The organism is Terriglobus roseus, from assembly GCF_900105625.1.
GTDB lineage: Bacteria > Acidobacteriota > Terriglobia > Terriglobales > Acidobacteriaceae > Terriglobus > Terriglobus roseus_B.
The window spans coordinates 3,284,378-3,342,048 of record NZ_FNSD01000001.1; the positions used below are offsets into that span (position 1 = coordinate 3,284,378).

51 protein-coding genes (2 of these 51 running past the window's edge) are annotated in these 57,671 nt (G+C 60.0%); 36 read left to right on the top strand and 15 right to left on the bottom strand.

Annotation, left to right across the window (positions count from 1 at the left end; genetic code table 11):
• On the bottom strand, positions 1-1,724 hold the 5' portion of the coding sequence (locus BLW03_RS13535) for a putative bifunctional diguanylate cyclase/phosphodiesterase (protein WP_139285203.1). Its footprint begins 535 nt before the window's first position; only the first 1,724 of its 2,259 coding nucleotides appear in the window; the start codon lies at positions 1,722-1,724; its stop codon lies beyond the left edge, outside the window.
• Positions 1,725-2,034: 310 nt separating this feature from the next.
• On the opposite strand from BLW03_RS13535, the gene BLW03_RS13540 reads away from it, so the two are divergent.
• The 12 genes from BLW03_RS13540 to BLW03_RS13595 all read left to right on the top strand — a co-directional run bounded on the left by BLW03_RS13540 (position 2,035) and on the right by BLW03_RS13595 (position 12,610).
• On the top strand, positions 2,035-2,217 hold the full coding sequence (locus BLW03_RS13540) for a Flp family type IVb pilin (protein ID WP_083350531.1): 183 nt from the start codon (positions 2,035-2,037) through the stop codon (positions 2,215-2,217).
• Between the two features lie 88 nt (positions 2,218-2,305).
• Entirely contained in the window at positions 2,306-2,839 is a 534-nt protein-coding gene (locus BLW03_RS13545) for an A24 family peptidase (protein ID WP_074654557.1), read from the top strand.
• A 3-nt stretch (positions 2,840-2,842) separates the two neighbouring features.
• Positions 2,843-3,661, top strand: a complete 819-nt coding sequence (cpaB, locus tag BLW03_RS13550) for a Flp pilus assembly protein CpaB (RefSeq protein WP_074654558.1) — start codon at positions 2,843-2,845, stop codon at positions 3,659-3,661.
• Positions 3,661-5,109, top strand: coding sequence for a type II and III secretion system protein family protein (locus tag BLW03_RS13555; RefSeq protein ID WP_074654559.1), 1,449 nt, complete (start codon positions 3,661-3,663; stop codon positions 5,107-5,109). The genes cpaB and BLW03_RS13555 overlap by 1 nt, the downstream gene beginning before the upstream one ends.
• A gap of 26 nt (positions 5,110-5,135) precedes the next feature.
• Positions 5,136-6,404 carry a CpaE/TadZ family protein gene (locus BLW03_RS13560; RefSeq protein ID WP_170835037.1) on the top strand — a complete coding sequence of 423 codons (1,269 nt, stop codon included), beginning with the start codon at positions 5,136-5,138 and terminating at the stop codon, positions 6,402-6,404.
• 75 nt (positions 6,405-6,479) lie between these two features.
• Positions 6,480-7,760: a TadA family conjugal transfer-associated ATPase gene (locus tag BLW03_RS13565; RefSeq protein WP_244502087.1), complete on the top strand. Its 1,281-nt coding sequence runs from the start codon at positions 6,480-6,482 to the stop codon at positions 7,758-7,760.
• An 8-nt stretch (positions 7,761-7,768) separates the two neighbouring features.
• The gene (locus BLW03_RS13570; RefSeq protein ID WP_074654562.1) at positions 7,769-8,737 is read left to right on the top strand and encodes a type II secretion system F family protein; all 969 of its coding nucleotides are present in this window, start codon (positions 7,769-7,771) and stop codon (positions 8,735-8,737) included.
• Between the two features lie 2 nt (positions 8,738-8,739).
• Entirely contained in the window at positions 8,740-9,642 is a 903-nt protein-coding gene (locus tag BLW03_RS13575; protein ID WP_074654563.1) for a type II secretion system F family protein, read from the top strand.
• Positions 9,643-9,805: 163 nt separating this feature from the next.
• Positions 9,806-10,177 carry a DUF192 domain-containing protein gene (locus tag BLW03_RS21355; protein WP_083350532.1) on the top strand — a complete coding sequence of 124 codons (372 nt, stop codon included), beginning with the start codon at positions 9,806-9,808 and terminating at the stop codon, positions 10,175-10,177.
• Complete coding sequence (locus tag BLW03_RS13585) at positions 10,174-11,592, top strand: pilus assembly protein TadG-related protein (protein WP_074654564.1); 1,419 nt, start codon at positions 10,174-10,176, stop codon at positions 11,590-11,592. The genes BLW03_RS21355 and BLW03_RS13585 overlap by 4 nt, the downstream gene beginning before the upstream one ends.
• 32 nt (positions 11,593-11,624) lie before the next feature.
• A complete protein-coding gene (locus tag BLW03_RS13590; protein WP_083350533.1) occupies positions 11,625-12,077 on the top strand; it encodes a TadE/TadG family type IV pilus assembly protein in 453 nt (150 codons plus the stop codon).
• A 5-nt stretch (positions 12,078-12,082) separates the two neighbouring features.
• Positions 12,083-12,610, top strand: coding sequence for a TadE/TadG family type IV pilus assembly protein (locus BLW03_RS13595; protein WP_212733199.1), 528 nt, complete (start codon positions 12,083-12,085; stop codon positions 12,608-12,610).
• Positions 12,611-12,640: 30 nt separating this feature from the next.
• On the opposite strand, the gene BLW03_RS13600 is transcribed toward BLW03_RS13595, so the two are convergent.
• Entirely contained in the window at positions 12,641-14,008 is a 1,368-nt protein-coding gene (locus tag BLW03_RS13600; protein WP_170835039.1) for an HD-GYP domain-containing protein, read from the bottom strand.
• A gap of 260 nt (positions 14,009-14,268) precedes the next feature.
• Between BLW03_RS13600 and BLW03_RS13605 the strand changes: the two genes are divergently transcribed.
• The gene (locus BLW03_RS13605) at positions 14,269-14,535 is read left to right on the top strand and encodes a hypothetical protein (RefSeq protein WP_074654567.1); all 267 of its coding nucleotides are present in this window, start codon (positions 14,269-14,271) and stop codon (positions 14,533-14,535) included.
• A gap of 230 nt (positions 14,536-14,765) precedes the next feature.
• Positions 14,766-15,653 carry a ribonuclease T2 family protein gene (locus BLW03_RS13610; protein WP_074654568.1) on the top strand — a complete coding sequence of 296 codons (888 nt, stop codon included), beginning with the start codon at positions 14,766-14,768 and terminating at the stop codon, positions 15,651-15,653.
• A gap of 69 nt (positions 15,654-15,722) precedes the next feature.
• On the opposite strand, the gene pyk is transcribed toward BLW03_RS13610, so the two are convergent.
• From pyk to BLW03_RS13625, 3 genes are all read right to left on the bottom strand, one after another.
• Positions 15,723-17,186 (bottom strand): pyruvate kinase, encoded by a 1,464-nt coding sequence (gene pyk, locus BLW03_RS13615; protein WP_074654569.1) that lies wholly within the window; start codon positions 17,184-17,186, stop codon positions 15,723-15,725.
• Positions 17,187-17,521: 335 nt separating this feature from the next.
• Entirely contained in the window at positions 17,522-18,607 is a 1,086-nt protein-coding gene (locus BLW03_RS13620; protein WP_244502088.1) for a YihY/virulence factor BrkB family protein, read from the bottom strand.
• Positions 18,595-19,170, bottom strand: a complete 576-nt coding sequence (locus BLW03_RS13625; protein ID WP_074654570.1) for a thioredoxin family protein — start codon at positions 19,168-19,170, stop codon at positions 18,595-18,597. Before BLW03_RS13625 ends, BLW03_RS13620 begins: the two co-directional genes overlap by 13 nt.
• A gap of 190 nt (positions 19,171-19,360) precedes the next feature.
• Between BLW03_RS13625 and bla the strand changes: the two genes are divergently transcribed.
• From bla to BLW03_RS13645, 4 genes are all read left to right on the top strand, one after another.
• On the top strand, positions 19,361-20,254 hold the full coding sequence (gene bla / locus BLW03_RS13630; protein WP_244502089.1) for a class A beta-lactamase: 894 nt from the start codon (positions 19,361-19,363) through the stop codon (positions 20,252-20,254).
• Between the two features lie 342 nt (positions 20,255-20,596).
• Entirely contained in the window at positions 20,597-23,599 is a 3,003-nt protein-coding gene (locus BLW03_RS13635) for a PIG-L family deacetylase (protein ID WP_074654571.1), read from the top strand.
• A gap of 161 nt (positions 23,600-23,760) precedes the next feature.
• Positions 23,761-24,813 (top strand): site-2 protease family protein, encoded by a 1,053-nt coding sequence (locus tag BLW03_RS13640; protein ID WP_244502090.1) that lies wholly within the window; start codon positions 23,761-23,763, stop codon positions 24,811-24,813.
• A 168-nt stretch (positions 24,814-24,981) separates the two neighbouring features.
• Positions 24,982-26,010, top strand: coding sequence for a metallophosphoesterase (locus BLW03_RS13645; protein ID WP_244502091.1), 1,029 nt, complete (start codon positions 24,982-24,984; stop codon positions 26,008-26,010).
• A 10-nt stretch (positions 26,011-26,020) separates the two neighbouring features.
• Here BLW03_RS13645 and BLW03_RS13650 read toward each other — a convergent pair whose 3' ends face one another.
• Both BLW03_RS13650 and BLW03_RS13655 read right to left on the bottom strand, forming a co-directional pair.
• Complete coding sequence (locus BLW03_RS13650; RefSeq protein ID WP_074654572.1) at positions 26,021-26,776, bottom strand: metallophosphoesterase family protein; 756 nt, start codon at positions 26,774-26,776, stop codon at positions 26,021-26,023.
• A 134-nt stretch (positions 26,777-26,910) separates the two neighbouring features.
• Complete coding sequence (locus tag BLW03_RS13655; RefSeq protein ID WP_074654573.1) at positions 26,911-27,723, bottom strand: ABC transporter ATP-binding protein; 813 nt, start codon at positions 27,721-27,723, stop codon at positions 26,911-26,913.
• 96 nt (positions 27,724-27,819) lie between these two features.
• Between BLW03_RS13655 and BLW03_RS13660 the strand changes: the two genes are divergently transcribed.
• Together BLW03_RS13660 and BLW03_RS13665 are read left to right on the top strand one after the other, a co-directional pair.
• On the top strand, positions 27,820-28,401 hold the full coding sequence (locus BLW03_RS13660) for a dihydrofolate reductase family protein (RefSeq protein WP_074654574.1): 582 nt from the start codon (positions 27,820-27,822) through the stop codon (positions 28,399-28,401).
• A gap of 78 nt (positions 28,402-28,479) precedes the next feature.
• On the top strand, positions 28,480-29,652 hold the full coding sequence (locus tag BLW03_RS13665) for a phosphoserine transaminase (RefSeq protein WP_074654575.1): 1,173 nt from the start codon (positions 28,480-28,482) through the stop codon (positions 29,650-29,652).
• A 93-nt stretch (positions 29,653-29,745) separates the two neighbouring features.
• On the opposite strand, the gene BLW03_RS13670 is transcribed toward BLW03_RS13665, so the two are convergent.
• Together BLW03_RS13670 and BLW03_RS13675 are read right to left on the bottom strand one after the other, a co-directional pair.
• The gene (locus BLW03_RS13670; RefSeq protein WP_074654576.1) at positions 29,746-30,387 is read right to left on the bottom strand and encodes a TetR/AcrR family transcriptional regulator; all 642 of its coding nucleotides are present in this window, start codon (positions 30,385-30,387) and stop codon (positions 29,746-29,748) included.
• Positions 30,388-30,406: 19 nt separating this feature from the next.
• A complete protein-coding gene (locus tag BLW03_RS13675) occupies positions 30,407-31,414 on the bottom strand; it encodes a hypothetical protein (RefSeq protein WP_074654577.1) in 1,008 nt (335 codons plus the stop codon).
• Between the two features lie 141 nt (positions 31,415-31,555).
• Here BLW03_RS13675 and BLW03_RS13680 point away from each other — a divergent pair, with 141 nt between their 5' ends.
• The 4 genes from BLW03_RS13680 to BLW03_RS13695 all read left to right on the top strand — a co-directional run bounded on the left by BLW03_RS13680 (position 31,556) and on the right by BLW03_RS13695 (position 36,696).
• Positions 31,556-31,906: a hypothetical protein gene (locus BLW03_RS13680; RefSeq protein WP_074654578.1), complete on the top strand. Its 351-nt coding sequence runs from the start codon at positions 31,556-31,558 to the stop codon at positions 31,904-31,906.
• Between the two features lie 161 nt (positions 31,907-32,067).
• On the top strand, positions 32,068-32,808 hold the full coding sequence (locus tag BLW03_RS13685; protein ID WP_074654579.1) for a 3-oxoacyl-ACP reductase family protein: 741 nt from the start codon (positions 32,068-32,070) through the stop codon (positions 32,806-32,808).
• Positions 32,809-33,004: 196 nt separating this feature from the next.
• Positions 33,005-35,992 (top strand): FG-GAP-like repeat-containing protein, encoded by a 2,988-nt coding sequence (locus BLW03_RS13690; RefSeq protein ID WP_074654580.1) that lies wholly within the window; start codon positions 33,005-33,007, stop codon positions 35,990-35,992.
• Positions 35,993-36,147: 155 nt separating this feature from the next.
• A complete protein-coding gene (locus BLW03_RS13695) occupies positions 36,148-36,696 on the top strand; it encodes a dihydrofolate reductase family protein (protein WP_348270847.1) in 549 nt (182 codons plus the stop codon).
• Between the two features lie 352 nt (positions 36,697-37,048).
• Here BLW03_RS13695 and fabD read toward each other — a convergent pair whose 3' ends face one another.
• Both fabD and BLW03_RS13705 read right to left on the bottom strand, forming a co-directional pair.
• Positions 37,049-38,002: an ACP S-malonyltransferase gene (gene fabD, locus BLW03_RS13700; RefSeq protein ID WP_074654581.1), complete on the bottom strand. Its 954-nt coding sequence runs from the start codon at positions 38,000-38,002 to the stop codon at positions 37,049-37,051.
• A gap of 108 nt (positions 38,003-38,110) precedes the next feature.
• The gene (locus tag BLW03_RS13705) at positions 38,111-38,401 is read right to left on the bottom strand and encodes a hypothetical protein (RefSeq protein ID WP_139285206.1); all 291 of its coding nucleotides are present in this window, start codon (positions 38,399-38,401) and stop codon (positions 38,111-38,113) included.
• A gap of 151 nt (positions 38,402-38,552) precedes the next feature.
• On the opposite strand from BLW03_RS13705, the gene BLW03_RS13710 reads away from it, so the two are divergent.
• Positions 38,553-39,269, top strand: coding sequence for a hypothetical protein (locus BLW03_RS13710; protein ID WP_074654582.1), 717 nt, complete (start codon positions 38,553-38,555; stop codon positions 39,267-39,269).
• Positions 39,270-39,519: 250 nt separating this feature from the next.
• Here the strand turns inward: BLW03_RS13710 and BLW03_RS13715 are convergent, their stop codons facing one another.
• Complete coding sequence (locus tag BLW03_RS13715; RefSeq protein ID WP_074654583.1) at positions 39,520-40,914, bottom strand: glycosyltransferase; 1,395 nt, start codon at positions 40,912-40,914, stop codon at positions 39,520-39,522.
• Between the two features lie 137 nt (positions 40,915-41,051).
• Between BLW03_RS13715 and BLW03_RS13720 the strand changes: the two genes are divergently transcribed.
• The 7 genes from BLW03_RS13720 to atpC all read left to right on the top strand — a co-directional run bounded on the left by BLW03_RS13720 (position 41,052) and on the right by atpC (position 47,631).
• Positions 41,052-41,597, top strand: a complete 546-nt coding sequence (locus BLW03_RS13720; protein WP_244502092.1) for a F0F1 ATP synthase subunit B family protein — start codon at positions 41,052-41,054, stop codon at positions 41,595-41,597.
• A gap of 4 nt (positions 41,598-41,601) precedes the next feature.
• The gene (locus BLW03_RS13725; RefSeq protein WP_074654585.1) at positions 41,602-42,336 is read left to right on the top strand and encodes a F0F1 ATP synthase subunit B family protein; all 735 of its coding nucleotides are present in this window, start codon (positions 41,602-41,604) and stop codon (positions 42,334-42,336) included.
• On the top strand, positions 42,336-42,875 hold the full coding sequence (atpH, locus tag BLW03_RS13730; RefSeq protein WP_074654586.1) for an ATP synthase F1 subunit delta: 540 nt from the start codon (positions 42,336-42,338) through the stop codon (positions 42,873-42,875). The genes BLW03_RS13725 and atpH overlap by 1 nt, the downstream gene beginning before the upstream one ends.
• A gap of 81 nt (positions 42,876-42,956) precedes the next feature.
• On the top strand, positions 42,957-44,504 hold the full coding sequence (gene atpA, locus BLW03_RS13735) for a F0F1 ATP synthase subunit alpha (RefSeq protein ID WP_074654587.1): 1,548 nt from the start codon (positions 42,957-42,959) through the stop codon (positions 44,502-44,504).
• Positions 44,505-44,510: 6 nt separating this feature from the next.
• Complete coding sequence (locus BLW03_RS13740) at positions 44,511-45,635, top strand: F0F1 ATP synthase subunit gamma (protein WP_074654588.1); 1,125 nt, start codon at positions 44,511-44,513, stop codon at positions 45,633-45,635.
• 24 nt (positions 45,636-45,659) lie between these two features.
• Positions 45,660-47,102 (top strand): F0F1 ATP synthase subunit beta, encoded by a 1,443-nt coding sequence (atpD, locus tag BLW03_RS13745; protein ID WP_074654589.1) that lies wholly within the window; start codon positions 45,660-45,662, stop codon positions 47,100-47,102.
• A gap of 100 nt (positions 47,103-47,202) precedes the next feature.
• Complete coding sequence (atpC, locus tag BLW03_RS13750; protein WP_074654590.1) at positions 47,203-47,631, top strand: ATP synthase F1 subunit epsilon; 429 nt, start codon at positions 47,203-47,205, stop codon at positions 47,629-47,631.
• Between the two features lie 124 nt (positions 47,632-47,755).
• On the opposite strand, the gene BLW03_RS13755 is transcribed toward atpC, so the two are convergent.
• Positions 47,756-50,968 (bottom strand): TonB-dependent receptor, encoded by a 3,213-nt coding sequence (locus tag BLW03_RS13755; protein WP_244502093.1) that lies wholly within the window; start codon positions 50,966-50,968, stop codon positions 47,756-47,758.
• A gap of 181 nt (positions 50,969-51,149) precedes the next feature.
• Between BLW03_RS13755 and BLW03_RS13760 the strand changes: the two genes are divergently transcribed.
• Complete coding sequence (locus BLW03_RS13760; RefSeq protein ID WP_244502094.1) at positions 51,150-52,190, top strand: metallophosphoesterase family protein; 1,041 nt, start codon at positions 51,150-51,152, stop codon at positions 52,188-52,190.
• 157 nt (positions 52,191-52,347) lie between these two features.
• Here BLW03_RS13760 and BLW03_RS20205 read toward each other — a convergent pair whose 3' ends face one another.
• Positions 52,348-52,977 (bottom strand): hypothetical protein, encoded by a 630-nt coding sequence (locus tag BLW03_RS20205; protein ID WP_083350538.1) that lies wholly within the window; start codon positions 52,975-52,977, stop codon positions 52,348-52,350.
• 197 nt (positions 52,978-53,174) lie between these two features.
• Here BLW03_RS20205 and BLW03_RS13770 point away from each other — a divergent pair, with 197 nt between their 5' ends.
• Entirely contained in the window at positions 53,175-55,706 is a 2,532-nt protein-coding gene (locus BLW03_RS13770; RefSeq protein ID WP_074654593.1) for a 2-oxoglutarate dehydrogenase E1 component, read from the top strand.
• 69 nt (positions 55,707-55,775) lie between these two features.
• Here the strand turns inward: BLW03_RS13770 and BLW03_RS13775 are convergent, their stop codons facing one another.
• Positions 55,776-57,173 carry an NAD-dependent succinate-semialdehyde dehydrogenase gene (locus BLW03_RS13775; RefSeq protein ID WP_074654594.1) on the bottom strand — a complete coding sequence of 466 codons (1,398 nt, stop codon included), beginning with the start codon at positions 57,171-57,173 and terminating at the stop codon, positions 55,776-55,778.
• Between BLW03_RS13775 and BLW03_RS21150 the strand changes: the two genes are divergently transcribed.
• Positions 57,172-57,300 carry a hypothetical protein gene (locus BLW03_RS21150; protein WP_280138033.1) on the top strand — a complete coding sequence of 43 codons (129 nt, stop codon included), beginning with the start codon at positions 57,172-57,174 and terminating at the stop codon, positions 57,298-57,300. The two genes, BLW03_RS13775 and BLW03_RS21150, sit on opposite strands and share 2 nt — an antisense overlap.
• 9 nt (positions 57,301-57,309) lie before the next feature.
• Positions 57,310-57,671, top strand: the start of a protein-coding gene (locus tag BLW03_RS13780) for a zinc-binding alcohol dehydrogenase family protein (RefSeq protein ID WP_074654595.1). The gene runs 673 nt beyond the window's last position; 362 of the gene's 1,035 nt are visible here — the first part of the coding sequence; the start codon lies at positions 57,310-57,312; the stop codon falls past the right edge of the window.

Here is a 57,671-nt window from a genome sequence, read left to right on the forward strand (position 1 = left end):
TCGAGTACATCCTGCAGAATCTTCAGAAAGGGTGTTTCGAAGAGCTGCCGTGGCGACACATTCACGGACATCAGCAGGTCTCTGGAGGAGTTCTCCTGCAGGGAAGCAAAGTCGCGGCAGGACTGCTGCAGCGTCCAAAGGCCGATGGCCAGGATCTGACCGGTCTCCTCTGCAAGTGGAATGAAGCTTCCCGGTGCGACCAGTCCACGCGTTGGATGGTTCCAGCGAATGAGCGCTTCCACGCCATAGATGCTGCGGTCGCGCATGTCGACGAAGGGCTGGTAGTACAGAACGAACTGCTCGTGCTCTACCGCAGCCTTGAGCTCCATCTTTCTTTGCTGCGCTTCCAGCAGGTCGTCGCGCATGCTAGGGGCAAAGAAGATGCATTGTCCTCCACCGCTGCGTTTCGCAACCTGCATGGCGGTGTCGACGTCGCGGAAGATCTCATCCGCGCTGCTCTGGTTGTTGTTCACCTCGCAAAGCCCGAGGCTCGCGGACAAGTTCACGACCGCGCTGCCGACCGAGATCTGCTCTTCGACGCTGGACAGCATCAGGTGTGCCTTGCGGCGCGCCTGCTCCGGGGTTGGCAGATGCTTCAGCACCAGCAGAAACTCGCCGCCGCCCACACGCGCGAGGACGTCCATTTCCATGGCGAACCGTCGTAGCCGCTTCGATACTTCCAGCAGGACAAGATCTCCGGTGGCACGGCCCACAAGATCGTTCACGCTCTTCAAACCATCCAGGTTCAGCAGGATGACCCACGGCCGCGATTTCTTGTTCTGCTTGGACTGCAGCATGTCGGCCAGCTTCATGGAGACTGAGGTGCGATTTTCAAGACCGGTCAGCGGATCGTGAAACGCAGCAAACAGCAATCTTCCTTCGGCGCTCTGACGTTCCTGCATCTCCTGCAGCAGCGCTTCATTCTGCAGCCGGGTGACACGCTGGTCCAGGAGGGCATCCCGCATGCGCTGCTGATCCAGGCTGACCTGCAATTCCTTTGTGAGCAGGAACGTCTGCCTGCTTACGCTGGTGGCGGCCAGGGCAATCACCAGCACGCTGATCGTTCCCAGGCATAACGCAGTCAGCGGAATACCGGCGGCAAGATAATCTTCCGCGCCCGCAAGGCCCATCGCTCGATCCACCTGAAAGGTGAAGACAAGGCTGCCGCTCATCAGCAGTCCCATGACGGGCGCGGCCCATAAGGTTCGAAGGTTCCATGCAGACTCTTGTAATTTTGCGAGTGCGCCAATCTTCAGGAATAGATAGGCCGCAGCAGTTGCCACAAGAAACGACAGGGCGGATGTCTCATAGACGGTTGGGTCGGCCCGCATCCGCAGCAGCGTCACGTCGCCCACGGCAGTAAGTCCAAAGGCAAGGGCCAGGCTGCTGGCGATGACCCAACCCGTCGGCAGGCGACGGCGGCTCAGTGCGAACAGGGACCAGACACAGCCTGCACAGGCGAAGATTGCCTGCACGATATGGTCTGGTAGCGCCGCCGGCAGTGACCCGCCGATGCCTTGCGCTGCAAGCTCCATCGTGCAGGACACGCCCAGCGCTACGGCGAGTGAGCCACAGCCCAGCCACAGGGCAAGCCGCGTACCGGAGCAGCGCTGAACCTGCCTGGCAAGTTCAAGGATCGTATGCGCCGTAAGCGTCGGCACGACCAAGAGCGCGATGACACGCGCAACGCTATAGCTCTCAAAGGAAAGATGGTTCCAATCCATGCGGGAATTCCTTTCCTGCGCAGAGCGAACCTGATTCGTCAGCGCATTCAAGAGTGCTCTGACAGAACACCTGCAAGTAGTTTGTAACCTAATCGCCCTAGAGGTTGTATTGGGTTTTGCGCTGCACAACCGATATGTGCAAAGAGTGATATCACCGTGGATATCCAAAGCTGTATTTATGTCATGCACATACTTTTTGCGCTAATCCACGGTGATAGTCTCACCCCAATAGAAGGGCGTGCAGAAATAAAACATCTGCTTCCGCCGAGTAGTTAATGCTACACAAAACCCTCCCCATTAAGGAAAACCAATGAAGAATCTGACCCTGAACGTAAAGAACCTTATCTCTGATGAATCCGGACAGGACCTGATCGAGTACGCGCTGATCGCGTCTCTTATTGGTTTGGTGGCTGTTACTACACTGACCAGCGTTTCGGGTGCGATCACCGCTGTCTTCGGACGCGTCGTCACTGCCCTCGGCCCCGCCACCTAGAGACAGGCGCGGGGCGGGTTTCGGTACCCGCTCCGCACTGGCTTTCCTTATTCGATGAACTGCGGCACTTGAATCTCTGGACGGTGACATGATCAGCATAGAAAAAGATCTTACGTACGCCGCCGCCGCTAATATCGTCGCCCTCACCGCAGCAGTTTGGGATGTGGCGACGCGTAGAATCCCAAATCTTCTTGTGCTGGCCGGCCTTACTGCGGGCCTTGTCCTGCATCTTGTCTACGACGGCTGGCACGGCCTGTTCTCTGCGCTCCTTGCGGGTTTCGTTGCGGGCGCCATCTTTTTTATCTTCTATAGCGCAGGCGGTATGGGAGGCGGCGACGTCAAGCTGATGGCCGCCGTGGCGACGCTTTATGGCTTCGCAAGCATGCCCTATCTATTGGTACTTACATCGCTTGCCGGCGGTGTCCTGGCCCTCGCCTTCGCGTTACGGCATCATCGCCTGAAAGAGACCCTCTTCAATGTCGGCACACTCGCTGCGCACCATGCGCACGAGGGACTTACGCCGCACGACACGCACCACGTCCGCAACAAGTCATCCCTGCGTCTGCCTTATGGCGTTGCCATTGCTGCGGGATGTCTTCTGGTTGCAGCGGGGCGTGGCTAACTTATGATCGCTCGTCGACTTATCCTTGCCCTGTGCGTTGCTATCCTTGTCTCCGGAATTTTCACTTATTTGCTTAGCCGCCGGTTTTCTAAGTCAGCCCCTGCCGCGGCGCAGTTGCGTTACGTAGCGACCGCGAAGAATCTTGAGGCAGGCCAGATACTGGAAGCGTCCAACCTGACCATGGTGAACTGGCCCGTCGGTCAGCCGTTGAAAGGCGCTTTTCTTAAGACGGAAGATGTTGTCGGCCGCACGGTGATGTATCCCGTTGCGGGAGGGGAACCGGTGCTTGACCGCCAGGTCTCTGCGATCGGCGCAGGCACGGGCCTGTCCACGCGGATCCCTCAGGGTATGCGGGCACTCTCTCTGAAGTCCGACCAGGTTGTAGGCGTTGCAGGCTACCTGCTTCCCGGCACACGAGTCGACGTGCTCGTAACCTTTCACACCCCTGCTTCTCCCGATCCCGTAACGTCGACCGTCTTGCAGGACGCGCAGATCCTTACTGCCGGTCAGAAGATGCAGCCCGACCCCGATGGCAAGGCGAGCACCGTGGACGTGGTTACGCTGCTGGTCACACCCGCCGATGCAGAGAAGGTTGTGCTTGCAAGTGCGCAGGGTACAGTCCACTTCGTACTCCGCAATGGAGCCGATCATGAGTTACATGATGATCCGCCGACACAGCTCTCTTCGCTGGGTGCAGCGGTTCGTGTAACTCCAGTGGTAAAGGCCGCCCCGGTGAAAACCGTAGCTGCTGTGCCCCAGGGGCCCAAGCCTTATCGCGTAGAAGTCGTCCGCGGCGACAAGCAGACCATGGAGAACTTCTGATGCGCACAAATTTGCTCTCCCTCTGTCTGTCTGCGGCAATGCCAATGGGTCTTTGCGCCACTCCGATCAGTGCCGCCCAGCAACCGATCGCTGTTGCCGCTGTTACGTCCGCGCCCGCCCCATCTGCTGCCGCGAACGACACGGCCTTTACCAGCACCAGCTTCTCTGGTGACATGCAGCACATTACGGTCGGTCGATCCATATCGCTGCGGACGGCGCACCGGCTCGCGAAGGTATATGTCACCAATCCCGCAGTCCTGTATGCGTATACGGCGAACCCCAATGAGGTTTTGTTGACGTCCAAGCAGCCCGGCATCAGTTCTGTCGCGCTCTGGGATGAGGCGGGTGGATCGCAGACGTACCTCTTCTCGTCCGACATCGACACGGAAACGCTGCGTAAGTCCATTCAAGGCGCCATGCCCACCGAAGACATCCATGTGCAGTCTGAAGAGGGGCGCGTTGTTCTCTCCGGCAGTGTCACCACAGCGGCTGTCTATGACGCGGCTTACAAGATGGCAGGACTGTATTCGAAGGATGTCTCCAATACCCTGGTCGTGAATTCATCCGCGATCAAGCAGGTGAAGTTGAAGGTGCGCATCATTGAGGTCGACCGTTCCAAGCTGGATCAGTTTGCCTTTAATTTCTTCAACGCGGGCGGCAACATACTGGGCCAGACCACCACGACGCAGTTTCCATCCACGCTCAACGCATCTACAAGCGGATCTTCCAGCAGTAGCAGTGGTGGCGGTGTAAATTCCACGGCTGGCAACAAAAGCGTCTCTGTCACGAATCCGTTGAACTTCCTGCTCTACAGCTCGCAACTCAATGTGGGCGCTACGTTACAGGACCTGGCGTCGCGACAGCTTCTGCAGATTCTTGCTGAACCCACGATCACCACACTGAGCGGAGAAAAGGCTAACTTCCTCGCTGGTGGTGAATTTCCATTCCCCGTCGTGCAGGGTGGGGCGGGCGGACTTACTTCCATCACGATCCAGTTCCGTCCTTACGGCGTGAAGCTGGAGTTTCTGCCGCTTGTGAATCCGGATGGCACCATTCAATTGAAGGTAGCGCCGGAGGTCAGTGCGCTGGATTACACCAACGCGGTGCAGATCAGCGGTTACACCATTCCGGCCATCTCCACACGGCGTGCAGAAACGCAGGTAATCCTTCGCAGCGGTCAAAGCTTCGCCATCTCCGGCCTGCTGGATAAGCGGACCACGGACCAACTCGGCAAGACACCCGGCATCGCAAGCGTTCCAGTGCTGGGAGCACTGTTCAAGTCGAAAGACATCAAGCGATCCACGACAGAGATTCTCGTCCTCGTTACCCCAGAGATAGTGGATCCTATGTCGGCTGCTCCGACCTGGGTGGAACCAACCTCTCCGGTTCCGACGCTGGATGAAAAAGAATTCGATCAGGCAATGCCAAAGATCAAGCCGAAAAATTAGGAGCATTTATGACAGGAGATCATTCGTTGAACAACGCAACTTACAACGAGGATGGGCTCTCCGTCGTGGTGCTCACCGTGGCCCTGGAGTCGGGCGGGGCAGATCTGGTGGAAGAGGCCGTTCACCAGAAGCACTGGAACGCGGCGAACTCGCGTCACAAGCATTACATCTCCGGAGCGAGACGGCCCGCCTTTGCTCTGGGCCTGAAGCCTTCCAATCAGTATGTGGCGTTGGTGAATTTCGATCAGTCCGTCGAACAGGCATCGGAGGCTGCGCGTTATCTCTCGCAGACCTTTGCGGGACATGTGACGGTGGTAGCGGTAGCCGCATCGCTCAATCCGGAAATCATGCTGGCAGCAATGCGAGCCGGCTGCAGTGAATTCCTTTCCGATTTGAAATCGACGGAATTGCGGGAGCTATTTGACCGCCTTGAGACGCGATGGATAAATACCGAAACCGTCGAGCCGGCACCCCAGGGATCCATCCTGTCGCTATTTGGAACCAAGGGTGGCGTGGGTACCACGACACTCGCAGTGCATCTCGCCATGTTCCTCGTGCAATGCCATGGCAAGCGCACGCTGTTGATCGATCAACGCCGTGAGCTGGGCCACGTCTGCGTCTATCTGGGGATAGATGGAAGCCGATGCCTTTTCAGCGAAGTGGTACGTAACTTCAACCGTCTGGATAGCGAACTGTTGAGTGGGTTCGTCGGTCATCACAGCAGCGGTCTTGACATTCTTTCCTCGACCGATATCAGCGGCTCGGGCGCTTCCGTCAACGGGGACGCCGTCGCACGTACACTGGCATTTCTTCGGAGCGAGTATGACTACGTCGTCGTTGACGGCGGCCCCCCGGTCGATGAGACGTCCGTTGCGGTACTCGAAGCGTCGTCGCACCTGTACGTCATAGCCAGCCCTGAGATTGGTGCGGTGCGTGACCTCTCTCGTTACATCGACAGGCTGGCTCCAATCGATTCGTTTTCCGAGAAGATCAAGGTTGTGCTGAATCGCTCCGATGCACAGCATGCCATCCACATTGACCAGATCGAGAAGGCAGTGAAGATGCCGGTTGCGATTCAACTACCGGACTGTTATGCGGAGCTGGTTCGTTCCCACAACCTTGGCGAGCCGATCTCTCCCAGTGCGAAATCCGCCATGGCGCAAGCCGTGGTGAAATGGGCAGATTCGATCGTGGGTAGTTCCAGCCGAATCAAGGCCAATCCCAAAAAGAATGGTCTGTTCTCGCTGCTTAAGCAAGGTTTGCCGCCGCGCGTAGCGGTAACGCGCGCGAACTGATCGGGGATATAGATGGCGACATCGGATGCCTTATTCTCACGGCCGAGTACCGCGCCTTCGCGCATAAGCCGCGGCGTGCCCGATAGCGTGCAGCAACACCTGAAATCGGTGGTGCACCGTGAGCTTGTCCAGCGGCTCGACCTGGATCGCCTGGGCGAGATGAATGAGACACGCGCCGGTCAGCAGCAACTGCTGCTGACAATCCAGCGCCTGATCGGCGAGCAGACCGTGCCGCTGAGCGGTGCGGAACGCGATAAGCTCTCGCAGGAAATTCTGGACGAGGTCTTTGGCCTCGGTCCCATCGAGCCGCTGCTGAGCGACTCGACCGTCAGCGATATTCTCGTCAATACCTACAGTTCGGTGTACGTGGAACGTCGCGGTGTGCTTGAACTTACCGACGTTGTCTTCAAAGACAACCGTCACCTGATGCACATCATCGACAAGATCGTCTCGGCGGTCGGCAGACGTGTCGATGAATCCTCACCCATGGTGGATGCACGTCTCGCCGATGGCTCCCGTGTCAATGTCATCATTCCTCCGCTTGCCATCGACGGTCCCATTCTTTCCATCCGTCGTTTTGGCAGCACGCCACTGGGTCCCGAAGATCTGCTGCGCACGCAGATGCTCACGAAGCCGATGCTGGAGCTGTTGCAACGCGCGGTAGAGGCACGCATTAACATTGTCGTCTCAGGCGGCACGGGCGCTGGTAAGACCACGCTCTTGAATGTCCTCTCTGGCTTCATCTCCAGCAAGGAACGCATCGTGACGATTGAAGATTCTGCCGAGTTGCTGATGCGGCAGGACCACGTGGTTCGGCTGGAGACGCGACCACCCAACATGGAGGGCCGTGGCGCGGTACGTCAACGCGAGTTGATGATCAACGCGCTCCGTATGCGGCCCGACCGCATTGTGCTGGGCGAGGTGCGCGGCGAAGAGACCATTGACATGTTGCAGGCCATGAACACCGGCCATGACGGGTCACTGACAACCATCCACTCCAATTCACCGCGCGATGCGCTCGCCCGCATGGAAACCATGGCCATGATGGGTGAGATTCGCCTGCCGGAGTCAGCTATCCGCGCGCAGATTGCTTCCGCCATTCACATGGTCGTGCAGGTTGCCCGCATGGGCGATGGATCGCGCCGTATCACGCACATCACGGAACTTACCGGCGCTTACAGCGAAGCCATCAGCATGAATGACCTGTTCCTTTTCGAGAGGAAAGGTATGGGCGCCAACGGGAAGCTACGTGGTCGCTTTTACTCCACGGGCATCATGCCGCGGTTCGCAGAGAAGCTGACCGCAGCGGGCATCGCGTTACCGGCGGGACTGGTCAACCATTCGGTGGAGATCTGAGGGATGCTATGACACTGCTCATTCTCGTCTTCCTCACCATGCTCATCATGTGCTTCAGCGTGCTTGCCGTGATGCTGCGTCCGCGGCCTGAGCAGACTGCCCTTACGGATCGTTTGGCTACACTCGTGTCGCAGGACGCTGTCACCGTCGGCAATGCGGAACTCCTGCTGAAGCCGTCGTCGCAAACAGGTACGTTCGGTTGGGCCGAAGACCTGCTGGCAGGCGCGCGCGTCTTTGAGTCGTTACGGGTTCTCACACTGCAGGCCAAGGTGACGAGTTCCGTGTCGACCCTGCTGCTCACGTGTGCCGTGGTCGGGGCCGGGACGCTGCTGCTCGCCTATGTTGTTACTGGCAACATTCTGGTTGCGATCGGTGCTGGTGCATGTCTCGCCTATCTACCGATTCTTCGGCTGCAGATACGGCGCAATCGTCGCGTTGCCGCATTCGATGCGGTGCTGCCAGATGCGATCGAACTCTGCGCGCGGTCGTTGCGCGCAGGACATTCCTTGATCGGTGCAATTGGCAATGTCGCGGATGAAGGTCCGGAGCCCGTGAAGTCAGAGTTTGCGGAAGTCTTCCGATTGCAAAACTTCGGTCTGCCTATCCGCGACGCGCTGACTCAGTTGATGGACCGCATGCCTTCTGCGGACCTCCGCGTCGTCGTCACGGGAATCATGGTGCAGAAAGATACCGGCGGCAATCTCGCCGAGATCATGGACCACATCACCAACCTGGTGCGTGATCGTATGCGCATCAAGGGAGACATACGGGTTCACACTGCGCAGGGGCGGCTCACCGGCTGGATCCTCTGCCTGCTGCCCGTCATCCTTCTTGGCGTCATCAACCTGGTAAATCCCGGCTACTCGTCCTTGTTGTTTCGCGATCCCGAAGGGCAGAAGTGGCTCTATCGTGCCCTCGTCCTTATGATCTTCGGCGGTCTGATCATCCGTCACATTGTGAAAGGGATCGAGGTCTAGCCATGGAGATCGCCTTACTTTTCGCAGCAGCATTTACCGTCTTCTGTATCTCGGCCCTGGTCATGGCCCCGGTCTTGTTGCGTCCCGATGCTGAGGCGCGCCGCATTCAATTCGTGGTTGCAACGGAGAGGCCGGATCGCCGTCACATCACGCAGAAAGAACGGCTTGAAGAAGGCGTGTTGATGTTATCGCGCGGGCTGCGCGAGCGCCTGGGTATCTCGCTGAGTGCGGGCTTGCAGAAGCGCCTGACACTCGCGGGCATACGGACTGCTTCAGCACCCGATATTTTCTTTGCCGCACAGTGCCTGCTGCCGCTGCTGGGTGCATTTCTGGCCAGCTTCATCGACGGCAATACCTGGTTCTGGATTTTTGCGCTCGGTGTCGTCGGCTATGCGTCTCCGAACGTATGGCTGACAGAGACGATCCGTCGTCGCAGGGAGCGAATTCGCCGTAGCCTGCCGGACACGATTGACTTGCTCGTCATCTGCGTCGACGCGGGTCTCGGGATGGACCAAGCCCTGTTGAGAGTTAGTAAAGAACTCGCGATGAGTCACGGAGACATGCAGGATGAATTGATGCGCGTCCAGTTGGAACAGCAGGCAGGCAGGCCGCGCATGGAGGCATGGCAGCATCTGGCGGAACGTGTGAAGTTGACCGAGATCACCGCGTTCGTCAGCATGCTCAACCAGACGGAACGCTTTGGAACTCCGATTGTGCGTGCGCTCAGTCGCTTCTCCGCAGACCTTCGCCTCAAGCGAAAACAGCACGCGGAAGAAGCAGCTGCGAAGACAAAGATCAAAATCATATTTCCTCTTGTGTTCTGTATTTTCCCCTGTCTGTTTATCGTGCTGCTCGCACCTGCCGTGCTCTCTATCGCCAGTTCGCTCAACAGTGCCGCGAAGTAAGGACAGTTCACGCTTCAATCTCTCTGGAAGGAGGAATCGCCGATATGGACCCGATTAGCCTGGTACGCATTGCCGCCGCTGTTCTCGCCGTTCTCGTACTCGCAGTTATTGTCTATCGCCGTAAGAAGAGCTCCATCTAACGCACTTCTCTTGAGGTCGCCTTTTGCAACGCATCGCCATCTGGAATCAGGCTCGGACCATTCTGTTCAGCGCTTCCGTCGAGGTCGCCGACACTTCGCTGAGCCGTGTCTGGGGTCTGCTGGGAAGGGCGGGATTGGACGCGGGGGGCGGCCTTTGGATCAGGCCGTCCTCCGGCGTCCATACCTTCGGCATGCGGTTCGCAATCGACGTTGTCGGGCTTGATAAGGAGCATCGCATCGTTCGACTTTGGCAGTGTTTACGACCATGGCGTATCACCTCCGTTAGTACTGCCGTTCGAAGCGTGCTGGAACTTCCGGCCGGCTTTGTCTCGCAGGCGGGTCTACAAATTGGACAGAAGTTACACCTTGAATCTGCTGAGGAAAAGGCTACGTGAGGCCCGTACGCAGTCTCCTGAAGGATGATTCAGGGCAGGTGCTTGTGATCACCGCGCTTTGTATGGTGGTCTTGCTCGCGTTCCTTGGCCTCGCTATCGATGTGGGTCACCTGCGGCTGGTCCATCGACAGATGCAGACCCTTGCTGACGCCGCTGCAATGGCTGGCGGGTTAGAGATTCGTGTTTGCTCCGCGACGGCCAGTTGTCCCGCAATGCAGGCTGCAGTAAAGAATGCAATGGTTGAGAACAAGCAGACGAGTGCCGCATTCCTGATGAACTGTGCAACGCCCGGAACGGGCCTTACGGTGACGTTGAATGATCCTCCTTGTGCTCTTGGAAGTGGAAAAGATCCGAACACCGGCAACACCAAATTTGTGGAAGCCGTTGTCACGCAGCAAGTGCACACTTACTTTGCCTGGGCTGTCGGCTATGACAATGTCAAGATAAGTGCTCGTGCAGAGGCTAAGCGTGGCGTTGACCCTTGCATCTGGGCTCTTAATCCGCACATCGGCAGCGCGATCACTGCCATTGCTGCACTCGGTCTCAACTCCACCTGCGGCATCGTGGTGGAATCGGATAGCACGTCGGCGCTCAGTTGCCTGATCGGTGTGGTGAATGCCCCAACGATCAAGGTCACTGGCAAGGTCGCCAGCCTGCTTTGCGGTTCGTCGTCTCCCATCACCACGGGCGCCATCGTTCCCACGCCGGCCGACCCCATGGCGTACCTGCCGGTTCCTCCCACGGCAAGCGATCCCTGTCCCACAACCAATGGCACGGTCAATTTGCTCACGGGTACAACCACTTATTACGGCGCCAAGAACGGTGTGAATGCCATTCTTGGCTCGTTTGTCTTTAATCCCGGCGTCTATTGCGGCGGCATCAGCATCACGGCAGCCCTGGCATCCAGCATCACCTTCAACCCAGGTGTTTACATACTCCGTGATGGCACCACGATTCTGAACATCCCGCAGGGCGGGCTGAATCTTACGCTGCCCCTGCTTGCCAACATCACAGGGAACGGTGTGATGTTCTACAACCAGGGGAATGTCAGCAATCCCGCTGCAAGTGTCGGTAGCCTTTCCATCACGGCACCGGTACCTCTCGTCAACGCTCTGAATCTTTCTGCCGCCACAAGCGGCACCTATGGCGGAGTTCTGTTCTGGCAGGCCAGGGGCGTTGCAACATCCGGCACTTACCTTGCGAATCTGCTCGGCGGCGGTAAGTTCGAAGGCGCTATCTACCAGCCGAGTGCCAAGGTCGCCTACGCAGTCGGTCTGCTCACGTCTTCTTACAACATCCTCGTCGCGGATCAGATCAACTTCACGGGACAGGTCCTGAGTACGGTCGGCAGCAACTATGCTGCTCTTGCAAATGGTTCACCGCTTCATGGCGATACCGCGGTGCTGGTCCAGTGACAGCGACTCTCCAACAAGAAAGGGCCAACCCTATGCCGAAGCGTCCTTTCGCCCGTAAGTTGCGAGGTGACAGTGGCAGCAGCCTGCTGGAAGCAGCATTGGTGGCGCCTGTGCTGATCCTGATCCTTGTCGCTGCCTATGATTTTGGCCGAGCTTATGTGGTTGGCATTCAACTCTCTTCTGCTACACAGGCTGGTGCGCTCTATGGCATGCAGACACCGACGGATATCACCGGCGTCGTCGCGGCAGCAAACCTGAACGCCACAGGCATTACGGGCATCACTACGACGGCCACCTTCGGTTGCGAGTGTTCTGACGGTTCTTCCGTCGTAGCCGGGTGCGCCGCCGGTCCTGTCTGTGCCTTCAATGTTCTGAATTATGTCGATGTTATTTCGACCACTACCTATACCCCCATCCTGAGGTACCCCGGTATCCCGGCGAGCATCGCCATGCGAAGCGAATCACGCGTACGGTCGGCTCAATGACGCCCATGACAAGCAACCGGTGGGAACGGAAGCCAGGAAGAGTCATCGCGTTGTCTCTGCAGCAATGCAGGCGAGACAACAGCGGCAGCGGGTTGGTGGAGTTCGCACTCACCATTGCAACGCTGATGACGCTTGTTCTTGGAATTGCTTACTGCGCCCTCGCTCTCTACACGGACCACTATGTAGCCGATGCCGCCCGCGCCGGGGCGCGGTATGCCATGGTGAGGGGTGCGACCTGGGGTGTGACCTGTGCTTCTGCGACGAGCTATAACTGCACGGCCACCAGCAGCTCGGTGCAGGCCTACCTGCTTTCACTGGCGCCGCTGGGCGTCAAAGCCGCGAATACGACGATTGTGACTACATGGCCTGGAACCACAACAGCCGGTTCGACTTGCTATCTGCTTAACGGTATCAAGGGGCTCGGCTGCTCCGTGAAGGTGAGCGTGACGTATGCCTTTGGACTGTCGCTTCCCCTGGTGCCAAATACAGCAATTCTTATGACCAGCAGTTCAACGATGCCGATTACACAATAAGACTTGGCTTTTAATCCGAGTGAGTCATGCTTATGCCACAAGGGATATGACGCTGTTATGCAGAAATGCATTCACGCAGTCAATATCAAGCGAGTGCGGCGTTTGTGCGATCAGAATCTGGTAGATCTGCTGACCTGTATACTTCCGCCGGAAGGATCGCTCGGCCGCGAGCGCCTCAGCAACATCGGCAACGGCCAGTATGCGCGCAGACAGGCTGAGCTGCTCGCCCGTCAGGTGCTTCGGATAACCGGTGCCATCCAGCCGCTCATGATGTGTAACGGCAAGTTCAGCGATCTCACGAAACTCCGGCACGCGCTCCAGGATTTCCCGGGTGCGCAAAGGATAGTTCCTGATAACCGGTAGATCGTCCTTAGTAAGTGGTCCCTGCTTCTCCAGGATGTGGCGCGGCACGGCAAGCTTTCCAATATCGTGCAGCAACGCGGCACGGCGCAATGTCGTGACCTGGCGTTCGCTCAAGTTCATCACACGCGCGATGCGCACGGCAATATCGGCAACCAGAGAGGAGTGTGTGCTGCTGAAGTTTGACCGGGCGTCGGCCACGGTCGCAAACACCTCGCACACCTTATCGATCGTGTCGCCGTTTGCGGCCAGCATGTGTTCCCGCGGCTCAAGTGAAACGGTGTAGCTCAACAGATCTTTCTGTTCAAGCTGCCACCAGGACGACGGTGATTCAAAGAGTCGTGTTGCAGCGGCCACTAACCCCGGATCGAACCATCCACGGCAGCGGCGATGGATCCCGTGAATGACGGATCGGCTTCCGCCCCGTGCGTGAAACCGCTCCATGGTCTGCGCCAGCTTGACGATTTGGGCCAGGACCGGGATGCAGACGCTGTGCGCGCGGTCCGGTGCGCCGCGCCCATCCCATTGCTCGTCGATGGCGCAGACTGCGGCGCGCGTTTCCGAAGACAAGCCAAGCTTGTCCAGCAGTTCGCCAGCTGCAGCACAGCGGAGGAGCGCCGTTTCGATCCGTAAGTGCTTGCGCTGCCAGAGAAATTCAATCTGTTTGCGAACGCGGCCGGGAAACGATCCGCCGCGATGCAAATCAAAGGTGGCACGGCCACTCTCACGCAAGGACATGCCACCGACACCCTCGCGCAGCATGCGTCGCGCTGTAGCGCCATCCTGGCCTGTTGCAGCCCTATCCCAAGTCTGTGTATAGGGGCCGCCCACATCCTTCAGAAGGAGCGCGTAATAGAGATCGCTCTGCGCGGCCGGAGTAAGCCCGATACGTCGGCCGATCCTCATGCCGATGATGCATGTCCGCAACGAATGAAATTCGCCATTTCCCTCTGCCAGATCAATCGCCGTCGTCAGAGACGCAATGATCTCGGCAAAGCTGCCAAGTTCCATGCCCGCGTTGTGAGCACTTGCGTCCATGCGAGTTGAAGTTATAACTCGGGCCATATGATCGTCCAGTCGTCAGGGTCAGAAACGCGTCTCCCCAGCATGCAGCAAAGGATGCATACCTGAGTAATGCAATTGTCACGCGGGTTAAATTAAATCGCAATTGGATATCACCCTTGATATCAGTCGTCCTCAGAGTCTTTACAGCGTGCCAGCGGGAAAGCGATAGTTCGCTTATGCAGAGCCGAAGAACGCCGGTGATCGCATGATCTGAAGAGCATCTCGAGTGACTCATGGACGACGAAATTCGCAATGATCCTCCGGGCAAGCCGATCGCAATTGATGCACCGGTCAGCAGAAACAAGACACTTCGGGTCAAGCTCGCAACCTCGCTTCGGAGACAGGCGGAGCTGGTCGCGCGAGGTCAGGGCGTGTCACTCAGCTACCTGGTGAATAAGGCAATCGAAGAGAAGATTGCACGGTTTAAGAGCATGAAGGAGAATCAACCCGGCGGTCGGGACAGCGTCCATCTGGTTGAAAAGATCCGTAAGTCAGGTTAGTGCCAGATATTGCATATTTAAAGTAATTTACTTCACATGTTTAGAGCATTCAGAAGCCTGATCAAGAAATAGTTATGCGTATCATTTTTTGATTATTCGCATCATGGAAATCCGGAGTGTCGAATGCGCGCCCAGATCCCGTGAGCCGCCTCATTCGGGTAGCTGGCCGCGTAGGGAAGCGTTACTTTGGTCGGGTTACCCCTGGCGCTTCGCTACCATCCAAGCTGCAGATGAATCGGCTCATTGCAGCATCCCTCTCAATCGTTCTTGTCTCTTGCATCGGTGGCTGCAAGAACAGTCAGCAGCAGATCGAGCCTTCGCAGACCAGCAGTCGTGACCCAGGTGCTTCCAGAGAGCAGCGCTCGCCAGGTGATGAGGACTACAACGGAAAATACCAAGCCGAATCCCACCATCGCCACCATCACGGCAGGCGTGGCGAAACACCGGATGACAACTGGGGCACTTACGACCGCACCGATGACGGCGACGCCCCGGCAAGCAGGGCAGAGGTGGCAGGTGGAAGTTCGCAGACCCGCTTCAGTCGCCATCACAACAGCCGTGCGCTGACTGCTGCACCGGGCAAGTTCGACTTCTATGTGCTCAATCTTTCATGGTCACCCGAGTTCTGCCATGGCCACCCATCTGCCGCAGAGTGCTCGCAGCATCGCGCCTTCACGCTGCACGGCCTGTGGCCGCAGAACAACGACGGCACCTATCCCGAGGACTGCAGCGATGCGCCTGGTCCTGCGAATCCGTCGCAATATGCCGACATCTATCCCGATGCGTCCCTGCTGCAGCACGAATGGCAGACGCACGGCACCTGCTCCGGCCTTGCGCCTGACCAGTTCCTGACGCTCGACCGCCGTGCCGAGCACTCGATCACGATTCCGACGGCACTCGCCCATCTGAAGCAGCAGGCCAGCATGACGCCAGCGCAGATCGTAACGCTGTTCACGCAGAGCAACGCCGGATTGCCGGCGAGCAGTCTCGCCATTACGTGCGGCAATAACTTCCTCACGGCCGTCGAGGTGTGCATGGATAAGAACCTGAAGCCGGAGAGCTGTTCCGCCGTGAAGACCTGCGGAGCGAATCAGATTCGCATTCCTGCTCCGCAGTGACGGCGCTCAAACGAACAAAAGGCACGGCCAGAAGCCGTGCCTTTTCTTCGTTCTGATCTGCCTGATCGCTTACTGTTCCGTGACCTCGTGCAGCTTCATGAAGTTGGTACCGCCGATGCGGCTGGCCGTGCCGCCCACGATACCGAGAACCTCGCGCGGCTTGACGAATCCCAGGTTCCGCAACGTTGCCTCTGCCATGGCGACCTGCAGATCACCCGCACCGAACCGGTCCACCGGCAGAGCGTGGACGCCCCAGAGCATCATCGTCTTGCCGATAACCTCTTCATCGTTCGACAGCGCAAAGATGCGGACGTTGGGACGGTACATCGAGATGAGTCGGGCAGAAGTGCCGGTCTCTGTGAAGATGGCGATTGCACTCAGATCGAGATCCTCGGCTGAGTGCGCCATGCTCTCACAGATGGTTTCCGCAACGCTGAGCTTGGCGCCGCGTGCGTGGTGCAGAGACCGTGGTCCGGTCGCGCGATCCAGCTTCATCTGCGCCTCCGATTCCACGATGATCTTCGCCATCATGGCAACAGCCTGCACCGGATACTTGCCGGCGGCCGACTCGGCCGACAGCATGACAGCATCGGTGCCGTCATAGACCGCATTGGCAACGTCGCTGACTTCGGCGCGCGTGGGACGCGGATTGTCGATCATGCTTTCCAGCATCTGCGTGGCCGTGATCACGGGCTTGCGATACGCAAGCGCGCGGCGAATGATGTGCTTCTGAATAGCGGGAACCTTCTCCGGCGGAACTTCTACGCCAAGGTCGCCACGCGCAACCATCAGCGCGTCCGTTTCTTCCAGAATCTCTTCCAGGTTCTCGATCGCCTGGGGCTTTTCCAGCTTGGCAACGACCCATGCGGTGCAGTTCAACTGCTTCATGCGGCGTCGCGCGTAGCGGATATCTTCTGCGGTGCGAACGAACGACAATGCCAGCGCATGCACGCCCTGGGTGGCGATGAAGGCCAGGTCTTCTTCGTCCTTCTCGGTAAGTGCAGGAACATTGACCGCGATACCCGGCAGGTTGATGCCCTTCTTTTCGCCCAGCAGACCGCCGTTGATGATGTCGCACACCACATCGGTGCCCTGGATCTCCGCGACCGTCAGTTCGATCAAGCCGTCCGAGAGGAGGATCGTGTCACCGGGCGAGAGATTTTCTGCCAGCGTGGTGAAGACAGTGCTGACTTTCTCGGCAGTGCCTTCCATCTCATGCGGTGTGATGATGAGCTGTTTGCCCGCTTCCAGCAGCACGGGCTTGCCGCCAACCAGTTTGCCCGTGCGGATTTTGGGACCCTGCAGGTCGGCGAGGATGCAGATGGGCTTGCCCTCTTCCTCGCTCACCTTGCGCACCATCTTGATGAGTTCGGCCTTCTGCTCGTGCGATCCGTGAGAGAAGTTCAACCGGGCTACGTCCAGGCCGGCGCGCACCAGGCTGCGAAAAACCTCTTCGGTGGAACATGCGGGGCCAAGTGTTGCCACAATCTTTGCACTGCGCCCGTTGCCCAGAAATCCGCTGCTGTCGCTCATTGCTCTCCAAAACGTTCGCCCGTCTGGCGCTCGCTGATGTCCATTCTAGACGTTTGTTCGATACGGAACAGTGTCGTGTGGTCGGACCAATAGGCATTATCGATAAGGAAACGTGAAACGGCAATTCGGCCGGAGATTAGGAGCCCCGGTATTTGCGGGGCAGACGGTTGGCTCATCGTGCGGCCCGCGGCCCATTCTCCGGATCCTTTCGGTCACACGCTCCCGAATGATTCGCGCTCATTCCGATCAACCACCCTTTCGCGATGGAGCCGCGAAAGGATGCACCTGGAGTGTCGCGGTGCTGAACACCTTCGATTGCTGGGAATCCGCGAACCTTACTGCGGTACGGATGCAGAAGCGGCAGTTGCGGCCACCGGTCGAACGACGAGGTTCGCATCGCGTGCCAGTTCAGCATTCAGCTCTGCGCCGCACAGTACCGTCAGCGCCGTCAGGAAGAGCCAGACCAGCAGAACGATGCCGGTACCCAGCGATCCATAGACACGCGAGTAATTGGCGAAACGCGTGACGTAAAAGCCAAAGGCCAGCGTCGACACGAACCATGTGGCCGTCGCGAAAGCCGCTCCCGGCACAACGTCCCGCCATGCTGGACGGACAGGCACGGCGAAGCGATAGATGAACGCCAGCACCGCGGCAGTTGCGCTCAACGATCCAACCCAGCGCACGGCATTCGCCGTCCAGTACAGGCCCGTATCCCATCCCGAGGGGGAGAAATGCATCAGGCCCACCAGCATCAGGTGCCCAAAGACGACCAGCACGCTGGCGATCGTCAGGGGGACCAGCGCGATGGGGACCAGCAGGAATGACTGCACTTGCTTACGAACCACGCCGAGAATCCCGGGCCCCCAGCACTCCTCCGTCAGGACGTACGCGCGCCGAAAGCCTTCCATCAGTGTTCCCAGTACGCCGGCCGCACCCACCACGCTGACCACGGCTGCTCCCAGCAAGACGCCGGTGCTCTGGCGGGAGCTATGCGCGGTAATCAGGTACTGCTCAAACAGCGGCGCGACGCTGGCCGGCAACACGCGGTTCAGGAAGATTGCGATCTGCGAACGGACCGGTCCCGAGTAGGGAAGCAGTGTGACCATCGCCGCGAAAAATCCAAGCGCGGGGAAGATGGCGAAGATGGCCGAGTACGCTGTTGCCTTCGCGGTCGTCAGGCAATCGTGTTGGAATGCGTTCCAATAGGCCAGGCGAACCTTGTCGCTGAAGCGCAGGCTCTCATGACCCCAGTCGTGCCCGAGAGTGCGGGCCGTCTTCGCATGCTGCAGGAGCGCCCGGCGAAGCTCGCGCGCGGGCTCCAGCGAGCGCTTCGTGGTGCGATCCAGCTGCGGGGGCATCGCTGCTTCCTGCGCAGCCTGCGCCGGTGTCACTTCGGACTGTGGCTGGCCTACGCCTTCCACTTGTTCAGAAACTCCGTAACGGAGGACTCCTGCATGTACCGCATGGATTCGAACTCGCCGCCAGCCTGTGCGTACAGCGCCTTGCCATTCGCATCCAGCACAGCCAGAGCGGGCACGCCCTTGCTCAACGCAACGCCGTAGCGCTCGCCGATCTCGAGATTCTTGTCGATGTGACCCACGGAGATGTGCACAACGACAAAGTTATTGTTCAACAGATCCCAATTAGGCTGGCGGTGCATGTAGATATCCAGCACCTGGCAATCGCCGCACCAGTCGCCACCAAAGTCCAGGATCACGCGCTTGTGTTCCTTCTTCGCCTGCTTCAGACCAGCGGCGATCAGCTTGTTGGGATCGGCATCATCGTCGTAGAGATGGGCCTTTACGGCCGGCGGAGTGGTCACAACGGGTGGCTTGACCTTTGCCGGTGTCGCGGGCGTGGTCGATACCGTGGGTGTCGCCTCAGGCGCCTGCTGCTTGCAGCCCGTAACGGAGAAGGCCACCGCAGCCGTGAAGACCGCAGTGAGCGCTGATTGCTTGACGAATGAAACACCCGGAAAACGCATAGGTATAAAGATGCGCTCGCGTCGGCGCGAGGTGCAAGCCGTATTCGACGCATGCGCAGAAAGCGCGCAGGAACGGGGGCGTCGCTTCTTTACAGGCAAAGACCGGGGGCGGCCACCACGAAGGGCACCCCGCACACGCGCTGCCGGTGTGCGGTTTCTGCACACCCGGAACCACACTCCGCACTCGCAAATGCAGCTTCAAGGTGTTTCGCTGAAGGCAGACATGCTCAACCGCCGAAACTTCCTTGCACTCTCTACCCTCGCGCTGCCACGGTTTTCTTTCGCGGGGAGCCGGTACACAACCCTCCCAGCCGCGATCGCTGCAATGGAGAAGAAGCAGGGAGGCCGCATCGGCGTCAGCGTCCTCGACACCGCAACCAGAGAGCGCGCAGCGTATCGGGCAGACGAGCGCTTTCCCATGTGCAGCACTTTCAAGTTCCTGCTGGCCGCCGCTGTTCTGCACCGCGTCGACACACTCACGGATGACCTTCGACGCCAGGTTGACGTGCCGCCGAAGCCCCTACTCGGCAACTCGCCGCTCACCGAGGAACATGCCGGCACATCCATGACCCTCGGCGCTCTCTGCTCCGCTATTCTCACGCGCAGCGACAACACTGCCGCGAATGTTCTGCTGGAAACGATCGGTGGTCCCAACGCGATTACGACCTACGCGAAAGTCATCGGCGACAGTGTCACGCGCCTCGACCGGACGGAAACGTCACTGAACGAATCTTTGAAAGGTGATCCGCGCGACACCACCTCGCCCAATGCGATGGTGCATAATCTCCAATCGCTGCTACTGGGTGACGCGCTCGAGCCAGACTCCCGCACGCAACTGACTGACTGGATGCAGAGCAGCACCACCGGCCTCATACGCCTGCGAGCGAAGCTGCCAAAGGATTGGCGCGCGGCAGACAGGACCGGCTCCAACGGAGAGCACACCACGAACAACATTGCCGTCCTATGGCCGGCTGGCGGACGTGCGCCAATCCTCGTCGCCGCATACATCACCCAGTGTCCCGGCCCGGAAGACAAGCGGAACGCCATGCTCGCGGAGATCGGCAGACTGGTCGCGATCGCGTAAATGTCCTGCCGATTCTCATCAAGACTTGTCATCCTGAGCGGAACGCAGCGTTAGCGGAGTGCAGGCGAAGGACCTGCGTTGAGCCAGCGGTTGCACAAATGCTCGCATCAAGTCCCCCGCACAGTTTGCCGGCGCGAGCAGAAGGCAGGTCGTTCGACTCCGCTGCGCTTCGCTCAGGATGACAAGTCATTCGGAGCAGGTATCCGCTCAAGCCCGACTCGCCTGCCGAAAAGCTTTCTAAAGAACCTTTCAAAAGGACATGCGCTACGTTAAAGTCCTGTGTATCAGTTGACATTGAGAACGAAACGGCGGGGCGAACAAGTCCTGGCCGCAGGAGACACGGTGAAGCGTACCTCTCAGCAACCTATCTACACGGCGCTGGCCGTGTGCGCTGTGCTCTCTGCTCCGGCGCTGATGTGGTCGCAGGCGGCGCCGCAGCGCGACACTGACGAACTCCACATCCAGCAGGATGCCTTCGCCACACCGCTGCCCTTTGACCGCGGCGCCGCCGGCCTGGCGCAGTCGCTGCGCAAGCTGGGTACGCGCGCCACGCTGCTGCAGATCAATGCGCATCCAGACGACGAAGACGGAGCGACGCTCGCCTACGTCAGCCGAGGCCTTGGCGCGACGGTCTCCCTGCTTGCGCTGAACCGCGGCGAGGGTGGCCAAAATGTGATGACGCCCGAGTTCTGGGATGGCCTCGGCATCCTGCGGACGCAGGAGCACCTGACTGCCAACCACTACTACGGCGTCAATCTGTACTACACGCGCGTCGCCGACTTCGGCTTTTCAAAGACCCGTGAGGAGACGCTGCGGCAGTGGGGCCACGAACGCGTCCTGGGCGATGCCGTCCGCGTCGTGCGCGAGACGAGGCCCATGGTGTTGACCAGCGTCTTTTCCGGCAACTCGTCCGACGGTCACGGCCATCATCAGACCGCCGGCGTCACCGCGCAGGAGGTTTACACCGCCGCGGGCGACCCGAAGATGTTCCCCGAGCAGATCAGGGAAGGCCTGCAGCCCTGGACGCCGCTGAAGGTCTACGCCCGCGCCCCGTTCAGCCGCGTGCAGGGGAAGACTGTCTACGACTACGCCACGGGCAAGACAGAGCCGCTACTCTATCGCAACTATGTCACCGGCGAAACGATGGATTACGTTCCGCCTGCCACCGTCATCGTCCCGGGTGGAACCTACAACGCGCTCTTCGGCGAGAGCTACGCGCAAGTCTCGCGCGAAGGATTAAACCAGCAGAAGTCGCAGAATGGTGGCGTCGCCACACCGCCTCCGGGCCGCGCCGACGCCAGCTATCACCTCTATGCCTCGCGCGTCAGTGGAGCAACACTACCGGAGCATGAAGAGACCTTTTTCACGGGCATCGACACCACGCTCCCAGCGATTGCCGGCTACCTGCCCGCCGCCGCGCAGGCTCCCGTCCGCACTCAGTTGAGCGCAATCGACGCGCAGGTGAGGGAAGCGACCGCCCGCTACGACGCGAACGATCCTTCCAAGTCCGCGACAGCTCTCGCGAAGGGCCTCGACCTGACGCGGGCCCTCATTGCAGACCTGCGCAAGGCAAAGCTGCCGGAAGACGCGCGCTACAACGCCATCTTTGAACTCGAGACCAAGGAGCGGCAGTTCAACGAGGCGCTGGCACAGTCGCTGGGCATGAATATGATCGCCACCGTGGCGAACGGCCTCGCCAGCGCGCAGCCGCAGGGGCCGGGCGGGCCGCCGCAGCCCATCATCTCGCAGACGGTTGTCGCCGGTGAGAACTTCGGCGTGAACATCCACATCGCAGACCAGGGCCTGACACCCGTGACTGTCGACAACATCACGCTGGTGCCGTCCCTGGGCGGTGACTGGAAGGTGCATTCGCCCGTGCCGGAGCCCGCCGCGCAGACACCCGCCGCGCAGACACCCGCCGCGCGCGCTCCCGGTGGCGAGGCTCCGCCACCAACGTCGACCGCTGAGGGCCGTGGCAGCCGTCTGGGCGCGGCTCCAGTCATCCCGCCCGTTGGCCTGCTGCCTGCGGGCGCCGCGACCGACTCGTTTCTGTCGGCCACGGTACCCGCAGACACCCCGCCGACTGGTCCCTACTTTTCGCGGCCCAGCCTGGAGCAGAGCTACTACGACCTGAAAGACCCGCGCTTTCTGACGATGCCGACCGAGCCCTACCCGATCTCGGCACAGGTCAGCTACACCTTCGCCGGAACGCATGCCACGCTGACGGGCGTCGTGCAGACTCCCCATCGCTATAACGGCCTTGGCATCCTGCAGGAACCGCTGCTCGTCGCACCCGCCATCTCGGTGACCGTCTCGCCCGCGAGCGGCATCCTCCCCCTCAGCAATACGGCATTGCCGTTGCAGATCACTGTCCACAGCAGCGTGAAAGGCCCGGCCGCTGGGACGCTGAAACTTGAGCTGCCCAAAGGCTGGACCTCCGAACCCGCCAGCACCACCTTCAAGACCGTGCGCGACAACGAAGATGTCGTTCTGAAGTTCCGCGTTACGACGCCCGGCCTGCAGACGCAGACGTATCGCGTGACCGCCGTCGCCGAGTACAACGGCAAGCAGTACACGCAGGGCTTCACCACCATCGGCTACCCGGGCATCCGGCCCTACCCGCGTTATGCACCCTCTACCAGTCGCGTCACCGGCGTCGATGTCAAGGTGGCGCCGGCGCTGAAGGTTGGCTACGTCATGGGCTCGGGCGACGAAGTGCCGGACAGCCTGCACGAGATCGGCATCGACCCCGTCATGCTGAGCGACACGGATCTGCAGCGCGGCGACCTGAACAGCTACGACGCCATCATCCTCGGCGTACGCACCTACACCGCACGCCCCGCCATCCGCGCGGCAAATAGCCGTCTGCTGGACTACGTGAAGGCGGGCGGCGTCGTCATCAGCCAGTATCAGGACGCCGTCTACGACCACGACTACGCACCGTATCCGCTGTCGGTGCCGGGCGACCAGGGGCATACCGTTGTCGAGGAAGACGCGAAGGTGACGATCCTGCACTACGACGATCCGGTCATGACCTGGCCCAACGTCATCGGCCCGCCCGACTTCGACAACTGGGTCGAAGAACGCGGCCACGGCTTCCCGAAGTCCTTCGGTCCCCAATGGACGGCACTCACCGAGGTCCACGACACCGATCAGGACCCGCAAAAGGGCGGCCTCATCTACTCGCAATTCGGTAAGGGCTACTACGTCTACCTCGCCTACGCCTTCTTCCGCGAGATGCCCGAAGGCGTCCCCGGCAGCTTCCGCATCATGGCTAACCTGCTAAGCCTCGGCAAGAACCCGAAGCCATCCTGCTGGACACCAGCCTGCGCCAACGCCCGATAAGTTGACCAACACAAACGGGAGCCCCACATCTCGATTCTGAGATGTGGGTTTTCTTTGCTGCACGCATCGGATGGATTCTCGAATCCCATCTCTCAAAGGCGAGGCACAAACACTCAGTTTGGTGACGGCTCGCGAAGCGTAAAATCAGCGTTGAGATAATTTTGGAATCTGCGACCAACTCGAACCCCGCTTCGCCTGAGATCCTGCCGGCCGCTGAGACGATTCCTCCGCCAGAGCAGATCTACTCCTGCCCGAACTGCCAGCACTACATCACCGACGGTGTGCTTGCCTGCCCGGACTGCGGCACGCTGGTCTATGCGGCACATCTGAATCGCATTGGTGCTGCTGCGGCCAGTGCGGAATCCGAAGGCAAGTTCGCCGAAGCGCATGAGCTCTGGAAGAGCGCCCTCGAGTGGTTGCCACAGGACGCCGCGCAGGCCGGACAGATTCGCGCGCACATGGCGACACTCACTGGTCGCCAGGCTGCCGCCGAAGATCGCCAGGCCAAGTGGAAGAAGCGTCTTGGCCCCTTGTTTCCGGTCTTTGTCGCCGCTGCGAAGTTCAAGAGTGTCCTCTTCCTCTTGTTCAAGATGAAGTTTCTGCTCGGCTTCCTGGGCTACTTCGGCCTGTACTGGGCGCTGTTTGGATGGAAGTTCGCGTTGGGCTTCACGATCTCGATCCTCATCCACGAGCTGGGGCACTACGTCGCCATTCGCCGACGCGGCCTGAAGGCCGACCTGCCCATGTTCCTGCCGGGTCTTGGCGCGTACGTCCGCTGGTTCCACCAGGGTATGCGGCTGGATCAACTCGCAGCCATTGCGCTGGCTGGCCCGCTGTGGGGATTGGGCGCGGCGGTCGCGTGCCTTGGTCTGTTCTTCTGGACGCACATGCCGCTCTTCCAGGCACTCGCCTACACGGGCGCATGGATCAATCTGCTGAACCTCATCCCGGTCCTCGGGCTCGACGGAGCGCAGGCTACCTATGCCCTCAACAAATTGGGCCGCGGCCTGATTCTGACGTCTTGCCTTGTGCTCTTCGGATTGATGCGTGAAGGTGTCTTCCTCTTCCTGGCTGCAGGCATGGGTTGGCGCATGTTCACCAACGACGCTCCGGAAGAGAACAGCGTGGGCACGCTCGCGGGCTACCTCGCACTACTGATTGCCCTTGGCGCCTTCCTGTACTTCGTGCCAGACCCAGGCCGCATGGCCCGCTAGCCGTGCGTATGCGCGCCATCGGGCACCCGCCGCCGCTTCCGCCGCATCGCAAACTGAGATACCCGTTGTGGTCGCCGCGCACAGACTGGCCTTCGGCTTAAGCTGGCGTTAAGCGTTGCGCGGAACACTGATAAGACGGCAGTTTTCCGCCGGAACAGGAGTCACAGCTTGGCGGATATTTCCAATCTTTCGCGCAGGTCGTTTCTGCGCCAGAGTTTTGCTTTTTCGGCCGTTGCGGCCCTGCGCCCCGGCGCCCTGCTTGCGCAGGCGGGCGGCTTTGTCGCACCGAATCCCGCATCGCAGCACATGTTCATGATCGGCGACTGGGGCACGGACAAATACATTGACCAGCAGCGCGCAGTCTCAGCCTCCATGGCAAGGTGGGGCCAGAACAACCGCACTGCGCCCGGCGCCATGTTCCTGCTGGGAGACAACTGGTACGGCCATATGCATGACGGCGTGAACGATGTCCGCTGGAAGGATCAGTTCGAAGACATGTACCCGGCCAACCTGTTTCCGGGACCCGCCTACGCTGTGCTTGGGAACCACGACTACGAGAAGCACACCTTCGACAAGGCGCAGATTCAGCTTGACTATCCGAAGCAGAAGAAGACGCGCTGGACGATGCCGGATCGGCGCTACACCTTCAAGTATCCCGAGAAGGATCCGATCGTCACCTTCATCTGCCTGGACAGCAACCTGCCCGGAACGAAGGAATGGGATTTCTCGATGGGCAGCTATGTCATGAGCCACAGCGAGGCAGACGCGCAGGATCAATGGTTCGCGAATGAACTTGCAAAGCCTCGCACCACGCCGTTTGTGGCCGTCATCGCGCATCATCCGCTCTTCACCAATGGCGTTCACCGCGACAACCGCACACTCATCCAGCGCTGGGACGGACTGCTTCGCCAGCACAAGGTCGACCTGTACATCACGGGTCATGACCATGATCTGCAACACATCGAGTTTGATGGGCACCCCACGTCGTTTGTCGTCAGCGGCGGTGGCGGTGCAGAGCTTGTGAACTGGTCAATCCCGCCAGAGAAGCGCGGACCCTTCGGCGATCGCGTCATCGGCTTCACGCACCTTGAGATGGCGAAGGACGCCGTCATCGTCCGGCATGTCGGTGAGAAGTCGAACCAGTTACACGCCTTCCGCAAGACGCCCGACGGCAAGATGACCATCCTGACGTCTTAGCGTCGGGGCGCTACTTTCCTTCGCGCAGCCGTTTCGCCAGACGTTCCGGTAGACCGGCCAGCAGGATGCGGCCCTGCGCCAGTTCGATGTCATAAGGCACCCGGTAGAAAGTCACAACCGACGCCTCGGTGTCATACACCGCATAGGCCGCACGAGGATCGACATCGCGTGGCTGGCCCACAGAGCCGGGATTCAGCAGATAGCGGCGGCCCGAATCCAGAGGCATCGACCACGCGCTGGCACTTACCGTGCGCGGGTGCTTCGGCGTCACCTCAAACCACTGGCCGTCCTGCCATCCAAAGCCACCCTGGATATGCGTGTGCCCGAAGAAGGTGCAGCGTTGCTGCATGCTTTGCAGCGGTAGCCACGCGTCGCGAATGTTCTGGATGTAGATGTCTTCATCGATGGGCGAGCCGTGCGCCAGCGCCACGTCCGTCATTGGCGGTACGACCGGTCCAGCAGGCAGCGTGCACAGCCATGCCCTGATGTCTGGCCGCAGCTGTTCGCGCGTCCAAATGGCAGCCTCACGCGCCGAGGGATTAAAGCTTTCGGCCGACTCCACGCCAGCGCAGACCTTGTCGTGGTTGCCACGCACATTGACGGACGCCAATCGGCAGACCAGGTCGGCAACCTCGTTGGGACTGGCGCCGTAACCCACGACGTCGCCCAGGTTCCAGACCGTGTCATAGCTGCCCGCTGCCTCAGCCAGTACAGCTTGCAGAGCTTCCAGATTGCCGTGAATGTCGGAAAGAATTAGCGCGCGCATTTTGGGGGACAGGGGTCAGCGCGTTCGCGCGAACCTACCCATGCTAACTGAAGCAAGCCAGGGAACAGGGAACAACGACAGGAAAGGCGGCGGTCCCTGGAGCTTGATCCTTGTTTCCCTCCCCAATTCCTGCCCTACAACGTAGCCAACGGCCTGGACCGATCCGTAGTCATGGTCGGCACGGCGGCCAGCAAAGCTCGCGTGTAGGCGTCCTGCGGGTGATGAAAGATCTCATCCACTGTGTTGCTCTCAAGGATGTGACCTCGCCGCATCACGGCGACGCGATCCGCCGTCTGCGCCGTGACTGCCAGGTCATGCGAAATGAACAGCATGCTCAGGCCATGCCGCTCGCGCAGATCACGCAGCAGCCGCAGGATCTGCGCCTGGACCGTGACGTCCAGGGCCGTCGTAGGTTCGTCCGCGATGAGCAGACGCGGCTTGTTCACCACGGCCATCGCAATCATGATGCGCTGCCTCTGGCCGCCGCTGAACTGGTGCGGATAGTCGCCGTAACGCCGCGCCGGCTCCGGCATCGCGACGTCATTCAAGGCTTCGATCACGCGCTCGCGCACTTCGGCGCGAGCGATCTCCGGATGGTGCACACGAACCGCTTCGCCAATCTGGTCGCCGATGCGCATCGACGGGTTCAACGCCGTCATGGGCTCCTGAAAAATCATGGCAATCTCGCGACCGCGCCGCGCACGCATCTCGTTCTCAGAGAGTTGCAAAAGATCATGGCCTGCGAACCGGATCGCCCCGCTTACAGCAGAACCCGGGGCCAGCAGCCGCAGAATCGCGAGCGATGTGACGGACTTGCCCGACCCTGACTCGCCGACCAGGCCGAGCACTTCACCCTCGCCAATCTGGAACGAAATGCCATCGACCGCAGCCGGGCCATCCGCGCGAAAGCGGATGGAGAGATTGTCGACTTCAAGCAGGTGAGGCATCGGATCTATTGTTTCATCGGCCTGTAGAATTCCGGTCTGGAAGTTTGCTCGCACTCTGCGGGCGCGACCATCACCGCCCCGAACACGGAGACGCCGATGAGAAAGCTCACCATCATGGAACACATCTCGCTCGATGGTGTGATTCAGCATTCTGCCGATGCCGACAACTTCCCCTACACCGACTGGACGGCGCCCTATCGCACGCAGGCAGGTCGTGAGGCGATCGTCGCCGCGTACGGCAACGACTTCGATCTGCTGCTGGGCCGTCGTACCTACGACATGTGGTCTGGCTTCTGGCCCAAGGCGCCCAGCAGTCCGCTGTCGGACGGCATCAACGCGGCGACGAAATTTATCGTCACGCACCATGCAGACAGCCTCACATGGGGCCCATTCCAGGGTCTCGGGCCGGATCTCATCGAGGACGTTCGCCGCATCAAGTCGCAGGGCGATCGCGAACTCTTTCTCTCGGGCAGTTCTACGCTGACGTCGACGTTAATCGAACACGGTCTCGCCGATGAGATTCTCCTGATCGTCTATCCCGTGTTGCTGGGAACAGGGAAGCGAATCTTCGCTGAGGGCACGCCAGCGCGCTCTTTCGAGCTCGTCAGCTCGAAGGCTTTCCCCTCCGGCATCGTTCTCACGGTGTACAGGCCTGCCGGTCCGCTGAAGACCGCGTAGCGTTCGGCGCGGCGGCTTCAGCAGCTATCCTAGAAAGGTCGCAAGGACTCATCGCGACAGATTTGGGGATGAACCGACTTGAAAGAGCAAGCAACACGACCTGCAAACCTTCCGATCAATCCGCATTTTTCGTCAGGACCATGCGCAAAACGGCCAGGCTGGTCGTTATCTTCTCTGAGCGACGCGCTCGTCGGCCGCTCGCACCGCTCCAAGGGCGGCAAAGCGAAGCTGCAGGAGGTCATCGAGCTGTCCCGTGAGGTCCTCGGGATCCCCTCGGACTACCGCATCGGCATTGTTCCCGGCTCGGACACGGGGGCCATCGAGATGGCTTTGTGGTCGATGCTCGGCGCACGCGGCGTCGACGTCCTTGCATGGGAGAGCTTCGGCAAGGAGTGGGTTACGGACATCACAAAGCAGCTCAAGCTGGACGATGTGAAGGTCTACGAAGCGCCCTACGGCAAGTTACCAGACCTCGCGCAGGTAGACCCGGCCCGCGATATCGTCTTCACCTGGAACGGCACCACCTCAGGCGTTCGTATTCCCAACGGCGACTGGATCTCTGAAACGCGCGAAGGCCTGACCTTCTGCGACGCAACCTCCGCCGTCTTCGCCATGGACGTTCCGTGGAAGCTGCTCGATGTCACCACGTGGTCCTGGCAGAAGGTGCTGGGAGGCGAAGGCGCGCACGGCATGATCGTTCTCAGCCCTCGTGCAGTGGAACGCCTGACCTCGTACAAGGCACCGCGGCCGCTGCCCAAGATCTTTCGCCTTGCCAAGGGGACGGAACTGATCGAAGGCATCTTCAGCGGCGAGACGATTAACACACCGTCGATGCTGGCAGTCGAAGACGCGCTCGACGGTCTGCGCTGGGCAAAGTCCATCGGTGGCCTCAGCGGCTTGATCGCACGCTCGCAGGAGAACCTGAAGGCAATCTCAGAGTGGCAGGCAACAAGCGACTGGGCGGACTTCCTCGCAACCGACCCCGCAACACGCTCGTCCACCTCGATCTGCCTCGTCATTAAGGATGCCGAGGTGGTGCAGTGGGACAGCAAGAAGCAGGCATCGTTCGTGAAGTCCATGACCGGCTTGGTAGAAGATGCAGGTGCAGGCTTCGACATCGCATCCTATCGCGATGCACCGCTGGGCCTCCGCATCTGGGGCGGCGCGACGGTCGAGACGAAGGATATCCAGTGCCTTCTCGAATGGCTCGACTACGCCTTCACCACGACCAAGAGCAAGCTGCAGGCGTAACGGCTGGCATCCCGTCGCTGTACGTCTGGCCGTTTCCATCGATGAATTCTTATCAGTGGAAACGGCCAGCTGGCTTCGCGTCCCGTCATGCATTCAGCGCGTGAGCATGCAATCGAACACACCGGCAATCAGCTTCTTGATCGCCGATTTACTCATCAGTCCCGGGTCGAATTCCGCTTCCAGAAGCAGTGCGGAGAGCATAGGAATCACTGAATGCAAGGCCATCCCCCGGCTCACTGAGCCCTTGCGTTTTCCAGCAGGTCCGAAGATTGCCTCGTAAGCCTCTTCCCGCTCTGCGTTTGCCTGCGGATAAAGCGCTTCAAACGTCTTCTTCGTCTCTGGATGCCGCAGGGTAAACATCTTGAATTCCAGTTGCAGCAGGGCCCACGCACTGTCGTCCGTGAGGCTGACGACGAACCGCCGCATCACCGCGATGTTTTCTTCTGGATCGTCTGTCAGCAACTGCGCAAGGTTCGCCCGGTACTCACAACGGTACTTGACCATCAACGCCAGGAAGATGTCTTCCTTGCTCTTGAAGTGGCCGTAGATCGCGCCCTTCGTCCGACCGGCGAGTTCCGCAATGTCGTTCAGATCCGCGCCTTCATAGCCATCACGAATGAAGATCGTCTTCGCCGCGCTCAGCAGAAGCTCGCGGGTCTCCCGGATGCGGAGCTCCTGCCGGCCAGGCTTAGCCGGCGCCTTCACTTCGGGTTCCAGCAGGGCAGATTTATTCATCGCAGCCTTTCGTCTCTCTTCAAGCCTTCGGAATCTGTGATGCCATCGCCGATTCCGTATCGACTTTTTTGAGTGCCTTTTCGTACTTCTTCACAAGCGTCTTCGCCACATGATCCGCCACGCTGGTGCTCTCTCCCTCACCGCGGACCGTGGTCTTGATCTGCTCCTTAATCTTCACCTTATCGGTTCGGTCGCTCAATTCCGCGTCGAAGACCATTTGGGTCGTTCCAACGAACATGCCCACCGGGCCATACATCGCCCGCTTCACGGAACTACCCTCTTTGAAGCCGCTGATGGAGAGATGCACAGTGTAACGAGGGCAGAGACCTTCCGGCATCTTCTCGCCTTCGCGGTACACCGCATTCAGGCTCTTCGACTTGCGAAAGCGTTCGATCAGGTGCTCGTACAACAGACCCTGATATACGGCAGGCACCTGCGCTCCCCTCCAGTCCGGTTCCGCAACAAAGATGCTGCGGGGTTCCGTCGCTGCATTCTGGCAGTCGAGCGCCATGGATGCGTGCGGCGTCTTCGCCTGGAGCGCGAAATTCTGGAGCGCCGCCGCGGCCAGGTTTGCGCCCATAAAGAACACTGCAGAGTGGTTCCCTCCGCGTGCATCCGTGTAGTCGATGGTCAGCATGTCGATCCGATGATGAGCAACCGCTGCCACCGCGAGGCCGCCATTGTCCGGAATCGCCATGCGCAGGATGCGTCCCGTCATGCCCCACATTTCCACCCGCTGGTTTCCGGAACTGGCAGCGGTAATCCATCCCCTTGGGATAGCCGTGCGCCCGTCCTTGGCCGTGAATGTCAGTTCGTCGGAAGTCAGCGAAAGCGTGCCCTTCTTGTGCGATTTGATGTCGGGCAGGCCGGCGATGTGCTCCACATTGGGCGCGGTCCAGAGGCCCGGTACGGGCGCGGCCACAGCGGTCGGAGCATTCTCGATTGCTTGCGCGGTTTGTGCCTTCAGCGTTCCAGGGATGCAAAGCAAAACAGCGGGCAACAGGGCAAAAAGGCGATTCACAGTCATCAAAGCTCCTCCACTTGCGTGGCAAATATACCGATAGGAATATATCTACCAGTTGGTATATATTTGCACGCAACGCGGCGATTGCCTATACCGTGGCGTCTTTTTTGCAGAAGATTCGCAGAAAGCAGAACGGACCAATCTATGACCAGGTACATCGCGGCCACCGCAATCCTTGCATCACTCGCCATTCCGGCAAACGCCCAGGAGCGATCCATCACCGGGCAGTGGAAGCTCCAGATTGACGTCGCTGGCAACAGCGCAGAGTTCTCCTGCAACATTACCCAGTATGCCGCGACGCTGAAGGGTGTCTGCGCAGAAATCGGTGAATTGCAAGGCTCCGTCAAAGACGGCGTCTACACCTGGGGAACGACTGGTGGTCAGTCCCCGCTCACCTTTACGGGCAAGCTCGACGCGGACAGCAAGCTGGCGGGCAAGGTCGTCGTCGTCTCCTACGGGATCGACGGTGACTTCACTGCCTCACCTGTCAAGTGAGCCCGCAGACGGTTCCAATGCAGCGGCTAAGGTCGTAAGCCGTTCGCGGCAACAGGCGACCAGGCACGAAATCCAGCGGTTGTTACCGAATTTTGCAATGATCATGCGGTCAGGGGCGCTAGGATGGTGCATCTCCACGCAAGCACCTGAGGGGGCAATCGATGGTAAGTCTGACAGGCAAGGCGGCTTTGGTAACAGGTGGCTCCCGAGGGATTGGAGCCGCGATCGTACTGCGGCTGGCGAGTGAGGGGGCCAGCGTGGCATTCACCTACAGCGCATCCAGTGAACAGGCGAATCGTCTCGTCGATCAGGTTGCGAAGGCCGGTGGTAAGGCTGTTGCCATCAAGGCAGACGCGGCGGATCAAGAGGCTGTGCGCGAGGCAGTGCGGCAGACGGCGAAGCACTTCGGCAAGATCGATATCCTGGTCAACAATGCCGGGATCATTGTTCTTGGCTCAATCACGGAGATCCAAGAAGCCGACTTCCAGCGCATCCTGTCCATCAATGTGCACAGTGTCTTCACCGCAACCCAGGAGGCCGTTCACCACATGCCAGACGGTGGGCGCATTCTTCACATCGGCTCCGTGAACAGTGAGCGCATGCCCTTCGTCGGCGGCTCCGTCTACGCACTTACCAAAGGCGCGATCTTCAGTTTCACCAAGGGCCTCGCTCGCGACCTTGGGCCGCGTAACATCACCGTGAATAACATCCAGCCGGGCCCGGTCGACACCGACGCCAACCCCGCAAGCGGCCCGTTCGCAGAGACCATGCTGGGACTGATGGCCCTGAAACGCTACGGGAAAGGCGAAGAAATTGCCGGCCTGGTAAGTTATCTCGCCGGACCCGAGGCGGCCTACATCACCGGCGCGAGCATCCTCATCGACGGCGGCTTCGCGGCATAGTTACCGGTTGACTTTAACAACATCACAGAGCGACCTTCGCCCGCAGCGTCTTCCATTCTGCGCGTACCTCCACAGCGGCCTGTGGCGAGAGGATTCCAGCAATACCGTATTTAGTTACATCAAATCAATTTTCGGCACAATGCGCGACGAGCAATCTTAACCACGCGCAATACCACTTTCGGGTAACATCGCGCTCATGCGCTTGAAGCCCATGCTTTCTCTACTTCCTGCCCTCGGTTTGCCTCTCGCTGCCTCCGCCCAGATTCAGGCCACGACGACCAGCCTCACGCTCTCCTCAGTGAGCAGCGTGCCAGCGGGAACGATGGAGACCATGACAGTTCAGGTCTTCGATTCTCATAACGCAGTCGTGCCGCGGGGAACTGTCGTGTTTTACGACGGCAAGCGCATAGTTGGGCAGTCCAGCATCCTTGAGACCGGCTCCGGTCCGATTGGTTCTGCGGTATTGAAGACCCGACTGGGCATCGGGCCGCACATGCTGCACGCGATGTACTGGGGATTGAGCGGCAGTTATGCACGTAGCACCTCTGCCATCCAGTCGTTGGATGTCACTGGCAAGTTTCCGCTGACGCTCAGCCTGTCCGCGTCGCCGACCGGCAATTCGAATACTCTTTCCGTGACGGCGCAGGCGATCGGCGGTGTCATCCCGGGTGGAACGGTGACCTTCATCGATACGTCCAACGGCAACGCCGTCCTTGGAACGGCGGCACTGAATCCTGGCGGAGCGACCATAGGCTTCACACAGAGTGCCCAGATTAATAGTCCGAATGCGATCGCGGACGTGAACGGCGACGGCTTTGTGGACGTTGTGACGCCGCAGGGAACCTACTACGGAAAAGGAGACGGTACCTTCACACTGGTCAACGTGCCGGTGAACACTTATTCGGCAACGCCGACAGACTTCAACCGCGATGGTCTCGCAGACTTTCTCGCTATTACGTCGCCACCGGCGCCGAAGAACTTGTCTGCGACTGGATCGGTTTACCTGGGCGACGGTACCGGGTCATTTCGGTTGACCGCAACGAACACCCAGAACAGTAGCCTCTATGTGACAGGATATTCAGTTGCGGCGGGCGATCTAAACAATGATGGCATCCCAGACGTACTTGGACTTTTTTCACCAATCCCTTATGAGTTTTTGGGGGAAGCCGACGGGACACTTGCTGCTTCATCTGCTCCAGTACAATCCGCGTACTTCAGTAGTTATGGTGCTCCGATACTGGTGGATTTAAATGGCGACGGGAACCTTGATGTGGTCAACCTGAACACAAACATCAGGCAGATCTCAATTGCGCTTGGAAACGGCGACGGAAGCACGCAGCCGGCAATGGTGTTCCAGCCTGGGAATATACTCACCGGCATCGCCGTTGACGACATGAATCAGGACGGTGTCCCCGATTTGATCGTGGCTGCCTACACGGCCATGCCGACCGGAGGTTTCCGCGGACCCCTTGTTGAGATTGCACTTGGAAAGGGTGACGGCACATTTGGCCCGTTCTCGTTCTCTGCGCCGTATTCCCAGTCAGACAGCCATAACGTAGCCACAGGCGATGTGAACGGCGACGGTTTTCCGGATGTTCTCTTAAACGGCTACCTTCTTTACCCCGGGAAGGGTGACGGCACCGTGGGGCCACCTGTGACCACCTTTAATACGGGCGGCGAAGCCACAAAGCTGGTGGATGTCAATGGAGATGGCCTTGCGGACGTCGTCGCCGGATATGAGGTGGATCTGTCTACGTCCGGCTCCTCTGCGTTCGCCAACCTATCGAACGTGGTGGTTTCCGGGCAGCATCAGGTCGTCGCTGTCTACAGCGGAAGCGGCAATTTCCCGGCCGTTCAATCCGCACCAGTCACCATCAGTGGTGCGGTGACTCCGGGTGGTGGCGGTGTGGACGCTGGTACAGGCTTCTCACCGACCCTTGGGCTGAATCTGAACGGATCCGCGAAGTTGGTCGGGACTGCGCTGCAGCTAACTGATGGTGGCGGGTACGAAGCGGCCTCAGCCTGGAGTGCAGCGCCCGTAAAGACAACCAGTTTTACCTCTGATTTCCATTTCCAGGTAACGGGCGGGGAAGCGGATGGATTTACCTTCGCCATCCAGAACTCCGTTCCTACATCCCTGGGCTCGTTTGGTGGCGAGCTGGGCTACAACTTCGTACCCAACAGCGTCGCGCTGAAGTTCGATCTGTATAGCAACGCTGGCGAGGGAGCGAACACTGTGGGTGTGTATACCGCGGGCAACTCACTGACAGGACCCGGGCTGGTACTGCCTTCGAACGTGTCCCTTCTGGCGGGCCACACCATGCTGGCGCACGTGACGTACGACGGCTATACGTTGAACCTGCTGCTTACCGACACATCGACCGGCGCGAGCGCGACTTATCGGAAAGTGATCGATATCGCAGGAGCAATCGGTTCGAATACTGCCTATGTCGGATTTACGGGAGGTACGGGTGCGCTAAGTTCAACGATCCAGATACTGGACTGGTCTTACAAGCCAGGAACAGTCTCGATTGACTCGGCGGCGCGCTTTGAGAACGTTGGTCTCTCGCTGAATGGAACGGCGAATATTCAAGACGGTACTGTGCTCAACATGACGCAGAACGTGCAAACGGTGCCTACGGCTCAGTACAAGGCAGCATCCGCCTGGACGCCCAGTCCTTTCGATATCACCAGCTTCCACTCGACGTTCACCTTCACCAACAACTCCTTAGGGAATGCGCCTGCGGATGGCTTTACATTTACGCTGCAGCGTTCCGACGCGAGCGCAATTGGTTCCGCCGGTGGTGAGCTTGGATTCAACTTCATTCCGAACAGCGTGGCATTGAAGTTTGATTTCTTTGACAACAATGGGGAAGGTGCAAACACGACCGGACTCTACCCTGCTGGCGTTTCGCTAACGGATCCGACATATTCGGTTCCCACGAGCGTGAACATCCTCAATGCCGTGAATGTGAAGGCAGATATCGCCTACGACGGCACAACCCTCACGCTCGTTCTTACAGACCCACAGAGCGGCGCGACGTCGACCTGGTCCAAGGTGGTCAATCTGCCAGCGATGCTTGGCGGGAGCACAGCCTTTTATGGCTTCACGGCCGGGACCGGCCAACTAACCACCGCGTTGTCCATAGAGAGCTGGAAGCTTGTTGTGGGTAGCGCGCAATAAGCCGGTGTAATAGTTAACGTGGCCCGGTGCGGTAGTAAGCGGTTGTGCTACCGTGCCGGGCAGTCTCATCCACATCCCATCGACCGAATTAGTCGGTCGAGATGTTGCGGCGGGTTCACCTTTTCATTAGCCTTGCCTCGGAAGTTCTATCTGGCTTGGAGGGTCGTAACCTGGCGAAACTCATCTATGCCTTGAATCAGTCGCTGGATGGCTATGTCGACCATGACAGATTTGCACCTCGTCCTGCGCTTTTTCGTCACTTCATCGAGGATGTGCGCGGACTTTCGGGGATGGTATATGGTCGCCGCCTGTATCAGGCCATGCGTTATTGGGATGAAGATCAATCGGATTGGGGCGCGGACGAACGGGAATATGCGGCCGTATGGCGCAGTCAGCCCAAGTGGGTTGTGTCACGATCGCTGGAGTCTGTCGGGCCACATGCGACGCTTGTCACCAGTAACATCGAAGTGCTGATACGAGGACTGAGGTCACAGCTCGTTGGGGACATTGAGGTCGGCGGACCTGACCTGGCTGGGGCCCTTACCGGTCTAGGTCTCATTGATGAATATCGACTCTACCTGCACCCCGTAGTGCTTGGCAGTGGGAAGCCCTTCTTCTCGGGTCCTGTGCCGTCCCTGCGTTTCGTGGCGAAGGAGCAAATTACCGAGGATGTGATTCGCCTGACCTACGCTCCTGCTCCGTAAGCGCCGACGCATCACAACGTGCGGAACAGGTAGGGAGAAACATCCATGGAATGCTCTTCGGCAGGCTTGTGACAACGATCGGCAAGGCTTGCGTCCCTCGCCTTCGGTGAGGGATTTTGTCGCGGTCTTTCAGCCCGCCAGGTCGCGCGCACCCAAAAAACCAGGGCTGCGCCCCGGGCTGGAAAGTCGCGGACTTTCAGTCCGCTGAAGGCAGACCACGCGAACGACTATTGCCCATCCATCTGGCGATGCAGCCTGTCGGGCGGTCGAGACGGTCTCTGTGATTGCGGTCTGGCGGTTGCCGGGCGTCCAAGCGGGCTAGACGGTCGTCGGTACGGTTGTCAGCGCAGACCTAGGTGGTTTTCGATTCGGCCAGTGCCGCCAGCGTCTTCTCGAGGCTTGCGGCGTCTTCCACGTTCAGCATCGTCTGTGCGCGGTCGATCTGGCGCATCAGGCCGCTCAGGACCTTACCCGGGCCGACTTCGACGAAGGTGGTTGCGCCCGCTTCTTTCAGCAGGGCAATGCACTCGACCCAGCGCACGGCGCCGGTTACCTGACGGATCAGGCAGTCGCGGACCTCGGTGCTGCGCGAGACGAAGCGTGCGTCGACGTTGCTGGCAACGGGCATCGTCGGATCGTTAAAGATCACGCGCTCCAGTTCGCTGGCGAGCTTGTCTGCGGCGGGCTCCATCAGCTTGCAGTGGAAGGGAGCGGAGACGGCGAGTGTCACGGCGCGCTTGGCACCGGCCTCCTTGCACAGCTCGCTGGCGCGCGCGACTGCGACGGCGTCGCCGCTGATGACGGTCTGCTCCGGCGCGTTCAGGTTGGCGGGTGCGACGATGCAGTTCATCTCGTCGCTGGCCTGCTGGCACAGTTCGCCGATGCGTGCGGCGTCCAGCCCGAGGATGGCGGCCATGCCCCCTTTGCCCTCAGGCACGGCGTCCTGCATGAACTGGCCACGCGAGCGGACGGTCCGGACTGCATCGGCGAATGAGAAGGTGCCGGCAGCAACGTGCGCGCTGTACTCACCCAGGGAGTGGCCTGCGGCGAAGGAGGCTGTGATGCCGTGTTCGGCCAGCACGCGTGCGGCGGCGACCGAGACGGTCAGGATCGCGGGCTGGGTGTACTCCGTCTGCTTCAGCTGCTCTTCCGGACCGTCGAAGCAAAGCGCTGACAGGCTGTAGCCGAGGGCGTCATCGGCTTCCTCGAAAACTGCCTTGGCGACGGGGAACTTTTCTGCAAGGTCACGGCCCATGCCGACGGTCTGCGAACCCTGTCCGGGGAAGAGGAATGCGATGTTGCTCATGCTTAAAAGTCCTTTTTCATGGGGCTGTTGCGAATGTCTTTGCGGGCGAAGAAAACCCCACCTTGGCGGTGCGAAGGTGGGGTGCCTTGATCCATGGCGTGCGGGCCGTTAGATGCCGACGCCGAACTCGAGATCGGGTGTCTGGTCGCCCGCGTGCGCGTAATAGTCGTACGGCGTGCGGCGCTTGAACTTGTAGCGGACGCGCAGCTCACGACCGGCCAGCAACCCCAGCGTCACAACGCCCAGGCCCCCGGCAACCCATGCGACCGTCACGGCCAACTTGCTGTACCGTTTCCCGGGTATGGCAGCCTCAACGGCAGCGGGAATCTGGGCAATGCTCTCCTGCAACCTGGCTTCCAGGTCGTGCAGCGTGGCGCGTCGTCGGCGAAGCAGCTTCATGCGCATCATCATAGCGCAAGGCGACGGCAGTTGACAGTGACCCAACGGTGACGGCGTGGTGTCTGCTGCTGTCGCGCGCTGGGGATTCCTGTGTCGTGAATCAGCGCTTGCCACACCGCGACCATTGCCCGGATTCTGTGTCCAACCACACATGCGGATCGCTCGTCCTGCCTCGTCTCGCTTCGGTACTGCCCTCGCCGCTGCATTGTTCGTTGCATCCGGTGTGGCGACGGCACGCGCCCAGATGCTGGGACAGCCGCAAGGTCAGCCCGCGCCCCCGCAGATCCAGTCCGGACCTCCCCAGAACGGCAATGTTTATAACGGCAACGACGGCAGCTCCTACGGATCCATGCAGCAGGCAGCGCCCTTGCCGCCACCGCCGGGTCCACCACCGCCTGCGGGCTGGGTACCCACGTTCGATTCGGTGCTGACCAGCGCCGCCTCGCAGACAGCCTTTACGTTTGATCGGAACCTGCTGGGATTGACCGACAGCTTCTTCGCGGGCACGGATGCGGAGACGCGCCGGGTTGTGGCCGGCCTCAACAGCATCTCGGTTCGCACCTTCCACGCACACGACTACGCGCGCTACGACCCGGGTGCGCTGGCTATGATCGACGGGCAATATCGCGCTGCCGGATGGAAGCACCTGGTCAACGCAAATGCGAAGGGCGCGACAACCATCACGGACCTGTGGCTGCACTTTACCGGTGCCAACATCAACGGGGTGACGGTGCTGAATCGCGGCGATCGAAACATGACGGTCATCAACGTGGACTGCACGCTGCGGCCGCTCGATCTGTTGCATCTGGGAGGCCACTTCGGGATTCCGAAGGTGGACGAGAACGCCGTCATGGTGCCGGCTCACTGAGGCGGTTCTCAAAGGTGGAATGGGATTCCGAATTAGGCGGGTGCCGGACATGGATCAGGCCGCGGGAGAGGGGAGTGGAAGTACTTCCCGGGTCTCGCGGCCTGATGGACCCTGGAACGGGTCTAGGTGTGACTTAAGGCTACGCCGGTTCTGCCGCATGGCAAGTGGAAAAGCGCGCTCCGGCGCGGTATGACGCCGACCGGAAGTCCCGGGCCCAAACTGAATCGATTCAAACCGTGACGCGTATCGACTAAAGCAGCTCTTCTATGGCATTTACCGCGATTTTTGTGCCTTCTTCCGCTCGAATCGCTTCGCCGAAGGCGTTTGCCCTGCCCCGCAGTCCCTCATCGCGCAGGAGCCGATGGATGGCGTAGTACGCGTGCCGCCGGGTGTACTTCCGGCGAGGCAATGCAACCGCCACACCCAGCCGCTGCGCGCGGGCAGCATTGTCCGGCTGGTCGAAGTTGAAGGGGACGATCAGCGAAGGGACACCGGCGCGCAGCGCCTCGGCCGTTGTGCCAATGCCGCCCTGGTGAACCACTGCCGACGCAAAGGGAAACAGCGTGCGATAGTCCGCATACGGCACTGTCAGGATGCGGGCACTCTCCAACGCACGCAGGTCGGCGCTGCCGGTAATCATCACGGCACGCAGGTTCAAACGATGCACGGCACCCGCGCTGACATGGAAGAAGTCACCCGCGGCATGCACGGCCGCAGAGCCAAGTGTGAACACCAACGGCATCGGGCCGGCGTTAAGGAACTCGCGCAGACGCTCTGCCGTGCGTTCGCTCGCAAGCGTGTCTGCCGCTGCCGCATCATGTGCCAGCGGCTCATCCACAACAGGAAGATGCTTCCCGTTCTCATGATCGGGAGCACTTGCAGCATGGTGCGCGGTGGTCTGTTCGAAGTAAGCGAAGCCCGTCTGCACCGTGCCTGCGGGCCAGTCTGGCTGTGCCTTCGCGAACCTTGCGGAGAACGTTGCAAGCACGCGATCGGCATGCAGCTTGCCTTCAAAGAGAGCGTTCGCCTTGAAGGGCAGACCCAGCGCTTTCCGCTGCGCGTGCACAGGTCCGGACCATCGACGGAAGGTCATCTTCGCCATTCCCATCAAAGCGCTCTGCGCGAAGCGTGGCAGGAAGTGCAGTGTTCCAAGTCGCGTGAGTGGCGGCAGCACCGAGGGATCGAAGGACGACAGGAACGAGATGGGTGACAGCAATACGGACACCCACTTCAGCCCCGTCTTCTCCGCAACCATTGGCGCTGCAAAGACTACCTCGCCGGCAACCAGCAGATCGGCGCCCTCGCAGATGCGTTCGAGCGCGGTATACATCTCCGGCAGGTGCGGCAGGAACAACGTGCGAAAGAGATAATCCGGCCCGCGAGCCGTATGGAATAACCGCTGAATGATCACCGGATCGACTGGCGAGACATCCAGACCGAACGGTGCGAATTCAAAGCCCAGCGCAGCAATTCGATCCGCGTAGTGCGGCGCGGTAGCGATCACGACTGCATGGCCGCGAGCACGCAACTCCACCGCCAGCGCAAGAAATGGGTGCAGATCGCCAAGCGAGCCGAAGCTGGCGATGACGATGCGCTTGGGCGCGTGCGTTACAGGTTCCTGGGGTCGGGCGGCATCGTCAATCACAGAACCAGTGTGACATCTGCCCGGAATCCTGCGGAAAACGCGGCAAATACATAGAAATTCAATCCGTGTAAAGCCCTGCGAAACAGCGCGTTTCGTTGACCGCACCAGCCGGGATTGGTATAACAAGAGGGTTGCCTGTGTCCCTTTCGCTCCGCCTGTACGCCCCTTCCCCGGGCGTCGTAAAAGGCCTGGAGTTCCTCGGACGAGGCCCACGGTCCATCATGCAAGAGATTCTGAAAACAATTGGCGACCTTGTGCTCGGCTCCGTGCCGACCGTTATCGCCTTCCTGATCCTCCTGGCCGCTTACCAGATCCTGGTTCGCAAGCCGCTGGAAAAGACGCTGGCAGACCGTCATGGTCGCACCGGCGGCGCTATGGATGAAGCTAAGGCTGCCATCGCGTCCGCAGAAGCGAAGACGGCAGAGTATGAGTCAAAGCTGCGCGCAGCCCGCTCGCAGATCTTCGAGTCTCGTACTGCCCGCGCAAAGGCTGCAACCGCGGCACGCGACAAGGCAATTGCCGATGCTCGCGAAGCTGCTCAGCACCGCATCACGGTGGCACGCGAATCGGTCGAGCGCTCCGGCGCAGAAGCGAAGGCGCAGCTGGAAGCTGGTGCAGCATCGCTTTCGCAGAGTGTGTTGGCAGCAATCCTGCCGCATCGCTCAGGAATGGGAGCGGTCTAAGCGCATGAAGATTGCCCTCAAGATGAAGTTTGTGTCCGCTGTACTGCTGGCTTTTGCGCTGGCAACCACCACGCCGAAGGTTCGCGCCCAGGCTCAGCCTGCATCGGACCGTCAGGCCGCGTCGACGTCGACTGCTTCCGGGCAAACGTCCGAGCCAGAGGCTAACGACAAGGATTCGAAGAAGGAAGCTGAGGGAGGCGAAGAGGCCTTCCGTAAGTCGCCTTCGGTGATCAAGCTCGGCGGCATGCTTGGCATGAATCCCGGGACCGCTTCGGCTGTCTTCGAGTGGTTTAACGCACTCGTACTGTTTGCTGCCGTGGGTTACGGTCTGGCGAAGATGCTGCCCAAGGCCTTCCGCGCGCGCACCGAGGGCATCCAGAAGAACATCGTGGAAGCTCGCGTTGCGACCGAAGAAGCGCGTGCGCGTCTGTCCGCTGTCGAGGCTCGCCTTGGCAAGCTGGATGGCGAAATCGCCGCTCTGCGCTCTGAGAATGATAAGGCCGCTGCGGAAGAAGAAGCTCACATCCACGCCACCATCGAAGAAGAGAAGCAGCGTATCCTCCAGGCGGCCGAGCAGGAAATCGCCGCGGCTTCCGCAGCCGCACAGCGTGATCTGCGTGCGTATGCCGCGGGGATCGCAGTGGATCGTGCAGCCGCACAGTTGAACATTACGCCTGAAGATGACCGCGTCCTGATCGCGAACTTCGCGGGCAAGCTCACGGAAGGGAGCCGTAACTAATGGCCGCCTTTGAGCTTCGCTACGCACGCGCCTTCCAGCAGGTCACCGCTGCGCAAGGCATGAACCTTGACGCGGTACGCTCGCAGCTCGAGGATTTTGCTGCGACCTTCGATGCGAGCCACAATCTTCGCGAGTTTCTTCTGAATCCGGCATTGCCGCAGGCAGACAAGCTGAAGGTGCTGGATGCCGTTGCGGCACGCGTTGGCCTGGATAAGACAGTTCGCAACTTCATCGCGGTCCTGATGGACCACGGCCGCATGCACTTTCTGCGGGAGATTGCCGCGGAGTACAGCGCGCTCGCCGATGAGGCAAATAGCATCGCTGAAGTCGAGATCACCAGCGCCAAGCCGCTGCAGAGCGATGAGCGCAACCTGCTTGAGAGCAAGGCATCCGAACTGGCTGGCGGCAAAGTGCGCGTCACCTGGGCTGAGGATGCGGCGCTCCTGGGTGGCGCAGTGATTCGCCTTGGTTCGAGCGTCTACGACGGATCGGTGCGAGGACAATTGCAGGGCTTGAAAGCGCACCTGGCCGGCGTATAACGCGCAGCCCGGATAAGTTTGCAGTAACGAAAATTTGGCAAGGCGCTGCGGTTGCGGCGCATACAGACGGAAAAGGGACACATGGCACAGCTCAAGGCAGACGAGATCACAGAACTGCTTCGTCAGCAGATCGAGAATTACGAGACCAAGATTGCAGTCGACGAGGTTGGCACCATCATCTCGCTCGGCGACGGTATCGCACGTATCCACGGCCTGGACAAGGTCATGGCCGGCGAACTGATCGAGTTCCCCCAGGGGATCAGCGGCCTCGCCATGAACCTGGATGAAGATCAGGTCGGCGCCGTTCTGCTGGGCGACTACACCCAGATCAGCGAAGGCGACACCGTCAAGCGCACCGGCAAGATCATGTCCGTGCCCGTCGGTCCCGCGATGATCGGTCGCGTGGTCAACGCCCTCGGTCAGCCCATCGACGACAAGGGACCCATCGTTACCGAGTTCTCCTCGCCCGTTGAGCGTCTCGCTCCCGGCGTCATCGACCGTAAGTCGGTCACGGAGCCCATGGCGACTGGCATCAAGGCCATCGACACCATGATCCCGATCGGCCGTGGACAGCGTGAACTGCTGATCGGCGATCGTCAGACCGGTAAGACCGCCATCGCGCTCGACACCATCATCAACTCAGCGAAGAACGACCTGATCTGCATCTACTGCGCAGTCGGTCAGAAGCGCTCGTCCGTTGCACAGATCGTGCAGACGCTGGAGCAGTACGGCGCCATGGCGTACACCATTGTCGTTGCCGCGACAGCATCGGAGCCGGCTCCGATGTCGTACATCGCTCCCTACGCAGCAACCGCGATGGGCGAGTACTTCCGTGACAACGGCAAGCACGCACTGATCATCTATGACGATCTGTCGAAGCACGCTGCGGCATACCGTGAAATCTCGCTGCTGCTCCGCCGTCCCCCGGGTCGTGAGGCGTACCCCGGCGATGTGTTCTATCTCCACTCGCGTCTGCTCGAGCGCTCCTCGAAGGTCTCCGATAAGCTTGGTGGCGGTTCGCTCACGGCTCTGCCCATCATCGAGACGCAGGCTGGCGACGTTTCCGCATACATTCCGACCAACGTGATCTCCATCACGGACGGCCAGATCTTCGTGGAAACCGATCTCTTCAACTCGGGCATCCGCCCTGCCGTAAACGTCGGCCTGTCGGTTTCGCGTGTAGGCTTCGCAGCCGCCATGAAGGCGACCAAGCAGGTGGGTGCAACACTGAAGCTGGATCTCGCACAGTACCGCGAACTCGCAGCCTTCGCACAGTTCGGTTCGGACCTGGATCCCGCCACGCAGAAGCAACTCAACCGCGGTTCGCGTCTGGTTGAGATCCTGAAGCAGCCACAGTTCCAGCCGCTGACCGCAGCACAGCAGGTGTCCATCGTCTTCGCCGGTACCAAGGGCCTGCTCGACGACATCGATGTGAAGCAGGTACAGGCGTTCGAGACTGGCTTCCACCAGTACATGGGCACGACCGGCAAGCAGATTCTGGATGACATCATGAGCAAGAAGGCGCTCGACGATGACATCACCAAGCGCCTGACGGATGCCATCAACGATTACAAGTCCAGCTTCAAGGCTGGTCTGAACGAGAAGCAGCCGGCTTTGGCAACGGCGTAGGGTTCCATGGCAAACGTACTGGATCTCAAGCGGCGCATTCGCTCCGTTAAAAATACGCGGCAGATCACGAAGGCCATGAAGATGGTGTCGGCGGCGAAGCTGCGTCGTGCGCAGGAGCGCGCGATGCAGGCTCGGCCGTACGCCCAGATGCTGGCCAATGTTCTGCAGTCCCTCGTTCGCCGCGCCGACCTTTACGGCGAGGACGGCGCCGATGTGATGCATCCGCTGCTCGTCGAGCGTGAAGAGAAGAACGTACTCGTTCTTGTCATCGCTGGCGACAAGGGCTTCGCGGGCGCGTTCAACTCCAATATTGGCAAGGCTGCGCAGAAGTTCATCGACTACCGCCGCGCACCGAAGACGCCGACCGAAGACAGCCCTATGCCGGGCGAACAGAATATCGACGTCGAAACGGTTGGCCGAAAGTCGCGTGACATGTTCAAGCGTCGTTACCCCGACGCTACCTGGAAGCATGTGGATGAGGAGTACGACAACGGCCTGTCGCACCACGTGGAAGATATCCGCGAGCGCAAGCAGCCCATCGAGTTGACGCATGACCTGTCCGCTCTGCTCGGCAAGCTCAGCTTCGTCGATGTCGATAAGGCTGCACACTCGATCATCGATCGCTACGAACGCGGCGAGATCGATTCGGTCTATATCGTCTACAACGAGTTCAAGAGCGTCATCGCGCAGCGTGTCGTGGTCGAAAAGCTGCTGCCGATCCGCAAGCTTGGATCGCCGGAGATCACGGTTTCGGAAGAGATGACGGAAGAGCAGAAGGAAGCGGCGGCCCATGCCGCAGCGACCGCCGGTGTTTCCATCAATACTCCGGAAGAGTCCGAGATGGAGCAGGAAGCAAAGAAGTTCGGTACGGCTGATGTGGACTACCTGTACGACCAGGATCCGAGCCGCCTCTTCCGCCACCTGCTGCCGCGCTATGTCACCACGCAGATCTATCACGCGCTGCTGGAGTCGGTTGCATCGGAGCACGCCAGCCGTATGACCGCCATGGACGCTGCAAGCAGCAACGCCAGCGACATGATCGACAAGCTGACGCTGACCATGAACCGCGTGCGCCAGGCAGCCATCACCACGGAAATTATCGAGATCGTTTCAGGAGCCGCGGCGCTTTAATCGCGCGCTGGCAAGAGAGAACTTATGGCAGAGAACATCGGTAAAGTAATTCAGATCAGCGGCCCGGCCGTTGACATTCAGTTCGACGAGAAGCACATGCCGCCGATCTATTCGGCGCTGCGCATCACGTCGGAAGGCTTCGACATTCCGAACCCCTTGTCCGTCATCGTTGAGGTGCAGCAGCACCTTGGCGAAGGCCGCGTCCGCACCGTCGCGATGGAAGCGACGGAGGGCATGGTCCGCGGCATGAAGGTCGTCGATACCGGCGCACCGATCATGGTTCCCGTGGGTCGCGAGACGCTGGGCCGTGTGCTCAACGTTATCGGCGAGCCTGTCGACAACCTGGGACCCGTTCAGACCGACAAGCGCATGCCCATCCACCGGCAGGCTCCCGCGTTTGACGAGCAGTCGACCAGCGAAGAGATGTTCGAGACCGGCATCAAGGTCGTCGACCTCATCCAGCCCTTCCTTAAGGGCGGCAAGATCGGTTTGTTCGGCGGCGCCGGCGTGGGCAAGACGGTTCTGATCCAGGAATTGATCAACAACGTCGCCATGCAGCACGGTGGTTACTCGGTGTTCGCCGGCGTCGGTGAGCGCACCCGTGAAGGAAACGATCTCTGGGTCGAGTTCCAGGAGTCGGGCGTTATTGACCCGAATGACTGGCGCAAGTCCAAGGCCGCGCTGATCTACGGCCAGATGACCGAGCCGCCAGGAGCGCGTCTGCGCGTGGCGCTGACCGGCCTCACCATCGCGGAGCACTTCCGTGATGAAGAGGGCGCCGATACGCTGCTGTTCATCGACAACATCTTCCGCTTCACGCAGGCGGGTTCTGAGGTCTCCACGCTGCTTGGCCGTATGCCTTCCGCCGTGGGATACCAGCCCAACCTTGCTTCGGAAATGGGTCAGCTGCAGGAGCGCATTACGTCCACGAAGAAGGGCTCTGTCACCTCGGTACAGGCCATCTACGTCCCGGCCGACGATCTTACCGATCCCGCCCCGGCAACGACGTTTGCCCACCTGGACGCAACCACCGTTCTGAACCGCGCACTGACGGAAATCGGTATCTACCCCGCTGTCGATCCGCTGGCATCCACGTCGCGCATCCTTTCGCCCCGCATTGTGGGTGAGGAGCACTACAACGTCGCCCAGCAGGTGAAGGGAATTCTGCAGCGCTACAAGGATCTGCAGGACATCATCGCCATCCTCGGTATCGACGAGCTTTCGGAAGAGGACAAGCTCACCGTCAGCCGCGCCCGTAAGGTGCAGCGCTTCCTGTCGCAGCCCTTCCACGTCGCGGAAGTCTTCACCGGCAACCCCGGCAAGTACGTCAAGGTTGCGGACACGGTGCGCTCCTTCAAGGAGATCATCGAAGGCAAGCACGACGATATCCCGGAGCAGGCCTTCTACATGAAGGGTGGCATCGAGGAAGTTCTGGAAGCTGCCGCGAAGATGAAGGCAAACGCGTAAAGCCGTTCTTCACGTTCCTCTCGTTGTGCGTTGCTCCTGAACAAGGGAGTCGGCAATGGGAGGAACGCGAGCAACGAGGTAACGAGAACAACGAGACACCATGGCAGACGAAACAAGCACACACGGCCAGCTCGCAGTCCGCATCGTCACGCCGGACCGCGTCCTGGTGGATACCACGGCTGACGCGATTGAACTGCCGGCGATCTCCGGTTACATGGAGGCGCTGTACGGCGCCGCACCTCTGCTGGCCGAACTGGGCGCAGGTGAGGTCAAGCTGCACGGCGGCAAGTCTGGCGATGCGAAGTTCTTCGTCGCATGGGGCTTTGTTGAAGTCCTGCCGGAGCGCGTGACCGTCCTCGCTGAGACAGCGCTGAAGCCCACCGAGATTGATCCGTCGCAGGCGCAGCATGAGCTGGAAGCGGCCAACAAGGACTGGAACGAAGCCGGCGACGACGCAGAGAAGTACGACTACGCCCGCGCTGAAATCCGCGTGGCCGAAGAGAAGATCCAGGCTTCAAAGGATCGATAACGGGAATCATCAGTACAAAAGGGGTGCCCATGATGGGCACCCCTTTTGCTGCTCGTTATAGCTTGGATGCAAATGCTCTCCTACCCTTTTGGGGTGTGAGCGCATTTGTCTTGCTGGTTGCCTGTTAGAAGGTGACCTTGAGACCACCCTGCATCACGCGGGGTCGGATCGGGCCAGTTGCGGTGATGCGGCCATAGTTGCCGCTCGAAGGATTGTTATCGGGAACGGCATAGTTGGTGTGATTGAAGACGTTGAACAGCTCCCAACGGAATTGCACATGGAAGCGGTCAGCGGCTGTCCAATTCTTCATCACTGCTGCGTCGCTGTAGTTAATGCCAGGGCCCTGCAGGATATTGCGACCGGAGTTACCGAAGGTTCCCACGGCGTTGGGATTGAATGCGGCTGTCGTGAAGTAGTTGTTCAGCCACTGCTGCTTGCTGCCCTGATGTGTTTGCAGGACGACGCTGTTGAAGCGGTCGGCGCGATCGCCGTAGATAAGCGCGCCGGAGTTGTTATTGCCATTGCCGCCGGCAATGCTGAAGGGACGGCCTGACTGCAGGGTGTAGATGGCACTGATCTCCCACTCGCCTAACGTACCGCGGACAAGGGCATTGCGATGCCGAAGTGCGGGGGTGGTGTACACGGCGTTCGTGACGGATACCAGCGGGAAGTTCAGGTCAGAGTTGCCACGGTTAAATCGCAGATCGTACGGGTTCGCAATGCCGTTGCCGGTGAAGGAAGCATTGCCGCTGGCGGAGATGTCGATGTTCTTCGACCAGGTAAAGCTGGACTGCACCTGGAAGCCATGGGAGAAGCGCTTCTCGAACTGCGCCTGCAGGGAGTTGTAGCTGGCAGTGCCGTTGCTGTTGATCGTCAGGATCTGGCCGAAGTTCGTCAGGGCGCGTGTGCCCCGAACCGCAGTGGCAATCTGTCCAGGGTTGGCATCGATGATCAATGTCTGGTGGTAGCTCTGGCTGCCTACATAGGCCAGGTGGAAGACGATGTCGTTGCTGAGTTGCTGTTCCAGGGAGACATTCCAGCTCTGCGTCATGCCGAGTTTAAAGCCCGGCCGGAAGGCTGCGGGAACAGTAGTCTGCGCGGGAAAGGTGGAGTTTGCTGCGGGTGCGATGCCGGAATATGCAAACGGCGGAAACGGACTGACTCCGCCTGTTGAGGCAAAACCTGCCCAGGGATTTGAGAAGTTGATCGGACTGCTGGCGCTACCATTGAGCGTGTACGTGGGGCTGAACGGGGTCACGTCTGCCACATGGTTGTAAGCCGAGTAGGGCAGCGGCGCCGTGAACATGCCGAAACCTGCGCGGAACGCCGTCCTGGAAGACGCCTGGTACGCGATGGCCACGCGCGGTTCAAAGTAGCCGTAGCTGTTCGTCGCAAGACTGTTCGGGACGCCACTATCGCCGGGAAATACCAGGCCAATGGGTGCATTGGGAAATGTCGTGCTCTTCTGACCGGGGTTCCAAACCGCACCCCGACCGTCCTTGGAAGCCGGAGCAAGATTCGGATCCCAACGCAGACCGGCTGTCACCGTGACATTGGGCCGGAGCTTGAACTGATCCTGCGCATAGACGCCCAGCAGGTTGCCGCTGACGTCTGCAATCTCGCCCGCACCCTGCGTGTAGGTGCTTACGTCGCCCAACAGGAAGTCGGCCAGTCCAAAGCCAGTGTAGGAGCCGTTGAAGCTGACAATGGGAGCAGCAGGGTAGAACGTCTCCTCACGTGCGCGCTGGTGCCATAGGTCCGCACCGAAGGAGACCGTGTGATTTCCCAGGATCTTGGTCACAGAATCCGAGAAGCCCCACGAACGGCGCATCTCACCGGTGTATTCCGAGTAGGGCGTGCTGAAACCAGCATTCGCATTCAGTCCCTCGGAGTAGCAGGCTCCGGTGGGATCGACGACATTGATGTACTTCGACAGGCAGAAGGCATTTCCATTGCTGTCAAGCTGCGTGCCGGCGTTGTAGACATGCTGCTGGTTCCAGAAAATCGACAGCGCATTCACAAGGGAGGAGCTGATCGTCCAGGTGTGGTTCAGTACTTCATTGAAGTACTTGCCCTGCTTGCCCGGCGTGATTGCCAGGATGTTACCAGGCAGCGCGGCCTCTCCGCGGTTGTAGTACAGGATGAAGCTGCGCAGTGTCAGGCGGTTCTTGTCATTGGGCGTGAAGTCAATGCGGCCGGTGCCTTCGTCATACTTCTCGACTGACTTCGGAATCGTGTAATACACAAGGCCGCTGGCAGGGTCCTGGCCCAACGGCAGGGCAGTGCGCGCAATGCGGACCGCAGCCGCGTTGAAGAGTGCTGGATTCACCCGGTTATTCACGAATGGACCGCCGAGAGCCTTGGGATATGCAGAGAAATCACCACTGAGCATCGCTGCAGTCGGGGTGCTTGTGCTGTTCGCGGTGGAGGTGGTGGACTGACGCGTGCCCTGATAGTTGCCGAAGAAGAAGAGGCGATCCTTCTTCACGGGGCCACCGAGGAATCCGCCAAACTGATTACGCTTCAGGGGATCGACCGCATGCGAAAAGTAGTCTGCGGAGTTCAGTGCGCTGTTGCGAAGGAACTCGAAAGCGCCGCCGTGGAATGCATTGCTACCGCTCTTCGTCTGAATGGAGACCACCGCACCGGGGGAGAAGCCATAATGTGCGTCGAAGTTATTGGAGATGACACGGAACTCGCCTGTCGCGTCTGCATTCGGTGACGGTGCAGCCAGTGCCATGTACGTGTCCATGTTGGGCACACCATCCAGCAGGTACAGCGTGCTGCCCTGGCGACCGCCGCCGGCGCTGGCGCCGCTCTCGTTCGGGAAGGTGGTTTCGCCCTGCAGGGTGCCAGCGCCAGTGTTAATCACGTTGATGGTGCCGGGCGATAGGAGAACCAGGCTGGAGGGATCGCGTCCGTTCAGCGGGAGTTCGCGAATCGCCTGCTCGCCCACGGTGTTGCTCACTTCGGCATTGGTCGTGTTGAGGAGTGCGGCGCCTGCTGTTACGTTCACCGTCTCATTCGAGCTGCCGATCTGCAGCGTGATGTTCAGTGTGGCCTGCTGGCTTACGGTCAGCAGAATGCCGGTCTGCTGGAATTTCTGGAAGCCCTCAACCTGCGCGCTTACGGTGTAGCGACCGGGAGGCACACTGGGGAAACTGTAGGTGCCGGAGCCGCTGGTGACAGCATTCAGCGACAGGTTGGTATCGAGGTTGGTGGCGACGACGTGCGCGTTTGGAACGCCGGCGCCGCTTGGATCGGCAATCGTGCCGTTCAGGACGGCGCTGCCTCCCTGCGCGTACAGGCTCAGCGCAAACAGTGGAACGAGCAACATGCAAACGAGTAGTCGCAGGAGTCCGGGGGATTTCGTCATGGGGCCTCGTGAATGGTCGGTGCCGGTTCGGTCTTGCTGCGCGCGCTCTCGGCACACGTCAGACCGTTCATGGTGAGCAGGCGCTTCTCGCTGGTAACTTCCTGAGCGCGTGCAAGTAATGTGCCGGAAAGCCTAACGAGGCATGACGTTCACTGTCGAGCGACGTCTCCCGCCACGGACGTCCTCGCCCCAACTCTGCAACGGCCCGGGCACTGCTGTACATTACGGCGGTATGGGTACGCTTTCACGACGCCACTTTCTTTCACTCGCTGCTGCCGCAGGTGCGGCCACGGCCGTGCCTCCTGCATCCTTGCTCGCGCAGCGTTCTTCGCAGGACTTCACCTTTCTGCACATTACCGACACGCATCTGCAGCCAGAGCTGCATGGCGTGGAAGGCTGCGCTATGGCCTTCAAGAAAGCGCGGACACTCCACGCAGACTTCGCGATTCAGGGTGGCGACCACATCTTCGACGCCCTCGCCGTCCCCGCCTCTCGCTCCACCGAGCTGTATCGCCTGTACGCAGAGACGGAGCAGCAGTTGAGCCTGAAGACCTATCACGCCATCGGCAACCATGATGTCGTGGGTCTTAACCCAAAGAGCGGCATGAGCCCAAAAGACGCGGGCTATGGCAAGGGATATTTTCAGGATCACATTGGCCCGCTCTATCAAAGCTTCGACCACAAGGGCGTGCACATCCTTGTGCTGGACTCCATCGGCATCACCCCGGACCGCAACTATTACGGCTTCATCGACGATGCGCAGATGGCCTGGTTGAAAGCCGACCTGGCAAAGCAATCGGCTTCCACGCCGATCATCATCACCACGCACATGCCTTTGGTCACATCCTTCGTGCAATACCTCGAGATGTCCTCACCGTTGGCTCCCCGCAACAGCCTGCAGGTATCTAACGCGCACCAGATCTTCCCTCTCCTGGAGGGTAGGAATGTTATCGGCGTGCTGCAGGGCCACACCCACGTGAACGAGCGCGTGGAGTGGAAGGGTGTGCAGTACCTGACCAGCGGGGCGGTCTGTGGCAACTGGTGGGAAGGGCAGCGACTGGGAATCCCAGAGGGCTTCACCGTCTGCACCGTGCGCAACGGGAAGCTGACGACACGGTATGAGACCTACGGCTTTCACGCAGAGCATCAGGGTGCGGAGCACGGCACCAAGCCCTCCGCGTAAACACCAACTGGCATGGGTCGCGGCAGATCTCCGCGCCCCATGCCAGTTCCATCTCAACCAGTGCCAATCGATCGATGGCCCTCTACGTGCGGCCCGCCTTCGAAGCTCTAAAACTGTGGCTTCAGCAGATGCATAACGGCGGTAGGTCGACCCGAAGTCAGGCGACTTCGGCCTTTGCTTCCTGGTAGTGCTCAATATGTTCGTAGATCTCGTTCGGGAACTTGAGGTTTCGATACAGATTGCCGCTGTCAGGATCAGCCGCATCGATGAACTGGAACTCCTGCTCGGCCTGCCACTGAATGAGTCGTTCGCGCTTGGGCGGTGTGTAGTCACGACCCTCCACCTGTTGCAGCATGGCCCGAGCCTGCGCCTCGGTGAAGTCCGGATCCTTCGTTAACCACGCGAGCACTTCGTCATGCGGCAGAAAGTGTCGAGCCACCATGGCGAAGACCAGACGACCGTAGTGACCCACATCGTTGCCTTCGACAAGCGCGTCCAGCAGCGTCGCCATCATGGGATCCTTGCGCAATTCGTGCTCGCCACCCTCATCCGCGGAGCCGCGCTCCAGCGGAGCCTCAGCAAGCGCGTCGCTGTTGCGAGCGGTGCTGGGCGATGGTGGCTGCTTCAGGTCCATCTCCGCAACGGAGTGCTGTGCCGTGTGCTGTGAAGCACGTAATTTTGCAAGCTCGGCCTCTGCCCGCTCCGCACGTTCGGTTGCGGCGCGCAGTGCCTGCTGGCTCTCGTCCTGAATCACCGGTTCTTCGAATTCGATTGTGCGTTCCTGCATGGCAGTCTCCCGTATTCGCTTTCTGTTCGCTCAAGTTGAGACGCGGGGGGTGGGCAAGATGTTGTCTTGCTATGCGGGAAGCGCCTCATCTGTACCGCCCCGGGATGGCCGAATAACGAACGTCGATACCGTAAATCGAACACGGAACGCTCCCCATGCGATAACGCGAAGGTCTATCCTTATTGACACGAGGAAGCATGGCGAACAGGGCGAAGTCAAACGGCAAGGCAACAGCAGCGGCGCAGACAGCAGCGCCAGCGATGGAAGAAACCGTGAGCAACCCGCAGTTACGAACCGAAGTCTTTGAAATCTTTCGGCGCTGGGGATACCTGCAGGCGACACTCGATCCGCTGAAGCAGTACCTTCCTGCAGAACCATTCCCCATCGAATTGCCCGAAGGATCGGACGCGATTGCCGAGGAAGCGCGCCGTTACTACTGCGGAAATATCGCGCTCGAGTTCTCTCACATTGCCTCGCCTGAAAAGCGCGAGTGGCTCCAGCAGAAGATGGAGCAGTTGCCGGTCGAGACACCGAAGCAGCAGGCTCACACGCTGACCGGCCTGATCAAGGCAGACATCTTTGAGCAGACTATTCAGCAGCGATACCTGGGCACCAAGCGCTTCTCGCTTGAGGGCCTGACGGCACTGATTCCTTACCTCGATCGTACGTTTGAAGTCAGTTCCGCACTTGGCGTTGAAGTCTGCCACTTTGCTATGAATCATCGTGGCCGTCTGAATGTGATGGTCAACACCGTCGGCCGTTCCGCAGCAGATATCTTTACCAAGTTTGAAGATGTCGATCCGCGCAGCCACCTCGGCGGCGGCGACGTGAAGTACCACCAGGGTGCGACGGGTACGTACACCGCTCCTGACGGCAAGACGGTCAAGCTTCACCTCGCTTCAAACCCATCGCATCTTGAAGCAGTGGATCCGGTCATCATGGGCCGCGCCCGTGCGCGGCAGGTCCGTCTGGGTGCCGATGGTCCGAAGAAGGTGTTGCCGATCATCATCCACGGCGACGCAGCGTTCGCCGGTCAGGGCATCTGGGCTGAGACGCTGGTGCTTGCGACCATCAATGGCTACACCGTTGGCGGCACCATCCAGATTGTCGTAAACAACCTGCTCGGCTTCACTGCAGAGCCGCTGGAATCGAATTCCTCACGCTTTGCGACGGACATGGCGAAGCGCCTGCCGATTCCTATCTTCCATGTGAACGCAGAGGATCCGGACGCAGTCGTTCGCGTGGCCGCAATCGCTGCGGAGTATCGCGCAACCTTCGCGTCCGATGTCGTTGTTGACCTCATCGGTTATCGCCGTCACGGCCACTCTGAAGTGGATGACCCAACGGTGACGCAGCCGCGCCGCTACGCGAAGATCAAGGAAACGGAACTGCTCTACAAGAGCTACGCCAAGCGCATCGGCGTGGATGCAGCACCGGAGATCAAGGCCACCAGCGACAAGTTCCTCGCGGACCAGGCGCTTGGCAAAGAAGCCCTGCATCCGCCCACACTGGCGGAACTGCCGGACTACTGGGATAAGTACAAGGGCGGCTATCTGCCCGCGATTGATCCGGCAGTCACTGGCCTGCCGGTGGATGAGATCAAGCGCCTTACGTCGCTGATTGTAAAGACGCCCGAGGGCTTCAACGTCCATCCCAAGGTCAAGGCTCTCCTGAAGCAGCGCGAAGAGATGGGCGCAGGCACGAAGCCATTCGACTTCGGTACGGCCGAGCTCGTTGCGTACGCCGCGTTGCTGGAAAAGGGTACCCCCGTACGTCTCTCCGGACAGGATTCGCAGCGCGGCACCTTCAACCAGCGCCATAGTTTCTTCACAGACGTTGAGACGGAAAAGCGCTGGTCACCGCTACAAAACATCAGCCCCAACCAGGGTCAGTTCGAAGCCTACAACTCCATGCTGAGCGAAGCGGGCGTACTCGGGTTCGAGTACGGCTACTCGCGCGACTTCCCGGAGACGTTGACGCTGTGGGAGGCGCAGTTCGGCGACTTCGCCAACGGCGCGCAGATCATCATCGACCAGTTCATCGCAGCCGGCGAAGCGAAGTGGCACTTGTACTCCGGCGTTGTAATGCTGCTGCCGCACGGCTACGAAGGCCAGGGGCCAGAACACTCCTCCGCGCGTATGGAGCGCTTCCTGCAGCTCTGCGCGACAGATAATATGTACGTCACGCAGCCCTCGAACGCTGCGCAATACTTCCACCTGCTGCGCCGTCAGGCACTCAGCGAATACCGCAAACCGCTCGTCGTTTTCACACCGAAGAGCATGCTGCGTCATCCGGATGCAGTCTCACCCATCGCAGACTTCGGTGCCGAGCACTTCCAGACCGTACTACCCGACATGGAAGCGAAAGACCCGAAACGCATCCTCGTCTGCAGCGGAAAGATCGGTCACAACCTGCGCGTGGAGCGTGCGAAGCGCGGCGATTACTCCAACGCAATCGTCTTCGTCGAGCAGCTCTACCCATGGCCGGAGGAAGCGCTTTCAAAGGCTCTCGCAATGTATCCGTCTGCGGAAGAAGTCGTCTTCGTGCAGGAGGAGCCGGCGAACATGGGCCCGCTCAGCTACGCGTATCCCTTGCTGAAGCGCACGGCAGGCAACCGCCGTGTGTTGCGTGTGTCGCGGTCCGCAGCAGCCAGTCCTGCGACGGGATCGGCAAAGGCGCACGAGCTCGAAGAGAAGATGCTGCTCGAACTCGCACTCGGCAAGAAGTAAGTCCAAGTCAGAAACGCAGACAGGCCGGGCGAAAGCCCGGCCTGTCTGCGTCTTCAACGAATTATCGCCTTACGTGCGATCGAACCAGACGGTCTGTGCGTTTGTGAATTCGCGCACACCGAAGTGCGACAGCTCGCGACCGTAGCCGCTGTGCTTCACGCCGCCAATCGGCACGCGTGGGTCGGACACGGGGATTGAGTTGAGGAAGAGGCCGCCTGCCTGCAACTGCCGCGCGAACTGCTTTGCAGCAGTGCGATCTTCCGTCCACAAAGAGGCGCACAGACCGAACTCGCTATCATTCGCCAGCGCCAGTGCCTCCGAGGCATCGCGCACGCTGATCAACGAAGCTACGGGGCCGAAGACCTCCTCGCGGAAGCACGTCATCGAGCGCGTTACATCCGCAAGGATGGTGGGAGCGTAAAAGTTACCTCGACCTTCCACGATGCCGCCGGCCAGCAGCGTTTTCGCTCCCTCTGCCTGTGATTGCCGTACCTGCTCTGCCATCGCGTCGCGCAGATCGAAGCGTGCCATGGGGCCAAGGTAGGTCTCATCTCGTGTCGGATCACCCATCACCAGCGCCTTGGTCTTTGTGACGAATCGATCCAGGAATTCGTCGGCGATGCTGGCGTGCAAAAGGATGCGTTTTGCCGCGATGCAAACCTGCCCGGTGTTCTGAAAGCGACCGGTGATTGCGGCGTCTGCAGCACGTTCGATATCGGCATCCGCAAGAACGATGAGAGGATCGGATCCGCCCATCTCTAACACTGACTTCTTGAGAGCACCACCCGCTTGCGCCGCAATGGCCGATCCCGCTCGCACGCTGCCCGTCACCATAACGCCTGCAATGCGTCGGTCGGCGATCGCGCGTGAGATACCCTCGTTGTCCGCGTGCAGCAAAGTAAAAGCCCCGTCGGGCAGCCCGGCCACGCGCCATGCATCTGCCAATAGATGCGCGCATAACATCACGTTCGGCGCGTGTTTCAGCACGTAGGCATTTCCGCTCAACAGCACGCCAACGGCGGACCGCATCACCTGCCAGTAAGGGAAGTTCCACGGCATCACGCCCAGCACGGAACCGAGCGGCAGATACGACACGTAGGCATTCGTGCCGATGCTGGTGGGTTCATCGGCCAACATCGCCTCGCCGTTTTGTGCGTACCAGTCGCACAGCGAAGCGCACTTTTCCACCTCTGCGCGAGCCTGCACGATAGGCTTGCCCATCTCCTGCGTGACGGTCTGCGCCATCGGTTCCAGGCGTGACCTGAGGACGGTTGCCATGCTCTGCAAAACGCCAAGACGCTGTGCAATCGGCATTGCAGACCAGACGACGAAGCCTGACTGGGATGCCTGCAGCAAGTGGTCGATGGCATCGCCTCTCAGGTAGGCGTGTCGCGCGATCTCCTCGCCGGTTGCAGGATTGATAGAGAAGGATGCGTCTGCGGCGGTGTAGGTGACGGAAGGTCGCATGCGCACCAGTCTAGAGCAGCAGCTCCGGTGTGGCGTGGCGGTGCGGCACGCGAAGGATGTTCGTGACGCCGTATGGCAGTGGAAGATGAATGGGATCCGACACAGCAGCGATCGCGGCTCCGTTTAGACTCAGTGCATGAAGGCTGTTGGCTACAAGGCACCCCTGCCCATCGACGATCCCGACGCTCTCCTCGACATCGAACTGGCCGAGCCGGTTGCGCGCGACCGCGACCTGCTGGTTGAGGTCAAAGCGATCTCGGTCAATCCAGTCGACACCAAGCAGCGCAAGAGCGCGAAGCCGGACGAGGGCCAGGAGTACAAGGTGCTCGGCTGGGACTGCGCTGGCGTTGTCGTCGGTGTGGGTAAGCTCACGTCCCTCTTCAAAAAGGGCGACGAGGTCTTCTATGCAGGCTGCATCGCTCGTCAGGGTGCGAACGCCCAGTTCCACACGGTGGATGAGCGCATCGTCGCGCACAAGCCAAAGAAGTTCAGCTTCGC

Coding starts and splice junctions, on each gene's coding strand:
- BLW03_RS13670 (WP_074654576.1), bottom strand. CDS start 30,387: ATGAATAAATCTGCCCTGCTGGAACCCGAAGTGAAGGCGCCGGCTAAG.
- BLW03_RS13705 (WP_139285206.1), bottom strand. CDS start 38,401: ATGAAGCTGCTTCGCCGACGACGCGCCACGCTGCACGACCTGGAAGCC.
- BLW03_RS13770 (WP_074654593.1), top strand. CDS start 53,175: ATGGCGAACAGGGCGAAGTCAAACGGCAAGGCAACAGCAGCGGCGCAG.
- BLW03_RS13740 (WP_074654588.1), top strand. CDS start 44,511: ATGGCAAACGTACTGGATCTCAAGCGGCGCATTCGCTCCGTTAAAAAT.
- fabD (WP_074654581.1), bottom strand. CDS start 38,002: ATGAGCAACATCGCATTCCTCTTCCCCGGACAGGGTTCGCAGACCGTC.
- BLW03_RS13655 (WP_074654573.1), bottom strand. CDS start 27,723: ATGCCTCACCTGCTTGAAGTCGACAATCTCTCCATCCGCTTTCGCGCG.
- pyk (WP_074654569.1), bottom strand. CDS start 17,186: ATGAGCGACAGCAGCGGATTTCTGGGCAACGGGCGCAGTGCAAAGATT.
- BLW03_RS13610 (WP_074654568.1), top strand. CDS start 14,766: ATGAATCGGCTCATTGCAGCATCCCTCTCAATCGTTCTTGTCTCTTGC.
- bla (WP_244502089.1), top strand. CDS start 19,361: ATGCAGCTTCAAGGTGTTTCGCTGAAGGCAGACATGCTCAACCGCCGA.
- BLW03_RS13590 (WP_083350533.1), top strand. CDS start 11,625: ATGCCGAAGCGTCCTTTCGCCCGTAAGTTGCGAGGTGACAGTGGCAGC.
- atpA (WP_074654587.1), top strand. CDS start 42,957: ATGGCACAGCTCAAGGCAGACGAGATCACAGAACTGCTTCGTCAGCAG.
- BLW03_RS13775 (WP_074654594.1), bottom strand. CDS start 57,173: ATGCGACCTTCCGTCACCTACACCGCCGCAGACGCATCCTTCTCTATC.
- BLW03_RS21150 (WP_280138033.1), top strand. CDS start 57,172: ATGCGCACCAGTCTAGAGCAGCAGCTCCGGTGTGGCGTGGCGGTGCGG.
- atpH (WP_074654586.1), top strand. CDS start 42,336: ATGGCCGCCTTTGAGCTTCGCTACGCACGCGCCTTCCAGCAGGTCACC.
- BLW03_RS13690 (WP_074654580.1), top strand. CDS start 33,005: ATGCGCTTGAAGCCCATGCTTTCTCTACTTCCTGCCCTCGGTTTGCCT.
- BLW03_RS13625 (WP_074654570.1), bottom strand. CDS start 19,170: ATGCGTTTTCCGGGTGTTTCATTCGTCAAGCAATCAGCGCTCACTGCG.
- BLW03_RS13755 (WP_244502093.1), bottom strand. CDS start 50,968: ATGTTGCTCGTTCCACTGTTTGCGCTGAGCCTGTACGCGCAGGGAGGC.
- BLW03_RS13555 (WP_074654559.1), top strand. CDS start 3,661: ATGCGCACAAATTTGCTCTCCCTCTGTCTGTCTGCGGCAATGCCAATG.
- BLW03_RS13575 (WP_074654563.1), top strand. CDS start 8,740: ATGGAGATCGCCTTACTTTTCGCAGCAGCATTTACCGTCTTCTGTATC.
- BLW03_RS13650 (WP_074654572.1), bottom strand. CDS start 26,776: ATGCGCGCGCTAATTCTTTCCGACATTCACGGCAATCTGGAAGCTCTG.
- BLW03_RS13570 (WP_074654562.1), top strand. CDS start 7,769: ATGACACTGCTCATTCTCGTCTTCCTCACCATGCTCATCATGTGCTTC.
- BLW03_RS13540 (WP_083350531.1), top strand. CDS start 2,035: ATGAAGAATCTGACCCTGAACGTAAAGAACCTTATCTCTGATGAATCC.
- BLW03_RS13760 (WP_244502094.1), top strand. CDS start 51,150: ATGACGTTCACTGTCGAGCGACGTCTCCCGCCACGGACGTCCTCGCCC.
- BLW03_RS13600 (WP_170835039.1), bottom strand. CDS start 14,008: ATGGACGCAAGTGCTCACAACGCGGGCATGGAACTTGGCAGCTTTGCC.
- BLW03_RS13605 (WP_074654567.1), top strand. CDS start 14,269: ATGGACGACGAAATTCGCAATGATCCTCCGGGCAAGCCGATCGCAATT.
- atpD (WP_074654589.1), top strand. CDS start 45,660: ATGGCAGAGAACATCGGTAAAGTAATTCAGATCAGCGGCCCGGCCGTT.
- BLW03_RS13710 (WP_074654582.1), top strand. CDS start 38,553: ATGCGGATCGCTCGTCCTGCCTCGTCTCGCTTCGGTACTGCCCTCGCC.
- BLW03_RS13595 (WP_212733199.1), top strand. CDS start 12,083: ATGACAAGCAACCGGTGGGAACGGAAGCCAGGAAGAGTCATCGCGTTG.
- BLW03_RS13675 (WP_074654577.1), bottom strand. CDS start 31,414: ATGACTGTGAATCGCCTTTTTGCCCTGTTGCCCGCTGTTTTGCTTTGC.
- atpC (WP_074654590.1), top strand. CDS start 47,203: ATGGCAGACGAAACAAGCACACACGGCCAGCTCGCAGTCCGCATCGTC.
- BLW03_RS13545 (WP_074654557.1), top strand. CDS start 2,306: ATGATCAGCATAGAAAAAGATCTTACGTACGCCGCCGCCGCTAATATC.
- cpaB (WP_074654558.1), top strand. CDS start 2,843: ATGATCGCTCGTCGACTTATCCTTGCCCTGTGCGTTGCTATCCTTGTC.
- BLW03_RS13660 (WP_074654574.1), top strand. CDS start 27,820: ATGAGAAAGCTCACCATCATGGAACACATCTCGCTCGATGGTGTGATT.
- BLW03_RS13685 (WP_074654579.1), top strand. CDS start 32,068: ATGGTAAGTCTGACAGGCAAGGCGGCTTTGGTAACAGGTGGCTCCCGA.
- BLW03_RS13680 (WP_074654578.1), top strand. CDS start 31,556: ATGACCAGGTACATCGCGGCCACCGCAATCCTTGCATCACTCGCCATT.
- BLW03_RS20205 (WP_083350538.1), bottom strand. CDS start 52,977: ATGCAGGAACGCACAATCGAATTCGAAGAACCGGTGATTCAGGACGAG.
- BLW03_RS13725 (WP_074654585.1), top strand. CDS start 41,602: ATGAAGATTGCCCTCAAGATGAAGTTTGTGTCCGCTGTACTGCTGGCT.